Here is a 47,629-nt window from a genome sequence, read left to right on the forward strand (position 1 = left end):
CAAGCCGGCAGGTGGCAAGCCAGGCGGCAAGCCGGCGGGCGCGCGTGGCGGCAATGCCGGCCGGGGCGCCAAGCCCGCGGGCGCGGGTCGCGGCGGCAACAAGGCCGAAGGCTCGCGCGCCGGTGGCGGTAACGCTGGTGGCGGTAACAATAAGGGGCCGGGCGCCGGCGGCAAGCCGCGCGCACCGCGCAATACGTCGTCGTCGCCGCGTGGCGATGACTGGCAGCCCCGTGGCGCATCGGCCCACGAATCCCGCCTGGGCGTGATGAGCGGCCGGGGCGGAAGAGGGCGCTGAGCCGCCTGCCGGGCGGCGCCAGGGTGGCGTCGCCTGTCGGATGTGTCCCACATAAACGTAAGCCCGTGACGAATCAGGCGTTTTTCCAGTTTATCTGGTAAAATCAATGGTTTTCATGGCTTCGCGTTCTTGCTTTCGCGCCTTGGCTTTTGGCCGCGGAAGGGTTGCGTGGGGCGGGCTGGTGCGCCGCAAGTGGCGGTGCAGGCCGAAATTTAGGTCGCAATATAGGGCACTGCCCAGCATTGCTCCTTACGTGCAGTAAGGGTGGCGGCTGGGCGCTGTGCAATACGGTGGGCTGGGCGTGCAGCCCATTTTTTTTGAGTATATGGCTGATTTATTCGCATTGACCGAAGAGGCTCTTGCCGGCATGGATGTCGAACTCGTCGACGTCGAGCGTGCCGCGCTGGGCCTTTTGCGCGTCACGATCGATCGGGTCGGCGGTGTGCGCATCGAAGACTGCGAGCAGGTGTCCCGCCAATTGTCGCGGGTGTACGAGGTCGAGAACATCGACTACAAGCGGCTGGAAGTCGGTTCGCCGGGCATTGACCGCCCGTTGCGCAACGAGACCGAATTCCGTCGCTTCGCAGGCGAACGCATCGAGATCAAGCTGCGCGAGGCATTGGACGGACGCAAGGTCTTCGCCGGCACGTTGACCGTGCCCGAAGACGCGCCCGCAGCCCCGGATGCCGCGGCTGGGATGCACAAGACCGTGTTCGGTCTCGAATTTGAGGCAAAAAAGAACGAAGTCCAGGTGTTGAATTTCACGGTCGATGATATCGAGCGTGCAAAACTGGATCCCGTTCTGGATTTCAAGGGCAAAAAGCGATGAGTCGCGAAATTCTTCTGTTGGTCGATGCCTTGGCGCGTGAAAAGAACGTCACGCGTGATGTCGTGTTCGGAGCGCTTGAAAGCGCGCTGGCCTCGGCCATGAAAAAGCGCTTCAAGGATGATGCGGACATTCGTGTTGCCATCGATCGTGAAACCGGTGACCACGAAGGTTTCCGCCGCTGGCTGGTGGTGCCGGACGAAGCCGGTCTGCAAGAACCCGACAAGCAGGAAATGCTGTCGGACGCGGTCGAGATCGTGCCTGGCATCAAGGAAGGCGAATACATCGAAGAGCCGCTCGAGCCCATCGAATTCGGCCGCATCGGCGCCCAGGCTGCCAAGCAGGCCATCCTGCAGAAGATCCGCGACGCTGAGCGCGAACAGGTGCTGAACGACTTCCTGGATCGTGGCGAAACCATCGTGTCCGGCACGATCAAGCGCATGGACAAGGGCGACGCCATCATTGAAACGGGCAAGATCGAAGCGCGCCTGCCGCGTTCCGAAATGATCCCGAAGGAAAACCTCCGGGTTGCCGACCGTGTCCGCGCTTTCGTGTTGCGCGTCGACCACGCGGCCCGTGGTCAGCAGGTCATCCTGTCGCGTACCTCGCCCGAGTTCATCCGCCAGCTGTTCGAGAACGAAGTGCCCGAAATCGAACAGGGCCTGCTCGAGATCAAGGCGGCTGCCCGTGATGCCGGCGTGCGTGCGAAGATCGCCGTGGTGGCATACGATAAGCGTATCGACCCGATCGGTACCTGCGTGGGCATGCGCGGTTCGCGCGTGACCGCCGTGCGCAACGAGCTGGGCGGCGAACAGGTCGATATCGTGCTGTGGTCCGAAGACCCCGCGCAGTTCGTCATCGGCGCCTTGGCGCCCGCCAACGTCGAGTCCATCGTGGTGGACGAAGACAAGCACGCGATGGACGTCGTGGTCGACGAAGAAAACCTGCCCAAGGCCATTGGCGCCAAGGGGCAGAACGTGCGCCTAGCGTCCGAGTTGACCGGTTGGCAGATCAACATCATGACGCCGGAAGAAAGCCTGAACCGCCAGGAAGTCGAGCGTTCGGGCCTGCGCGCCACGTTCATGAACAAGCTGGACGTCGACGAGGAAGTCGCCGACATCCTGATCGACGAAGGTTTCACCGGTATCGAGGAAATCGCCTACGTGCCCATGCAGGAACTGCTGGAAATCGAGGCGTTTGACGAAGACACCATCAACGAGTTGCGCGCCCGTGCCCGCAATGCGCTCCTGACCGAGGCCATCGCCCAGGAAGAGCGTCTTGAAACGGCACAGGATTTGCTGGAACTCGAAGGCATGACGCAGGAACTGGCTGCCAAGCTGGCCGAGCGTCAAGTGCATACGCGTGATGATCTGGCCGAATTGGCAACGGACGAGCTGGCGGAAATCGCCGGCCTGACCGAGCAGGAAGCCAGCGACCTCATCATGCGTGCCCGCGCCCATTGGTTCGACGAAGAATAACCATAAGGACACGGGTCTGCGGCGGATGCCGTCATGTCCGCCGCAAGTTCACGTTGTTTGTAATAGCTGCATATAGGGAAGAGAGAGCCTAATGTCGAGTAACACCGTCGCCCAGTTCGCTACCGAGCTGAAAATGCCTGCCAATGTGCTGCTGGATCAGCTGCGCTCGGCTGGCGTTGACCTCAAATCGGTTGACGATTCCGTCACCGACAGCGACAAGGCGAAATTGCTCGAATCGCTGCGTCGCGCTCATGGCGCGACCGAAGGCAAGAAGATCACCCTGACGCGCCGCCAAACCTCCGAGATCCGGCAGGCTGACGCCACCGGCCGCTCGCGCACCATCCAGGTCGAGGTTCGCAAGAAGCGCGTGTTCGTCAAACGTGATCCCTCCGAAATCGCCCTGGAGCAGGCCGCAGGCGCCCGCGCCGAAGACGAAGCGGCCGTCGAAGAATCGCAGCAGGTGTCCGCACCGGCCGTGACCGAGGCGCCCGCCCCGGTCGAGCCGCGCGAAACCGCGCCCGTCCAGGCAGAGGCTCCGGCCCCGGCCCCGGCGGAAACGCCCGCTGCAGTTGAAGCGCCCGCGCCGGTAGAAGCGCCCGCGCCTGTTGAACCCGTCGCGGCCGAAGTGCCCGCCCCCGTCGAGGCGCAAGCCCCCGAAGTCCAGGCCCAGCCTGAACCGGAACCGACGCCGGCGCCCGCTCCTGCCGAGCCCGTGGCCGAAGTGGCCAAGCCCGAAGTCAAGACTGAATCCACCGAGCCCAAGGCTGAAGAAGCCAAGCCGGAACCCGTTGTGCTAGCTAATACGTCCGAACCATCTTCCTCCCAGGCCGCCGCGCCTGTCGCCCAGGCCCAGCCTGCCGCGAAGTCCGAATCCGTCAAATCCGCCGCCAAGCCGGTCGAAGCCGCTGCACCCGCCGCCAAGGTGGGTAACCGCGCCGACAATCGCCGCGCCGGCCCTCCGCTTGCCGCCTCCGCCACTGGCGCTGGCCGCGACGAAGCGCGCCGTGCCGCCGAGGCCGAAGCCGCTGCCCTGCGCGAGATGCTGAACCGTCCCCGCAAGGTGCTGCGTGCGCCGGAACCCGAAGCGCCCGCCGCCGCGCCGGCAGCCCCGATCTCGGGCACGCTGCACAAGCCCGCCGGCAAGCCCGGCGCCGCGCCTGGCGCCAAGAAGGACGCCAAGCCCGCCGCACCCGGCACCAAGAAGACCATCAAGACGGCCGAAGTGGCCTCGACCTGGTCCGACGACGCCTCGCGCAAGAAGCCGGCCGACAAGCCGGCAGCGCCTGCCAGCCGTGACGGCTGGCGCGCAGGCGGCAAGGGCGGTGGCAAGAGTGGCGGCCGCGGTGGCCGCAACCAGCAGAACGATCGCCGCAACGAACCCGCGCCGCAGGAATTCATCGCACGTGAAGTCCACGTGCCGGAAACCATCAGCGTGGCCGACCTGGCCCACAAGATGTCCGTCAAGGCCGCCGAGGTCATCAAGCAATTGATGAAGCTGGGCCAGATGGTCACCATCAACCAGGTGCTGGACCAGGAAACGGCCATGATCGTGGTCGAGGAACTGGGCCACGTGGCCATCGCCGCCAAGCTGGACGACCCGGAAGCCTTCCTGGACGAAACCGCCAGCGTGTCGGAAGCCGAACAGCTGCCGCGCGCCCCGGTCGTGACCGTCATGGGCCACGTCGACCACGGCAAGACCTCGCTGCTGGACTACATCCGCCGCGCCAAGGTTGCCGCGGGCGAAGCCGGCGGCATTACGCAGCACATCGGCGCCTACCACGTTCAGACCGAGCGCGGCATGGTGACCTTCCTTGACACCCCGGGCCACGAGGCGTTCACCGCCATGCGTGCCCGCGGCGCCAAGGCCACCGACATCGTCATCCTGGTGGTGGCCGCGGACGACGGCGTGATGCCGCAGACGCGTGAAGCCATCCACCACGCCAAGGCGGCCGGCGTGCCCATGGTCGTGGCGATCACCAAGATCGACAAGCCCTCGGCCAACCCCGACCGCGTCAAGCAGGAACTGGTTGCCGAACAGGTGGTGCCGGAAGAATACGGTGGCGACGTGCCGTTCGTGGGCGTGTCCGCCAAGAGCGGCGAGGGCATCGACGCCCTGCTCGAAAACGTGCTGCTGCAAGCCGAAGTGCTGGAACTGAAGGCGCCCGAAGACGCACCCGCCAAGGGTCTGGTCATCGAAGCCCGCCTGGACAAGGGCCGCGGCCCGGTCGCCACGATCCTGGTGCAGAGCGGTACGCTCAAGCGCGGCGACGTGGTGCTGGCCGGCGCGAGCTTTGGCCGCGTGCGCGCCATGCTGGACGAAAACGGCAAGCCGATCCAATCGGCCGGCCCGTCCATCCCCGTCGAGATCCAGGGCCTGACCGAAGTGCCGGCCGCCGGTGACGAACTGATGGCGCTGTCCGACGAGCGCAAGGCGCGCGAAATCGCGCTGTTCCGCCAAGGCAAGTTCCGCGACGTCAAGCTGGCCCGCCAGCAGGCCGCCAAGCTCGAGTCCATGTTCGACAACCTGGGCGAAGGCACGCAGACCCTCACGCTTATCGTCAAGACCGACGTGCAGGGTTCGCAGGAAGCGCTGGTGCAGTCGCTGGTCAAGCTGTCGACCGACGAAGTCCGCGTGCAAGTGGTGCACGCGGCCGTGGGCGGCATCTCGGAAACCGACATCAACCTGGCCATCGCCTCGAACGCGGTCGTCATCGGTTTCAACGTGCGTGCCGAAGCCAGCGCCAAGAAGCTGGCCGAGAACAACGGCATCGACGTGCGCTACTACAACATCATCTATGACGCCGTGGATGAAGTGAAGGCAGCCATGTCGGGCATGCTGGCGCCCGAGAAGAAAGAAGAGATCATCGGCCTGGTCGAGATCCGCGAGGTCTACAGCATCTCGCGTCTCGGCAACATCGCCGGTTGTATGGTGCTCGATGGCATCGTGCGCCGCGATTCCCAGGTACGCCTGCTGCGCAACAACGTGGTTCACTGGACGGGGCATCTCGAATCGCTGCGCCGCTTCAAGGACGACGTCAAGGAAGTCAAGTCGGGCTTCGATTGCGGTCTTACGCTGCGCGGCAACAACGACATCCAGGTGGGCGACCAGCTGGAAGTCTTTGAAATCAAGGAAATCGCGCGTACGCTGTAAAGCGTCGCGAGGCATTATTGCTAATGAGCCGTCACAAGTCCAAAGCCATCCCCGGTCGCAATCTGCGACTGGCCGACCAGATCCAGAAGGATCTGGCCGGGATCATCCAGCGCGAGATCGATACGACTCGCGCGGGACTGATCACGCTCTCTGGTGTGGAACTGTCGACCGACTACGCGCATGCCAAGGTGTATTTCACGGTTTTGGGCGCCGAGCCCGAAGCCGCGACCACCTTGCTGAACGAGAAGGCCGGCTGGCTGCACTCCCAGCTGTACAAGCTGCTGCACATTCACACTGTCCCCACTTTGCGCTTCTTCCACGACGAGCAGATCGCCCGTGGCATCGAGATGTCGATCCTCATCGACCGCGCAAACCGGCCCGGCCCGCACTCGGGCGTGCCCGACGAACCTGAAGACCAGTCCTGATCGGGCTGTCGTCACTGCTTTAATTTCCGGATTCCGACGATGGCTAAACGACGCGGGCTTGCGCTCGACGGTGTGCTGTTGCTCGACAAACCCGTAGGTTTGTCGAGCAACCACGCCTTGCAGCGCGCAAAACGTGCCATGGATGCGGCGAAAGCCGGCCATACCGGTACCCTGGACCCCTTTGCCACCGGCTTGCTGGTGTGCTGCATGGGCCGGGCGACCAAGATTTCCGGCGCGATGCTCAACGCCGACAAGGCGTATCGCGCTACGCTTCAATTTGGCGAAGAAACCGATTCCGGCGACCTGACCGGCAACGTGGTGTCCACCGCCGAGCCTGGTTTCGTGGTCGACGAACAGGCCCTGCGCGAAGCGCTGTCACGTTTCTCGGGCACGATCGAGCAGATTCCGCCCATGTATTCGGCGCTCAAGCGCGACGGCAAGCCGCTGTACGAATACGCCCGGGCCGGCATCGAGCTGGAACGCGCGCCGCGGCAGATTACGATTTACCGCATCGAGCTGCTGTCCCTGAACGGGACGCAGGCAGAGATCGATGTGGCTTGCAGTAAAGGCACATACATCCGGACGCTGGCCCAGGACATCGGGCGCGCGCTGGGCTGTTACGCCCACCTGGCGGCGCTGCGGCGCACGCACGTCGGGCCTTTTTCTCTGGAACGCGCCGTTGCGCTGGATGCCTTGCAGGCGATGCCAGACCCCAAGCAGGCATTGCTTGCACTGAACGAATTGCCGGAGGGCTTGCTGCCCTCCACCCTGACCTTAAAGGACTCGCTATGACTCGCGCCTTGCGCAACGTCGCCATCATCGCCCACGTGGACCACGGTAAAACCACCCTGGTCGACCAGCTGCTGCGCCAATCCGGCACCTTCCGCGAAAACCAGGCGCTGACCGAACGGGTCATGGACTCGAACGATCTGGAAAAAGAACGCGGCATCACGATTCTGGCCAAGAACTGTGCCGTTGAATACGAAGGCACGCACATCAACATCGTCGACACCCCGGGACACGCGGACTTCGGCGGCGAAGTCGAACGCGTGCTGTCCATGGTCGACGGCGTGCTGCTGCTGGTCGATGCCGTCGAAGGCCCGATGCCGCAGACCATCTTCGTGACCCGCAAGGCGCTGGCCCTGGGCCTGAAGCCGATCGTCGTGGTCAACAAGGTGGACCGCCCCGGCGCCCGCACCGACTTCGTCATCAACGCCACGTTCGACCTGTTCGACAAGCTGGGCGCGACCGAAGAGCAGCTGGACTTCCCGGTGGTGTACGCCTCTGGCCTGTCCGGCTACGCCGGCCTGACCCCGGACGTGCGCGAAGGCAACATGCGCCCGCTGTTCGAAGCCATTCTCGAACACGTGCCGCAACGCGACGACGATCCCAACGGCCCGTTGCAGATGCAGATCATCTCGCTGGACTACAACAGCTACGTCGGCAAGATCGGCGTGGGCCGCATCAACCGTGGCCGTATGCGCCCCGGCATGGACGTGGCCTACAAGTTCGGCCCCGAAGGCCAGGGCGGCCGTGGCCGCATCAACCAGGTCCTGAAGTTCCATGGCCTGGAGCGCATCGTGGTCGATGAAGCCGAAGCCGGCGACATCGTGCTGATCAACGGCATCGAAGAACTTGGCATCGGCTGCACGGTCACCGACGCTGCCACGCAAGACGCGCTGCCGATGCTGCGCATCGACGAACCGACCCTGACCATGAACTTCATGGTGAACACGTCGCCGCTGGCCGGCCGTGAAGGCAAGTTCGTCACCAGCCGCCAGCTGCGTGACCGCCTGGACCGCGAACTGAAGTCCAACGTGGCGCTGCGTGTGCGCGACACGGGCGACGACACGGTGTTCGAAGTGTCGGGCCGCGGTGAACTGCACCTGACGATTCTGCTGGAAACGATGCGTCGTGAAGGCTACGAGCTGGCCGTGTCGCGTCCGCGCGTGGTGTTCAAGGACATCGACGGCGTGAAGTGCGAGCCGTTCGAGTCGCTGACCATCGACGTCGAAGACGCCCACCAGGGCGGCGTCATGGAAGAGCTGGGCCGCCGCAAGGGCGACCTGCAGGACATGCAGCCGGACGGCCGTGGCCGCACCCGCCTGGAATACCTGATTCCGGCCCGTGGCCTGATCGGCTTCCAGAACGAGTTCCTGACGCTGACGCGCGGCACGGGCCTGATGAGCCACATCTTCCACGAATACGCGCCCGTCAAGGAAGGCTCGATCGGCGAGCGCCGCAACGGCGTGCTGATCAGCCAGGATCACGGCGACGCCGTGGCCTACGCCCTGTGGAAGCTGCAGGATCGTGGCCGCATGTTCGTCAATCCGGGCGATGCGCTGTACGAAGGCATGATCATCGGCATCCACAGCCGCGACAACGACCTGGTCGTGAACCCCATCAAGGGCAAGCAGCTGACCAACGTGCGCGCCTCGGGCACCGACGAAGCCGTGCGCCTGGTTCCGCCGATCCAAATGTCGCTGGAATACGCCGTGGAATTCATCGACGACGACGAACTGGTCGAAATCACGCCCAAGTCGATCCGTCTGCGCAAGCGCTACCTGCTCGAAAACGAGCGCAAGCGCGCCGCACGCGAATCCGCCGTCTAAGCGCCAAGCGGGGCATTGCCCCGCCTGGCAAGGCTGCAAAAAGGCCGTACGCCCCAAAGGGTGTACGGCCTTTTTTTACGACCCGACGGGGCGCGGCGGGATCACCTCGCTTTCGGTTCAGGCGTGCTGATGGCGATATTCCTGCGTCTTGCCGCCGTAGCCATATGCCGCCGCGCGAGCATCGATCACATGCACGTACGAGCATTCATGCAGCTCGCCCAGGATCTCTCGGAATGCCGCGTAGATCTCCTGGATGAAGCGTGCCTTTTCGGCCTTGGTGTTGGTTTCGTCCGTGACGCTGATGTCCAGGTGAAAGGCGTTCTTGCCGACTTCGGACAGAGGCTTTGCGCCGATGAACCACAGGTCATGCGGGATGTGCTGCAAGGTGATGGCGATGACCGGCAGCTTCTTGCCCAGGACGGTCTGGGTCAGGCCGGCGACGGCATCGACGATGCGGCGGTTTACGTGGGCATCGGATTGGCCGGAAACATGGATGACGATGTGAGGCATGGAAGGCTCCAGGGGGTGATGGGTATGAAGCCAGTGTAGGAAGCCGATTGACATCGGAAAAGCGGGAATTTACGATTTCATCCATCGAATAAACCGTTGGATAGACCATGTCTGGTTTCGACCTGGACCAGTTGCGTACGCTGGTCGCCGTGCTGGATGCGGGCAGCCTGACGGCGGCGGCGCCCAAGGTGTTCCTGTCGCAATCGTCGGTGAGCGAGCAGATGCGCAAGCTGGAGGAACGCGCGGGGCAGGCGCTGCTGATCCGTGGCAAGTCGGGCGTGTCCGCCACGCCGGCCGGTGAGCGGCTGCTGACGCATGCGCGCGCGATCCTGGCGCTGAGCGAAGAGGCCTATCGCGACCTGCGCGGCGTCGCGTTGCAGGGCGAGCTGCGCCTGTGCATCACCGACTACTTTCGCCCGGGTGATGTGGCGGGCATGCTGCGGCGCTTGAACGAACAGTATCCGCAGGTGCGCATGCACGTCACCATCATGAAAAGCGGCGCGATCGAAGCGGCCTATGAGCGCGGCGAGATCGACGTGGGTATCTCGATGGTCATCCTGGAACGCGGCGCAGGCAAAGGCCGCCCGCAAGGGCCGGTGCTGCGGCGCGAGTCGCTCTTGTGGATGGCGGCGGATGGCGCCCAGGCAACGCGCGGGGCGTTGCCGCTGTTGGCGCTGCCGGAAACCTGCGCGCTGCGCCAATATGCCGAGCGCCTGCTGTCGCGGCGCAGCGTGCCGTATGCGGTGGCGCACGTGGCGTCTGGCGTGGCGGGCCTGCAACTGGCGATTGCGGCGGGGCTGGGCGTGGCCTGCCTGAACGAGTCGGCGTTGGCGCCAGGCATCACCCGCGCGCAGTGGCCAGGCTTGCCGCCGCTGCCCGAGGTTGAATTCCGCCTGCTGCCGCCACGGCCGGGCGAAGACCGTTTCATCGAGCTGGCGCGCGAGGCCATCGTGCGGGCGATGCGCTGATATCGGCTAGGGGCGGGGCGCCGCCATCAGCCAGTCCAGGAACTCCCGGCCGGGCCCGTCTTCGCGCACGACGGCGCCGATGGGCTGGAAGGCGCCAGGCGAATCGATCCGTATGCGCTGGAAGTGGCCATGGCGCAGGTACCAGTCGGCCAGCGTCAGCGGCACCATGGCCAGCGCTTGCTGCGCCTGCATCACGGCGATCAGCAGGGGCATCGGCGGCGCGGCGCTGGCCAGCCGGCACAGTCGGGGAACGATGCCGGCGCGCTCGAAAAAGGCGCTGAAGACGGCGTGGATCGCCAGCTCGGGGCGTGGTTCGATCCACAACTGCGAGGCGACCTGGGCGAGGGTGGGCGGGGTAGGGCCGGTCAGCAGCGGATGGCCTTCGGTGCCGACGATGACGGCCGCGTCCTGCTGCAACGGCACGAATTCCAGGCCGGCGGGCATGGCTTCCGGGCGCCGGCACAGCAGCATGTCCAGGTTGCCCGCCGCCGCCAGTGGCAGCAGTTGTTCGCGACTGCCTTCCTGGACTTCCACGTGCAGGTTGGGGTGGGCCAGCATGTAGGCCGGCAGGCGCTCGGCCAGCAGGCCGCCGTTGGCCGCGGGAATGGCGCCCAGGCGCAGGCTGCCCGCGGCGCCGTCGCGCAGCGCCGCAACCGAATTGGTCGAGGCCCGCAGCGTGGTGAGCATGCCGCGTGCACATTCCGCCATCAACTGTCCGCTACGGGTAGTGCGCATGCCGCGGGCGTGGCGTTCGAACAGGCTGACGCCCAGCAGGGCTTCGATATCGGCCAGGGCATGGGTGGCGGCGGGTTGGCTCATGCCGATCTGGGCCGCGGCCTGCTGCACGCTGCCCAGGTCGGCCACGCCCGCCAGCAGTTGCAGGTGGCGCAGGCGGCCCTTGGCCAGGAGGCGGGACAGCAGGGTGGCGGGAGCGACGTCCATGGCAGGGGCAGGGGTGTTTTAGCTATTCAAATTTCGAATATATCGACGCATTAATGTATTTGAAATAAGGATATGCCCTGCCCAGAATGACGCTTTTCACGTGATCACGCCCAGGAGGGGCTGTTCCATGACGTTCCGCCTATTGCATGCTGTCGTCTGTGCCGTCGCCGCCGGCGTTTCTGCCGGGGCCCTGGCAGCGGGCGCCTATCCCACCCAGCCGGTGCGCCTGATCGTGCCATTTGCCCCCGGCGGCTCGACCGATGTGCTGGCGCGAGCGGTGGCCGACGGGCTGCGCAAGGAACTGGGCCAGAGCGTGGTGGTGGAAAACCGCGCCGGCGCAGGCGGGCTGATCGGCACCGAGGCCGTGGCGCGGGCCGAGCCGGATGGCTACACCCTGGGCATGGCTACGGTCAGCACGATGGCCGTGAACCCGCTGCTGTACGGCACCAGGCGGGTGGATCCGGCGACCCAGCTGACGCCGGTGGGCGCGGTGGCGACCGTGCCGGTGGTGTGGATGGTGAACCCGGCGTTTCCGGCGAATGATTTCGCGCAATTCCTGGCCGAACTGCGGGCCCATCCGGGCAAGTATTCGTTTGGATCGCCCGGCGTCGGTTCGTTGGGCCATTTGAATCTGGCCGCCATGAATGCCGACCTGAAGGTTGAGGTGCTGCACGTGCCTTATCGCGGCATGGGGCCGGCACTGACGGCGGCCGTGGGCGGCGAGGTGCAGGTGCAGCAGGACCAGTACGCCTCGGCCCAGTCGCTGATCAAGGCGGGCAAGCTGCGCCCGATCGCCGTGTCGGCGCCCACGCGGCTGGCCGGCCTGCCGCAATTGCCGACGCTGGCCGAATTGGGTTATCCGCAATTGAACGCGCTGGGTCAGACTTGGTTTGGCCTGGTCGCGCCGGCCGGCACGCCGGATGCGGTGGTGCAGGCCGTCAATGGCGCGGCGCAGCGTGCGCTGGCGGACCCGGCGCTGGTGCAGCGCCTGGCGGGCCTGGGCGCCGAGCCGCTGACCGGCACGCCGCAGGCCTTTGGCGAACGCATTGCGCAGACGCTGGCCGCCAACCGAAAAATCATTGAAACTGCCGGCATCAAGCTGGACGAGTAAACGGTTTTACGCCCCCCGCGAAAGCGGGGGTAGACCCTATAGACCCGCCACTGGAGACGCGATGGGAGCCATCGACAAACTTGCGCCGTTCATCGACGCGCGCAGCGAACGCTATGCGGAACTGAGCGACCGCATCTGGAGCCTGGCCGAACTGCGCTACGACGAGCACAAATCGGCCGAACTGCACATTGCCATGCTGCAAGACGCGGGCTTTCGCGTCACCCGCGACGCGGCCGGCATTCCCACGGCCTTCGTGGCCGAGGCGGGCAGCGGCGGCCCGGTAATCGGCATTCTGGGTGAATACGACGCCCTGTCGGGGCTGAGCCAGGAAAGTGGCGCCTTCGCCTGCCAGCCGTCGCCGGAAACGCCCAACGGCAACGGCCACGGCTGCGGCCACCATCTGCTGGGCACGGCCGCGCATTTCGCCGCGGTGGCGGTCAAGGAATTCCTGCAGGACAACGGCTTGCCCGGCACCATCCGCTTCTATGGCTGTCCGGCCGAAGAGGGCGGCTCGGGCAAGACCTTCATGGCGCGCGCCGGGCTGTTCGATGACCTGGATGCGGCGCTGACCTGGCACCCGGCCTCGCACACAGGCATTTTTCACCAGTCTTCCCTGGCCAATATCCAGGCCTATTTCCGCTTTCGCGGCGTGGCAGCGCATGCGGCCAACTCGCCGCATCTGGGCCGCAGCGCGCTGGACGCGGTGGAACTGATGAACGTGGGCGTGAACTACCTGCGCGAGCACATGGTGCCCGATGCGCGGGTGCATTACGCGGTGACCAACAGCGGCGGCATTTCGCCCAACGTGGTGCAGGCCCGCGCCGAGGTGCTGTACCTGGTGCGCGCGCCCATCAATTCGCAGGCGGCCGAGCTGTACGAGCGCGTCAAGAACGTGGCTCGCGGGGCGGCGCTGATGACCGGCTGCGAGCTGGAAATCGTGTTCGACAAGGCCTGCTCGAACTACATCCCCAATGGGGTGTTGAACGAGGTCATGTACGCCAATATGCAGGCGCTGCAGGGGCCGTCCTACACGGAAGGCGAACAGCAGGCCGCACGCCGGATGTGGGATGCGATTTCCCCCGACGATATCGACAATGCGGGCAAGAACCTGGGCGCGGTGCTGCGCAACCCGACGCCGCTGTTCAGCGGCGTGGCGCCCTTTGAGCCGGGCAAGACCGAGATCAGCTACGGTTCGACCGACGTCGGCGACGTCAGCTGGGTCACGCCCACGGCGCAGTGCTGGGGCGCCTGCTATGCCTACGGCACGCCGTTCCATTCGTGGCAGATGGTGGCGCAGGGCAAGCTGTCGCTGGCCCACAAGGGCATGGTGCACGCCGCGAAGATCATCGCTGCGACCGCCGCGGACCTGTACCGCCAGCCCGAGACGCTGGCGCGCGCCAAGCAAGAGCTGCTGGACATGCGCCGCGGCCAGCCTTACGTCTGCCCGATTCCGGCGGACGTGCTGCCGTCTTTCATGCGCAAGTAGGGCAGGACGGCGGCCCCGCCTGGGGCCGCCGGGGCTTTGGCCCCGTTTCCTGTCAGGCCGGCAGCGACGGCGCGTATTGCGCGTCGGAGTTGACCTTCTGGTGGAATTCGACCACCTTGCGCACGACTTTGCGGGGATCGTCTTCGATGATGAAAAGATCCAGGTCGTGCGCGCCGATCATGCCATTGGCCAGCACCTGGCCGCCCAGCCATTCGACCAGGCCCGACCAGTATTCGCTGCCCACCAGCACGATGGGCGCGGGCGGGACCTTGCCGGTCTGGATCAGCGTCAACGCTTCGAAGAGCTCGTCCAGGGTGCCGAAGCCGCCCGGCATCGCCACGTAGGCGAAGCTGTGCATGAAGAAGGTGGCTTTGCGCGAAAAGAAATATTCGAACGACAGGCTTATAGTCTGGTATTCGTTGTTGTGCGCTTCGTGCGGCAGGCTGATGTTCAGCCCGATGCTGGTGCCGCCGGTTTCGAAAGCGCCCTTGTTGGCCGCTTCCATGATGCCGGGGCCGCCGCCCGCGATGACCGCGAAACCCGCCTCGGCCAGGGCGGCCGAAATCGCGACGGTGGTTTCGTAGTGCGGCGAGTTGCGGCTGACGCGCGCACTGCCAAAGACGCTGACTGCGGGCCCGATATGGGCGAGCTTGTCTGCCGCCGTCCGTATCTCTGACATAATCAGCGGAATTTGCTTGTTGGCGGGCGTTTCCGCCGTCGTTGCCGCCGTATTTGCCGCAGTTGTTGCCATATCTGCCTTTGTAACCATGAAAAAAACCCTATTGCTGGTCGACGGTTCAAGCTACCTGTACCGCGCTTTCCACGCTATGCCTGATTTGCGCAACGCGCAAGGCGAACCCACCGGGGCGCTGTACGGCGTGGTCAATATGCTGCGCAAGCTGGTAGCCGACTATAAGGCAGAGTATGCCGCATGTATTTTCGACGCGCGCGGCAAGACCTTCCGCGACGATCTGTACCCGGAATACAAGTCGCATCGCCCGCCCATGCCCGAAGACCTGGCGGCCCAGATCGAACCCATCCACCGCGCCGTGCGCGCGCTGGGCTGGCCGGTGCTGGCCATCGAAGGCGTCGAAGCCGACGACGTGATCGGCACGCTGGCCTGCCGCGCTGCCGAGCGCGACGTGCACACCATCGTGTCCACCGGCGACAAGGACCTGGCGCAGCTGGTCAACAGCCACGTCACGCTGGTCAACACCATGAGCGGCGAAGTGCTGGACGAAGCCGGCGTGGTCAACAAGTTCGGCGTGCCGCCGGACCGTATCGTGGACTACCTGATGCTGGTCGGCGACACGGTCGACAACGTGCCGGGCGTGACCAAGGTGGGCCCCAAGACGGCCGCCAAATGGATCTCGGAATTCGGCTCGATCGACAAGCTGGTCGAAGGCGCCGAGGGCATCAAGGGCGTGGCGGGCAGCAACCTGCGCGAAGCCATTCCCAATTTCCCGCTGACGCGCGAGCTGCTCACCGTGAAATGCGATTGCGACCTGACCGGCCACGTGGACAGTGTCGACGACCTGACGCCGCGCGGCCGCGATGAAGCGACGTTGACCGAACTCTACGAACGCTATGGTTTCCGCACCTGGCTGCGCGACCTGACCGGCGATGCCGAGCGCGTGCCGGCGGGCGACGCCCGCGTGGCGGTCGAAGTGCCGGTCGCCCCCACGGAACTGGACTACCAGATCATTGCCGACTGGCCCGCGTTCGATGCCTGGCTGGAAAAGCTGCAATCCGCCGAGCTGGTGGCGCTGGACACCGAGACCACCTCGCTGGACGAGATGCAGGCCAGGCTGGTGGGCCTGTCGATGTCGGTGGCGCCGGGCGTGGCCTGCTACATCCCGGTGGCGCACCGCGGCCCGGACAACGCCACGCAATTGCCCAAGGCCGAAGTACTGGAACGCCTGCGCCCCTGGCTGCAGGACGCTTCGCGCGCCAAGCTGCTGCACCATGCCAAGTACGACGCACACGTATTCGCCAACGAAGGCATCCGCCTGGCCGGCATCACCGACGACACGATGCTGCAGGCCTACGTGCTGGAATCGCATAACCGGGTCGGCCTGAACGACCTGGCGCAGCGTTACCTGGGCCGCAGCGGCGTGTCGTACGAAGACCTGTGCGGCAAGGGCGCCAAGCAGATCGGCTTTGACGAAGTGGCGGTGGACAAGGCCGGCCACTATGCGGCGGAAGACGCCGACTTCACGTTGCAACTGCACCAGGTGCTGCGCCCGCAGGTGGCCGCCGATGCCGGGCTGGAACGCATCTACCTGCTGGAAATGCAGGTGTCCGCCGTGCTGACCACCATCGAGCGCAACGGCGTCAAGGTGGACGCGGCCGAGCTGGGCCGCCAGAGCCACAAGCTGGGCCAGGAAATGCTGCAGCTCGAGCAAAAGGCCTACGAGCTGGCCGGGCAGCCGTTCAACCTGAATTCGCCCAAGCAACTGGGCGAGATCCTGTTCGGCCGCATGCAGTTGCCGGTGGTGCGCAAGACCGCGGGCGGCGCGCCGTCCACCGACGAGGAAGTGCTGAGCAAGCTGGCGCAGGACTACCCGCTGCCGCAGGTGCTGCTGGAATACCGCGGGCTGTCCAAGCTGAAGTCCACCTACACGGACAAGCTGCCGCGCATGATCAACCCCGATACGGGCCGCGTGCACACGCGCTATTCGCAGGCCGCGGTGATCACCGGCCGCCTGGCCTCGTCCGATCCCAACCTGCAGAACATTCCCGTGCGCACCGAAGCCGGACGCCGGGTGCGCGAGGCCTTCATCGCCGAGCAAGGCCTGCTGCTGTCGGCCGACTATTCGCAGATCGAGCTGCGCATCATGGCGCACGTGTCGGACGACGCCAACCTGCAACGTGCGTTTGCGGCGGGCGAAGACATCCACCGCGCCACCGCTTCGGAAGTGTTCGGCGTGTCATTGCAGGACGTCTCGTCCGAGCAGCGCCGCGCGGCCAAGGCCATCAACTTCGGCCTGATCTACGGCATGGGGGTGTTCGGCCTGGCGTCCAACCTGGGCATCACGCGCGATGCCGCGCAGGCCTACATCGACCGTTACTTCGCCCGCTATCCCGGCGTGGCGATGTATATGGAAAACACCCGCCGCGTGGCCCGCGAACAGGGCTACGTGGAAACCGTGTTCGGACGCCGCCTGCAGTTGCCGGAGATCCGGGGCGCCTCCGGGCCGCGCCGCCAGGGCGCCGAGCGTGCGGCGATCAACGCGCCCATGCAGGGCACCGCGGCCGACCTGATCAAGATGGCCATGGTGGCGGTGCAGGACTGGCTGGAAGCCGAAAAGCTGCAGACGCGCATGATCATGCAGGTGCACGATGAACTGGTGCTGGAAGCGCCGGACGCGGAACTGGAACTGGTCAAGGAAGCGCTGCCGCGCCTGATGTGCAATGTGGCCGAGCTGCGCGTGCCGCTGGTGGCCGAAGTGGGCGTAGGCAAGAACTGGGAACAGGCGCACTGAGCGCGGGGCCGCCGAGGGCGGCCCATTTCCGCTTTTGCGGTTGCAACAATATAATGTTGCGCTTCCCCCGCCAATAAACCGTCCCCCAAATGTTGCTGCTCTGGGTCCTGCTTGCTACCGTCACCGGTGGCCTCATTGCCGTCCTTGTCGCCAGCTGGCTGGCCTACAAGGTGTTCGCCCAATACCTGCACCACATGGTGAGCCTGTCGGTGGGCGTGCTGCTGTCGGTGGCGCTGCTGCACCTGTTGCCCGAGGCGTTCGAGGGCGCGGTGGGCGACGCCCACGTGCTGTTCGGGCTGATGCTGGCGTCGCTGATCGGTTTCTTCGTGCTGGAAAAGATCGCGCTGCTGCGCCACAGCCATCATCACGAAGGCGATGGGCACCATCACCATTCGGGCCACGACCGCCACGAGGCGGGCCGCGGCGGGGTGCTGATCCTGATCGGCAGTTCGCTGCACAACCTGTGCGACGGGGTGCTGGTGGCGGCGGCCTTCCTGACCGATCCGCTCTTGGGCGTGCTGACGGCGGCCTCGATCATCGTGCACGAAGTGCCGCACAAGCTGGGCGATTTTGTCGTGTTGCTGAACGCGGGCCTGGCGCGCCGCCGGGCGTTTGCGCTGATCCTCTTCACCAGCTTGTGTTCAGCCGTGGGCGGCATAATAGGCTACTTCGTGCTGCAGCAAGCGCAGGGCTGGGTGCCGTACGTATTGGTGGTTGCCGCCAGCAGCTTCCTCTACATTTCGGTGGCCGACCTGATGCCGCAGATGCACGAACGGGTATCCCTGGCCGATGCGGTGCCGCAGCTGTTGCTGGTGGGCGTGGGCGTGGCGCTGATCTACAGCGTGACGACGCTGATGCACCACGGGCACGAGCACGAAACCGGAGCCGGCGCGGCGCGCACGGAGCACGTCCACACGCACTGAGGCGCGGCGTTCGCGATACCCGGCTTTGTCCTGATCCTGGCCGGTCGTGTCGCGCATGCCTAGTTGGCGAATCGCGGGACGCCGGTCCCGCGTTGATCCCTACACAGGAGTTCGCCATGAGTTTTTCCGCCGCCGCAGGCAACGTCGCCCCCACCGTGATCCACACGGATACGCAGGGGCTGGTCCACGGGGATTTCCAGCTGCCCGTGGCTGATGGAACCCTGGACGCCTACTACGCCGCCCCTGAGGGCAAGCAGAACCTGCCCGTGGTGCTGGTGGTGCAGGAAATCTTCGGGGTGCACGAGCACATCAAGGACGTCTGCCGCCGGGTCGCCAAGGCCGGCTACCTGGCCGTGGCCGCGAATCTGTACCAGCGCCAGGGCGATGCCTCTACCTATACCGATATTCCGAAGCTGATCGCCGAGATCGTGAGCAAGGTGTCCGACGAGCAGGTGTTCGCGGATCTGGACGCCAGCGTGGCCTGGGCCGCGCAGCACGGCGGCGACCCCAAGCGCGTGGCCGTGACGGGCTTTTGCTGGGGCGGGCGCCTGACGTGGATGTACGCGGCGCACAACCCGGATGTGAAGGTGGGTGTGGCCTGGTACGGGAAGTTGAGCACGGGTCACGGGCCATTGATCAAGCGCGTGGCGTTTGATGTGGTCAATGAACTGCATGCGCCGGTGTTGGGCTTGTATGGAGCCAAGGACGCCAGCATTCCGGTGTCGGATATCGAGATCATGAAGGGCAAGCTTGCCGGCGGCAATGAGAATGCCAGGCGGTCGGAGTTTGTGGTGTATCCGGACGCGGATCATGCGTTCATGGCGGATTATCGGGCGAATTATCAGGCTGCCGCTGCCGAGGATGGGTGGGGGCGGATGCTGGAGTGGTTCAAGCGGTACCTGTAAGGGAGTGGGTGTGTCGCTGCGCGCGACGGGCGCGGCCTTTTTTTGTGCTGTGGGGGCTTCTTCGTAGGCCGCCCGGCGCGGGTGGTGCACACGTGGCGCGCGCCAACGATTGCGGTCCGGAGCCTTCGCTCCGGACGTCCCCTTCGTCATCTTCGTCCAGGCCTTCGGCCTTCCCTTCAGATTCCCTCGGGCGCATCGACGGCGCGCGCCACGTGTGCACCACCCGCGCCGGGCTACGGTTATCGAGAAATGAGATGCTGCCAGGCCGAGGGAGGGGGGAGAGGTTTGCGTCGCCCGCCCAGACCGGCCGCGCGGGCGGCCGGCTCTGGGCATACACATCCTGCTACGTCGTGACGATGCACGCTGCGCGCTTGCGCGGCGTCGCTGCGCTCGCCTGAAATTGCTTGAACTGCCGGCTGTTGCCCTTCTGTGCAGCCAGAGAACCCTACCTATAGTGCGCAGCGACAGCGCCACGCAAAAATAGCCGCCCGGCCGCCCGAAGGCCGGGCAGCCCCCCCGGGGCCAGCAAGTGCTGTCGTGCGCGCGGCGAGGGAATCCAAGATAACGTCACGCAAAAATAGCCGCCCGGCCGCCCGGCCGCCCGAAGGCCGGGCAGCCCCCTCGGGGGGCAGCAAGCGCGAAGCGCGCCGCGTGGGGGCTCTAGTTCCCCGCTTCGCGTAGGCGGCTGGGGAGGAGTTCGCCGTGGCGGGCTAGCAGGGGGTAGGCGGCGGCGCCTACCAGGTGGGAGTTGATGCCCTTCATGTCGCGCAGGATGTCCAGGTAGAGGGCGCCGACTTCGGCGGCGTCTACCTGGCCGGCCTTGATCTTTTGCAGGTGCGTGTCGGCGGCCTGGGTTTCGATGGTGCGGAAACGGGCTTTTTCGCCTGCCAGGGCGCGGGCCTGGCGCAGGTCGTCGTTGACGAAGAGGGCGGCGGCCTGGCGTTGGTTGGCGATCAGTTCGCCCAGCGTGTCGTCCAGGCTGGCGCGTTGTTCGGGCGAGAAGGTCCAGCCTTGCTTGCGCAGCTTGGCGATGTGGCTGAGCAGGCCGTGGTGGGCGATGTCGCCAGCGTGGCCGATGTTGCTGGTGAAGGCCAGGATGTCGTCCATGCGTTGCAGGTCGTCGCGCGTCATGTTTTCCTGGTCCAGGGTGGCCAGGTAGGTGGTGATGGCGTTTTCGAGCTTGTCCAGCGCGGCGTCGAGCTGGCGGGCCTGGACCATGCGGTGGCGGTTGTCGCGCTTGAAGCCGGCGCGGGCGTACAGCAGCAGGGTCTGCAGCATGTCGGCCATGCGCAGGGCTTCGCGGGCGGCGTTGCCCAGGGCGACGGCGGGCACGTCGTGGGCCCATTCGTCCAGGTATTGGGGGCGGGACGGGTCGTTGGGGTCGGTGCGCTTGGGCAGCCAGCGGGTGAGCAGCGCGGCGTAGGGGGCCAACAGCGGCAGGAACACCACGGCGATGACGGCGTTGAAAAGGGTGTGGAAGTTGGCCACGGCGCGAGCCGGGTCGCTGGACAGGTCGCTCATCAGCGGTTGCAGCCAGGGCAGCAGCACCAGGCCGGCCAGGACGCCCAGCACGCGGGTCAGCAGGTTGCCCAGGGGCAGGCGGCGGGCGGCGGGATCGTCGCCAGTGACGCCCTCGATCATGGGGTTGATGGCGGTGCCCAGGTTGGCGCCCAGCACCAGGGCAAAGGCGACGTGGGGGGCGACCATGTGGTGGCTGGCCAGCGACATGACCAGCACCACCACGGCGACGCTGGAGTGGGCCGCCCAGGTGAAGGCGGCCGATAGCAGCACGGCGGCGACGGGCTGGGTGGCCAGGGCGTCCAGGATCATGCCCAGCATGGGGGCGGTCTGGAAGGGTTCGAACAGTTCGACCAGCTGGTGCAGCGACAGCAGCAAGAGGCCCAGGCCGATGAAGACGCGGCCCAGGTCGCGGGTGCGGCCCGGGGGATAGCGGCGGAACATCCAGACGCCGGCCAGGATCAGGATGGGGGCCAGCGAGGTCAGGTCGAACGACAGCAGCTGGACGATCAGCGTGGTGCCGACGTTGGCGCCCAGCATGGCGGCCAGCGCGGGGACCAGGCCGACGACGCCGCCAGCGGCGAAGCCGGTGATCATCAGGCCGGTGGCGGTGCTGCTCTGAAGGGCGGCGGTGATGCCCAGGCCGGCGGCGAAGGCCCGCAGGCGGGTGCCCAGGGCGCGGCCCAGTGCGGCGCCGAGGGCGGCGCCAAAGGCGCGCTGTACGCCTGTCTGGACCATGTGCACGCCCCAAAGCAGCAGGGCGACGTAGCCGGCGAAGTCAAGCAGGGTAATAAGTCCGGACATCCTGGAGTCGTTCCATTCTTTTTATGACAAGAAATAATTCTGTAATGATCGCATGCCAGGGCGGGCGGGGAAACCCGTCCCTGCAATACAGCATACGCCCCGCAGGGCTTTGCTGCGCGCGGCCGGGGCTTGCGCGTATCATTGCCGGATCATTCGTGGATGCATGGGAGTTCTGGTGGCCGTTTCCGTATTCGATCTGTTCAAAATAGGCATTGGCCCGTCCAGTTCCCATACGGTCGGCCCGATGCGGGCGGCCTTGCTGTTCGCGCAGGGCCTGGAACGCGACGGCCTGTTGCCGCAGGTGGCCAACGTGCGCGCCGAGCTTTACGGCTCGCTGGGCGCTACCGGCAAGGGCCACGGCACCGACAAGGGCGTGCTGCTGGGCCTGATGGGCGAGGCCCCTGACACGGTCGACCCGGCGGCCATCGCCGGCATGATCGCGTCGGTGCGCGCCAGCCGCCAATTGCCGCTGCTGGGCCACTATCCGGTACCGTTCGTGGAAAAGGAACACATGATGTTCTACCGCCGCGAAGCCATGGCCGAGCATCCCAACGGCATGAAATTCCATGCCTTCGACGCCAAGGGCGAATCGCTGCGCGAGGCCCGCTACCTGTCGGTGGGGGGCGGTTTCGTGGTGACGGCGGGGGCGTCCAACAGCCAGGTCATCGCGGCGCACGACCAACTGCCGTATCCGTTTCGCACGGGCCGCGAACTGCTGACCATGTGCCGCGAAAGCGGCCTGTCCGTGGCGCAGCTGATGATGCAGAACGAACTCACCTGGCGCGATGCCGGCGAGATCTCGGGCGGCCTGGACCGCATCTGGCAAGTCATGCAGGACTGTGTCTCGCGCGGCTGTGGCATCAACTACCCCGAGGCGGACGGCGAATTGCCCGGTCCGCTGCGGGTGCGCCGCCGCGCCCCCGAGCTGTACCGCAACCTGACCCAGCGGGCCGAGCGCACGCTGTCCGACCCGCTGTCGGTGATGGATTGGGTCAATCTGTACGCCATGGCGGTCAACGAGGAAAACGCAGCCGGCGGCCGGGTGGTCACGGCGCCCACCAACGGCGCGGCGGGCATCATCCCGGCGGTGCTGCACTATTACGATCGCTTTGTCCCTGGTTCCAACCGCGAAGGCGTGCGCGATTTCCTGCTGACCGCGGCGGCCGTGGGCCTGCTGTACAAGTACAACGCCTCGCTGTCGGGCGCCGAGGTCGGCTGCCAGGGCGAAGTCGGCGTAGCGTGTTCGATGGCGGCGGGCGGCCTGGCTGCCGCGCTGGGCGGCTCGGTCGAGCAGGTCGAGAACGCGGCCGAGATCGGCATGGAACACAACCTGGGCCTGACCTGCGACCCGGTTGGCGGCCTGGTGCAGATTCCCTGTATCGAGCGCAACGCCATGGCGTCCATCAAGGCGGTCAACGCGGCCCGCATGGCGCTGCGCGGCGACGGCCAGCACTATGTGTCGCTGGATTCGGTCATCAAGACCATGCGCGAAACCGGCGCCGACATGAAGACCAAGTACAAGGAAACGGCGCGCGGCGGCCTGGCGGTGAACATCGTCGAGTGCTGACGCACGGCGCAGCCCAAGAAAAAGCCCCTTGAGCGATCAAGGGGCTTTTTTTCTGCCGGGCAGTGGGCGCCACGCAGGCGCCGTGGCGCAGGGATCAGATCACGCGGGCGTTCTGCAGGGCGGCGATGCGGGCCGGGATGGGCGGGTGCGAGGCGAACATGGCCGCCAGGCCGCCCTTGCCGGTGATGCCGGAGGCTTCGAACGACTTGGGCAGTTCGCCCGGCTCCAGGCCGCCCAGGCGGGCCAGGGCGCGCATCATGGGTTCGCGGGCGCCCATCAGGTGGGCCGAGCCGGCGTCGGCGCGGTATTCGCGCTGGCGCGAGAACCAGGCCACGATGATCGAGGCCAGGATGCCGAAAATGATCTCACAGACCAGCACCGTGACGTAGTAGCCCGGGCCGATGCCGCGTTCGTTCTTGAACACGACGCGGTCGATGAAGTAGCCGACGACGCGGGCCAGGAACACGACGAAGGTGTTCACCACGCCCTGGATCAGGGTCAGGGTGACCATGTCGCCGTTGGCGATGTGGGCCACTTCGTGGGCCAGCACGGCGGCGACTTCTTCTTCGCTCATGCTTTCGAGCAGGCCGGTGGACACGGCGACCAGCGAGTCGTTCTTGAAGGCGCCGGTGGCGAACGCGTTGGGCGCGCCGTCGTAGATGGCGACTTCGGGGCGGCCGATGCCGGCACGGTCGGCCAGTTGGTGAACGGTATCGAGCAGCCAGGCTTCGCGCTGGCTGCGCGGCGCGTTCGGATCCAGCACCTGGGCGCCGGTGCTCCATTTGGCCATGGGCTTGCTGATCAGGAGCGAGATGATCGCGCCGGTGAAGCCGACCACCACCGAGAAGATCAGGAGGGCGTTGAGATTCAGGCCGTTGGCCGTGATGTAGCGGTCTACGCCCAGGATGCGTAGCGTGGCCGACAGCACGAGCATGACGGCCAGGTTGGTGATGACGAACAGGACAATGCGTTTCATGTTTTTTTGTTCCTCTGCGAGCGGGAAATACCCCGGCTTTGACTGTGCGGCGCCGCGCCAGTTCCCCGACTGGCGGCGCTGCGTCCGGTGACGGAGAGTATAGTATCGCTTTCCCTTATTCCCCCTCACTTTCACCTGAGCGCAATCCCCCCATGCAGGCACTTTGGATGTTGCTGGCGTCCGCCATGTTCGCCGTCATGGGCTCGTTCGTGAAACTGGGCACCGAGCACGGCGCGTCGCTGCCGCAGGTGGTGTTGTTCCGCGGCTTGCCTTCGGTCATTTTGCTGCTGCTCTGGGCCCGCGCCGGCCGCCAATCCATCATTCCCACCAGCTGGAAGCTGCACATCTGGCGCAACCTGTCCGGCGTCACCTCGATGTGGCTGGGCTTTTTCGCCATTGCCCACCTGCCGCTGGCCACCGCCACCAGCCTGAACTACACGGCGCCGCTGTTCATCGCCTGTTGGATGCTGGGGTGGGGCGGGGCGCAGCGCGATCCGGTGCGCATTGCCGCCGTGGCGCTGGGATTCCTGGGCGTGATCGCCGTGCTGCGTCCCAGCATCAACGAAGACCAGTGGCTGGCTGCGCTGCTGGGCCTGGGCGCGGGCGCCATGTCCGCCATCGCCATGATGCAGATTCGCCAACTGGGCCGCATCGGTGAACCCGAATGGCGCACCGTCCTATTCTTCTCGGTGGCCGTCTGCGTCTCCAGCTTCGCCGGCCTGGGCTTCGAGGGCTGGGGCCACGCCGACTGGACGGGCTATGCGTCCCTCATGGGGGTGGGCGTGGCGGGCCTGTTCGGCCAGTTGGCCATGACCCGCGCATTCGGCATGGGGTCGGCGCTGCTGACCGCTGCCCTGCAATACAGCACGATTATCTTCGCGGCCTTGATCGGCATGGGTTTCTGGGGCGACACCCTGGATGGCCTGGCGTGGGCCGGCATGGGCCTGATCATTTCGGCGGGCCTGCTGTCGGTCTGGCGCACCATGCGCGACCCCAAGCCGGCCTGATGCCGCGAATCCGAAGAAGCGAAAGGAGCCTGCCTGATGACGACGACCCTGATTTCCGCAGCCGACCTGGCCGCGCGCCTTGGCGCCGCGGACGTGCGCGTGTTCGACGTGCGCCACGACCTGACCAATCACGCCGCCGGCCGCGAAGCCTATGCCGCCGGTCACATTCCCGGCGCCCGCTACCTGGACCACGAAACCGAGCTGGCGGCGACGCGCACCGGCAAGAACGGCCGCCATCCGCTGCCTGACCGCGCCGAATTCGGTGCACTGATGGCCGCGCACGGCGTGACGCCCCAGACCCTGGTGGTGGCCTACGACGCCAGCGGCGGCATGTACGCCGCCCATCTGTGGTGGATGCTGCGCTGGCTGGGCCACGACCAGGTCGCGGTGCTGGACGGCGGCTGGCAGGCCTGGGTGGCCGCGGGCCTGCCCACCGCCACCGAACCCGCGTCCCCCGTGCAGCCGGGCGCACCCGTGGCTCCGGGTGCGCCGCTGGTGGGCAGCGTGGACGCGAAAGCCGTGCTGGACAACATTGCCCAGCCCGCCTTCACGGTGATCGATGCGCGCGCGGCCAACCGCTACCGCGGCGAGGTCGAGCCCATGGACCCGGTGGCCGGCCACATCCCTGGCGCCTTGAACCGGCCGAACGGCCAGAACCTGCAAGCCGACGGCCGTTTCAAGGACGCGGCCGTGCTGCGCGAGGAATTCACGGCCTTGCTGGACGGCCGCGATCCCAAGGCCATCGTGCACCAGTGCGGCTCGGGCATCACCGCCTGCCACAACCTGCTGTCGATGGAAATCGCCGGCCTGTCCGGTTCGCGCCTGTACCCGGGGTCCTGGAGCGAATGGTGCAGCGATCCGTCCCGGCCGGTGGCCAAGGGCGAATAAGCGCCTTTCGTCTTACCAGACCGCCGCCAGCTTGACCCGGCCCGAGACGCTTTCGGCGATCTCCAGGAAGTGGTCCAGCGGCGGCGTGGCCAGGCCCGGCACTTTGGCCATGTCGTCCCAGCGCCTCAGCCGAATCGCATCCGGCGCGCCCGGCATGCTGGCGAAATCCACCGCCTGGCCCGCATCGAAGCTGCCCCCCTGTAGCGCCAGGCTGCGCTTCGAATCCTGCGAAAGCGACGCTTCATACTGCGGCTCCACGTAGCAGAGGTAGCGTTTGGCCTCCACGTGCAGCCGGATCGGGTCGAGCACGGCCGAACTGAACAGCCCGCGCAGGAACGGCAGCACGAAATACTGATGCTTGTCGTCGACGCCGCGCAGGGTGGGGGTGCCCGGGTGATCGGCGATCAGGTGGCCCAGGTCATGCAACAGGCAGGCCGTGATCAGCGGCGCGTTGGCGCCGTTGCGCTCGGCCAGCGCCGCGGTCTGCAGCGCGTGCCGCAGATGGCTGACGGATTCGCCATGATAGGAACGGTGCCCGCGTTCCAGGAAAAGCTGTTCGATGTCCTGCAAGGTCAAGGCCATGTTTGTCTCCTAGTGGCCGCAAGGGGAAGAGGCGGGCAGTGATCCTTGGATCAGCCGGCTGCCGGCGCCATCTCCAGAAAGCGCGCGATAAGCTGCACCGGTTGGCGCTCGCGCAGGCAGTACAGGTATTCATGCATCACGATGTCCGCGCCCTGGATGTCCAGCGCGACCAGATCGGGATGGGACGGAATTTCGCGCGACGGGATCAGGCTGATGCCCAGTTCGCACAGGATCGCCTGGCGGATCGATTCGCGGCTGCCGATCTCCAGCGTGCGCTTGACGCTGACGCCGGCGGCCTGCAGGGCGTCTTCCGTCAATTGGCGGGTCATCGAACCGGGCTCGCGCAGCAGCAGCGCGTGGTCGGCCAGGTCCGCCAGCGCCACCTGGCCGCGTCGGGCCAGCGGGTGGTCGCGGTGGGTGACCACGCGGATCGGGTCCGCCGCAATCAAGCGGCGATACAGATGCTTGTCATCCATCAGAAATGACGACGTGGCAATCTCGATGCGATAGTCATGCAGCGCCTGCAGCATGCTTTGCGAATTGCCGATGGTCACCGTCAGGTCGATGCCCGGGTAGCGCTGGTTGTAGCGCCGCACGGTATCCATGATGTAGAAGGGGCCGGTGGCGCCGACTCGCAGATTGCCTTCGCGCAGGTCGCTGGCGTCGCGCAGCCGGAAATCGATCTCGGTTTCCTGCTGCACCAGCTTTTCCACCATGGGCATCAGGCTGTGGCCGGCGTCCGACAGGCGCATGCCGCGGCCCTGGCGGTGGAACAGTTCGACGCCATAGCGCGATTCCAACTGGCGCAGTTGCCCCGTCACCGTGGGTTGGCTCACGCCCAGCTGGGCGGCGGCCTTGGTGACGGTGCCGCAGCGAGCCACGGCATAGAAGGATTTCAGTTCGGCGACGAGCACGGTGTTCTGGGGCCTGGTAATGGACGCAATGCGCAAGACCGCCAGTACACCAAAATAATTTGATGTTTTTATTACTGCATTTGCGCGAAGTGTCATAAACACTCAATACGCCGCTTCCATACTGCCTTCGTTCCCAGACCGGAGGCACCATGCCCCTACAGCCCCAACGCGATACAGACACTACTCCGACGGGCGCTTCGCCCCAGAGCGGAGCGCAGCGCGGGGGCTTTCTGTCGGTCAGCAACCTGGTCAAGCGGTTCGGCGCCCACACGGCGCTGTCTGATGTGTCCCTGGATATCCGGGCGGGCGAGCTGGTGTGCCTGCTGGGGCCGTCCGGCTGCGGCAAGACCACCTTGCTGCGCGCCATCGCCGGGCTGGAACGCCAGGACAGCGGCAAGATCCTGCTGTCCGGCCGCGATATTTCCCATGCCGAGCCGCAAGAGCGCGACTACGGCATCCTGTTCCAGTCGTACGCGCTGTTTCCCAACCTGACCGTGGCCCAGAACGTGGCCTACGGCCTGAGCGGCAAGCGCGCCCACCGCAAGCACGTGGCCGACCGGGTCGAGGAAATGCTGACGCTGGTCGGCCTGGCCGGCGCGTCCAATAAGTATCCGGGGCAGATCTCCGGCGGCCAGCAGCAGCGCGTGGCGCTGGCCCGCGCGCTGGCCCCGTCGCCGTCGCTGTTGCTGCTGGACGAACCGATGTCGGCGCTGGACGCCCGGGTGCGCGAGCACCTGCGCATCGAATTGCGCGCCCTGCAAAAGCGCCTGTCGATCACCACGCTGATGGTGACGCACGACCAGGAAGAGGCCATGGTGATGGCCGACCGCATCGCGGTCATGAATGGCGGCGTCATCGAGCAGTTCGGCACGCCGCGCGAACTGTATCGCCAGCCAGGTTCGGCCTTCATCGCCGATTTCGTCGGCGAGGCCAACTGGCTGCCGTTCGAACGCATCGACGCCCACCGTGCCCGGGTCGGCCGCCAGGAACTGGCGGTGGACGAGGCGCTGGAGCGCAACGTCGGCAAGCTGTTCGTGCGCCCCGAAGCGGTGCGCGTGAGCGTGGCGCGCCCCGAAGAACCCAACACCATGCTGGCCGACGTGCTGGACGGCGTGTTCCTGGGCCGCGGCTACCGCTTGGCGCTGCGCCTGGAAGGCGTGCCCGGCGCCACGGTGCATTCGATCGTATCCCCCGAAACCGGAGACGCCTTGCTGGGCCCTCACGCTGCCAGCCGTTGCTGGGTGGAGCTGCCGCGCCATGCGATTCGCGCCTACGCTTGATTCCGCCGTGCCCGCCAGCGCCCCCGCCGTGCCCGCGCCCGCCGCCGCCCCCGCTGTTCCTGCTGCTTTGGCCGCCGCCTCGCCGCTGGGCCGCCGGCCCCTGCCGGGCTGGATCGGCCGGTTGGGCCTGACGCTGGGGCAGGCCGCCCTGGCGCTGTTCCTGCTTTTGTTCCTGGCGTTGCCGCTGGCGGCCATCCTGGTCAAGTCCGTCACCGACGGCAATGGCGATTGGGCCGGCCTGTCGGTGGTGTTGGGCATCATCGGCGCCGATGGCTTTCTCGCCATGGTCGGGCGCAGCCTGACCGTGGGCGCGGTCACCATGATGCTGGTGGTGCCGTGCGCCTACGCCTTTGCCTATGCGCTGACCCGCAGCCGCATTCCCGGCAAGGGCCTCTTGCGCACCATCGCGTTGCTGCCGCTGCTGGCGCCGTCGCTGCTGCCCGGCATTGCGCTGGTGTACCTGCTGGGCAACCAGGGCCTGCTCAAGGGCCTGTTCGGCGGGGCCACCATCTATGGCTTCTGGGGCATCGTGGCGGGCGAGGTCTTCTACACCTTTCCGCACGCCCTGATGATTTTGCTGACGGGCCTGACGCTGGCCGACGGCCGCCTGTACGACGCGGCGCGCGCCATGGGCGCGGGTTCGCTGCGCACCTTCATGACGGTCACGCTGCCCGGCACGCGCTATGCCGTGTTCTCGGCCTGCTGCGTGGTGTTCACGCTGACCGTCACCGACTTCGGCGTGCCCAAGGTAGTGGGCGGCGACTACAACGTGCTGGCGATGGAAGCCTACAAGGCCGTGGTCGGCCAGTTGAACTTCCCCAAGGGCGCCGCCATCGGCATCCTGCTGCTGTTGCCCGCGGTGCTGACCTTCGTGCTGGACCGCCGCCTGCGTGCCCGCCAGGGCGCCCAGATGAGTGGCCGCGCCCAGCCCTACGCGGCCGGCGTCAACCGTCGGCGCGATGCGGCCTTCCTGCTGCTGGCCGGCGTCATGGCGGGTTTCCTGCTGCTGATCATCGGCGTGGCCGTGTGGGCCTCGTTCGTGAAGATGTGGCCCTACAACCTGTCGATGTCACTGCGTTCGTACGACTTCGACAACATGGACGGCGGCGGCTGGCTGGCCTGGCGCAACAGTCTGGAACTGGCGTTCTGCACGGCCGTGCTGGGCACCGTGGTGGTGTTCCTGGGCGCCTGGATGATGGAAAAGGTGCCGGCCCGCGGCGCAGTGGCGCGCGGCCTGCGCGGCACCGTCGGCATGCTGGCGCTGATGCCGATGGCCGTGCCGGGCCTGGTGCTGGGCCTGGGCTACATCTTCTTCTTCAACAGCCCCGCCAATCCGCTGAACCTGCTGTACGGCACGATGCCGCTGCTGGTGCTGTGCACGGTGGTGCACTTCTATACCAGCGCCCACCTCACGGCCGCGACCGCGCTGAACGCGCTGGACCCGGAATTCGAAGCCGCGTCCGCCTCGTTGAAAGTGCCGCGCCTGACCACGTTCGTCCGCGTGACGCTGCCGATGTGCCTGCCCGCCGCGCTGGATGTGGCGCGCTACCTGTTCGTGTCCGCCATGACGACCGTGTCGGCCGTGGTGTTCCTGTACAGCCCGAACACGGTGCTGGCCGCCGTCGCGGTGCTGAACATGGACGACGCCGGCTTCATCGGCCCGGCCGCCGCCATGTGCACCGTGATCATGGCCAGCTCGGCGGTCGCGGCGCTGGCGTTGCACCTGGCCAGCCGTGCCCTGGTGGCGCGCAGCCAGGCCTGGCGCCGTCCCGCCGCCCTTTGATTGCCTATTTCTGAAGGAAGACCCTCATGACTGTTTCGCCCTTGCCCGTCCGCCTGGAAGCGGTGATTTTCGACTGGGCCGGCACGCTGGTGGACTTCGGTTCTTTCGCGCCCACCAAAGTGTTCGTCGATGCCTTTGCGCAGTTCAGCATGGACGTGACGCTGGAGCAGGCCCGCGGGCCGATGGGCGTGGGCAAGTGGGACCACATCCGCGCCCTGTGCGACGAGCCCGTCATCGCCCAGCAGTATCAGGCCCAGTTCGGCCGCCTGCCGACCGATGACGACGTGACCGCCATCTACGAGCGCTTCCTGCCGATGCAGCTGGACAAGGTGGCTCAGTATTCGGCCGCCATCCCTGGCGCGGCCGAGCTGCTGCGCGCGCTGCGCCAGCGCGGCCTGAAGATCGGTTCGTGCTCGGGCTACCCCGCCAGCGTGATGCGCCGCGTGGTGGAACGCGCCGCGGGCGAAGGCCTGGAACCCGATTGCATCGTGGCCAGCGACGACGTGCCACGCGCCCGCCCGGCGCCCGCCATGGCGCTCAAGAACGTGGTGGAACTGGCCCTGTCCGACGTGGCTGGCTGCATCAAGGTCGACGACACCGCCCCCGGCATCGAAGAGGGCCGCCGCGCCGGTATGTGGACCGTCGGCCTGCTGCTGTCCGGCAATGCCGCCGGCCTGACGCTGGATGAATACCTGAGCCTGGATGACGCCGGCCGCCAGCAGGCGCGCGAGCGCGCCAGCCAGGAACTGGCGCCTGCCGCCCCCCATTACCTGATCGACACCGTGGCGGACCTGCCCGGCGTCATCGCCGATATCGAGACCCGCCTGGCGGCGGGGCAGCGTCCCTGAGGCCGCCGCCGAACGACCGTTGAACCCTTTTTCGCACTGCACCGCGGCTGGCATCGGCCCGCCGTGGCGACCCGACTCACGCTTTTTTCCGCTCACCCACGGAGTTTCCTCATGAATCGCTTCAAGCTGCTTGCACTGGCCGCCGCCCTGATGGGCACGATGGGCGCCGCTTCCGCCGAAACCTCGCTGACCGTCTACACGGCGCTGGAAGCGGACCAGATCAAGGTCTACCAGGCCGCCTTCGAAAAGGCCAATCCCGACATCAAGATCCAGTGGGTCCGTGATTCCACCGGCATCATCACTGCCAAGCTGCTGGCCGAGAAGAACAACCCCAAGGCCGACGTGATCTGGGGCCTGGCCGGCACCTCGCTGGGCCTGATGGACAAGGAAGGCATGCTGCAGCCCTACGCCCCCAAGGGCCTGGACCAGATCGCCGCCAACATGCGTGATGCCAAGGCCGAGCCCACCTGGGTCGGCATGGACGGCTTTGCCGCCGCCATCTGCTTCAACACCGTCGAAGCCGAAAAGCAGAAGCTGCCCAAGCCCACCTCGTGGGAAGACCTGACCAAGCCGGTCTACGCCGGCAAGATCGTCATGCCGAACCCGGCCTCGTCGGGCACGGGCTTCCTGGACGTCAGCGCCTGGCTGCAGATCTTCGGTGAAGAGAAGGGCTGGGCCTACATGGACGCCCTGCACAAGAACATCGGTTCGTACACGCACTCGGGTTCGAAGCCTTGCAACATGGCTGCCGCCGGCGAGTTCCCGATCGGCGTCTCGTTCGATTACCGCGCCGCCAAGCTGAAGGCCGACGGCGCTCCGGTCGAAGCCGTGTTCCCGTCGGAAGGCCTGGGCTGGGAAGTCGAAGCCACCGCCATCGTCAAGGGCACCAAGAACCTGGAAGCCGCGCGCAAGCTGGCTGACTTCTCGGCCAGCCGCGAAGCCAACGAGCTGTACAAGGCCAACTTCGCCGTGCTCGCGATTCCCTCGATCGCCACGTCCAACCCCAACCTGCCGGCCGATCTGACCAAGCGCATGATCAAGAACGACTTCGTCTGGGCTGCCACCAACCGCGAACGCATCATCGCCGAGTGGACCCGCCGCTACGACGGCAAGTCCGAGCCCAAGAAGAAGTAAGCCTTCGGGCCGCAAGCCGGGAAGCGCCCGCGGGCGCTTCCCCCGCCAGTCTTCTCGCATTGCTATTCAGATGAAAAAATTCGACGTAATCGTGGTCGGCGCGGGCATGCTCGGCATCGCGCACGCCTGGGCGGCCGCCAAGCGCGGCCTGTCCGTGGCCGTGATCGAGCGCAGCCGCCAGGCGCATGGCGCCACCATCCGCAACTTCGGCCAGGTCATCGTTACCGGCCAGGCGCCGGGCATGATGCTGTCGCATGCCCAGCAGGCGCGCGAGCTGTGGCTGGAACTGGCCGACAAGGCGCAGTTCCATGTTCGCGCCAACGGCGCGCTGGTGCTGGCGCGCAATGCCGACGAGGCCGAGGTGCTGGACGAATTCGCCCAGACCCGCCTGCGCCAGGAAGGCTATCGCGCCGAACTGCTGTCGGGCCGCGAAGTGGCCAAGCTGTACGACGGCCAGTTGGCGCATCACTGCGCCGCGCTGCATGGCCAGGACGACCTGCAGATCTATTCGCGTGAAGCGCTGCCCGCGATCACCCGCTACCTGGCCGAATCGCTGGGCGTGCAATTCATCACCGGCACGCTGGCGCGCGCCGTCGAGCAGGGGCAGGTCGCGACCACCGCGGGCGACTTCGCGGGCTCGCACGTGTTCGTCTGCCCGGGCCACGACTACCTGACGCTGCTGCCCGAGCACTTTGCGCCGCTGAACCTGGAAGTGACGCGCCTGCAGATGTTGCGCGCCGCCTTCGAGACGCGTCCCATGGCGCTGGACCGGCCGCTGCTGACGGGCCTGTCCTGCGTGCACTACGGCGCGTTTTCCGACCTGCCGTCGGCGCTGGCGCTGCGCGACGTGATCCAGGCGCGCAGCCCCATGCTGCTGGAAAACGGCATCCACCTGCTGATCAGCCCCACGCCGCATGGCGAGCTGATCATCGGCGATTCGCATCGCTATGGCCAGGACGCGTTTCCGTTCAATGACGAAGCCGTCGACGACGCCATGCTGGACCTGGCCTCGCAGGCGCTGGGCGCACGGCTGCGGGTGCTGGAGCGCTGGCAGGGCGTGTATGGCACGCACGGCCCGGCGCCGTTCTCGGTGCTGCCGGTGGACACGGCCACGACGGTGGCGGTGATGCATTCGGGCGTGGGCATGACGGTCGGGCTGGCCATCGGCGAGCGCACCGTGGCAGGCGTGCTGGGACGCTGACGCGATTGCCGGGCGGCGGCGCCAGCGGCCGCCCGAGACCTCGCCCCCAAAGAAAAGGCCTTGCGATCGCAAGGCCTTTTTTCATGAAGGGGGGCGTTACAGCCGTTCTTGCATGATGCGGCGATACCACTCGTGAAAGTGCTGCATGCCGTCTTCCATCGGCGACTGGTAGGGGCCGGTTTCGTTCACGCCGCGCAGCATCAGCGCCTTGCGGCCGGCGTCCATGCGTTCGGCGATCTCGTCGTCTTCGATGGCCGTTTCCATGTAGGCCGCGCGCTGCGCCTCGACGAACTCGCGCTCGAAGGCGGCGATTTCCTCGGGGTAGTAGAACTCGACCACGTTCACGGTTTCCTGCGGGCTCTTGGGGTAGAGCGTCGACAGCACCAGCACGTGCGGATAGAGCTCGATCATGTGGGTCGGGAAATACGTGACCCAGACCGCGCCGAAATCCGGGGCGTCGCCCTCGCGGAACGACAGCAGGCGATCGTGCCATTGCTTGTAGACGTCGGAACCCGGCTGCGCCAGCGCGTTGTGCACACCGACCTTCTGCAGGCTGTACCAGTCGTTGAACTCCCAGGTCAGGTCGTCGCACGTGACGAAGCGGCCCAGGCCCGGATGGAACGGGCCGACGTGGTAGTCCTCGAGATAGACCTCGATGAAGGTCTTCCAGTTGTAGTTGCACTGGTGCACTTCGACGTGGTCCAGCACGTAGTCGCCGAAGTCGAACTCGGGCCGCGAGAACAGCGGCGCCATGTCGGCGGCCGGATCGCGCGGGCCTTCGAACAGCAGGCCGTGGCAATCGCGCAGGCGGAACTTCTGCAGATTCATGCAGGGCGTCGTGTCGAACTGCGGCGCGCCCAGCAGCTCACCCTGGCTGTTGTACGTCCAGCGGTGCAGCGGGCAGACGATGTTGCCGCCGGTGGCCTTCAGGTTGCCGTGCGAATTGCAGGTGCCCGTGACGTCGCCGGCCTGGCCGCCCAGCATCAATGCCTGGCGGTGGCGGCAGACATTTGAGATGAGTTCAACGCCTTGCTGGTTGCGAACCAGCACGCGCCCTCCGCTTTCCTGGGCCAACGTACGCCAATCCCCGACGTCCGGCACCAGCTTCTGGTGGCCGACGTACTGCGAGGATTGCTTGAAAATGAGTTCTTGCTCGCGGGCAAAGAGGGCTTCGTCAAAATAAGCACTGACGGGTAGCTGGGTGCGAGCTGGCACAACATGTGCCATCCGACCGATGTCGGTCATGATTCCCTCCGCTCGGATGAATATTTCCCCCCAAAAGCCGCGCCCACATCGTTGGGTTCAATGCCGGTGGGCTGGCTGCCTTTGGCTGGATGCCCCTCATTGGGGGCGTCTTTCTCGGGGGCGGCCCGGCGATAAAAAGCCGGCACGGCTTGAGCTTGGGGCCGCAAATTGTACCCCAACCCCATCCCCCACGCCCGTGAAGATCGGTGAAGCTTAGTGAAGATCCGGGCGCGCCGATTTGACCCTGCGCAAAAGCCGATTAACCCTACGCGGCATAGGTTTTTCAGACCAGCCTGCGCGTGGCCGGATGGCGCCTGAGCAGCCAGCTGCTGGCGGCCGACAGGGCGAACACCGCCAGGGTCAGGAGCGGCACGGTCCAGGCGTCGTTGCGTCCGCCGGTAAAGGCCCCGGCGCGATGGGCCAGGTCCAGGAACACCGGGTGGATGAGGTACACGCCGAAGGTCAGCGGCGCCAGCGCGGCCAGCCGTGGCACCCGGGGCGACGAGACGATCCATTGAAACGCTGCCAGTGACATGAACGGCACGGTCAAGCTGAAGTAGTCGTAGAAATAGGTGTCCAGCGTGCGGCCGCTGGACATCAGGTGCACGCCCAGGGCCGTGGCGGCCACGCTGGCGGCAAGCACCCAGCCGGGGCGCGGCACGCGCATTTCACCGTCGAAGATCTGGCGTCCCGCCACGAAATAGCCCAGGTAGGGCAGGAACCAGGTCAGGAAGAAGCCGGGCTGCGCGCCCAGTGCGCGGCGATACAGCGCCTCCAGGATTGCCAGCCCCAGGATGCCCACCACCCACAACGAACGCGATTGCGGCGTGCTGCGCACGTACAGCGCGCGCACCAGGGGCGCGAACAGGTACAGGCCCACGATCATGTAGAGATACCAGAGGTGGTAGTAGGGCTCGCCCTGGGCGACCTTGCGGGGCCAGAAGGAAAAGTCCACCCGGCCGTCATCCCACCAGTCCAGGCCGCTGCGCCACAGCAGGTAGAAGAGGGTCCAGAACACCAGCGGCGCGCAGATCCGCGCCATGCGCCGGGTGTAGAAGCGGCGTGCGTCCTGCGGTTTAGAAGGGTCCAGCAGCAGTGCGCCGCTGACCATCACGAATACCGGCACGCACCAGCGGGCCGCCGAATCGTACAGGTTGGCGGCCAGCCAGGCGCCGTGGCCGTAGGCCGATGGTTCGCTGACGATCAGGGCGGCGCTGTGCAGCAGCACCACCGCGGCGGCGGCCAGCCAACGGGCGGCATCCAGTCGGGCGTAGCGGTCATCGGTCAGTGGCATCGGGCTCCCGGGCGTTGGTGTAACGGGGGCGGGCGCGGCGCCCGCCTTCGTTTTTCACCTTAGCAGCCGGGGCGGCGCGGCTTCTGTTTCCAGGCGTTAGGGCCTGTTTTTTCAGGAAACCGCGGCCCGTCTTCAGAAGATCGCGCGGACAGCCTTGTCGCGGTCCGGCTTACTGCAGCACGATGTTGGCGTGCTTGATCAGTTGCGACACGATCGGCTGTTCGGTCTTGACCTGCTTGTCCAGCTCGGCGGCGGTGCCGGAACGCGGATCGATGCCCATGTCCAGCAGGCGCTTGCGTACCGCTTCGTCCTTCAGGGTCTCGGCCAGCGCCGTCTGCAGCTTGTCCAGCACCGGCGCGGGCGTGCCCTTCGGGGCCACGAAACTGAACCAGGCCGTCATGTCGAAGGCCGGGTAGCCCTGTTCGGCCAGCGTCGCCAGGTTGGGTTCGGTGGCCAGGCGGGTGGCGCTGGTGATGCCGAACACCTTGACCTTGCCGGCCTCGGCCTGCGGCATGCCAGTGGCGACCATGTCGAAGAACAGGTCCACGTCGCCGCTGATCAGGGCCGGCAGCGCCTGGGTCGCACCCTTGAACGGCACGTGCAGGATGTCGATGCCCGCGCGTTCCTTGAACAGCTCGCCCGCCAGGTGCGACGAGGTGCCGGCGCCGAACGTGGCGAAGGTCAGCTTGCCCGGGTTCTGCTTGGCATAGGCCACGATGTCCTGGGTGCTGTTGAACGGCCGCTTGGGGCTGGACAGCAGCACCAGCGGGCCGATGCCCACCATGCCGATGGGCGCGAAGCCATCGGGATCGTAGGGCAGTTCTTTATACAGATAGCGGTTGGTCACCAGCGTGGAGTTGGTGGCCATCAGGATGGTGTAGCCGTCCGGCTGTTCGCGCGACACGAAGGCGGCGCCGATCGAGGTGCCGGCGCCGGCCTTGTTCTCGACGATCATCGGCTGGCCCAGCGTCTTGGCCATGCGTTCGGCCAGCACGCGGGTCAGCACGTCGGTGGCGCCGCCGGCCGGGAAGGGCGACACGACCTTGATGGGGCGCGACGGATAGGTGTCGGCCTGGGCGCTGCCCAGGGCGGCCACGCCGAGCAGCAGGGCGGCCAGGAATTTGTAGCGTTTGCGAATCATGTTTTCCCCTTGAAATCGCTATTAATATTCCGTATATTGGAATTTAGTTTTGTCATTCGAAATAAACTATAAAAACGAAGCGAATAGAAATGCAATCTTTTTCTGACCCCAAGCGCATTCCCCATCCCGCCGCCAAGCCCGATCAGAAGCTGGAATTGAGCGCCCCCGCCCGCCGCAAGCGGGCCGGCGCCGTGGGCGAAGGGCCGGTGTCGCCCGACTTCATCACCGCGCTGGCGCGTGGCCTGGAAGTCCTGCGTTGCTTTCGGCCCGGCGTGGCCGCGCTGGGCAACCTGGACCTGGCGCGCCTGACCGGCCTGCCCAAGCCCACCATCAGCCGCATCACCTACACCCTCACCGAGCTGGGCTACCTGCGCTACCACCCGGACACCGGCAAGTATTCGCCTGGCTATGGCGTGCTGGCCCTGGGCTTTGGCCTCCTGGCCGGGCTGGAAGTGCGCGAACTGGCCAAGGCGTCCATGACCGACCTGGCGCGGGAAACGGGCGGTGCGGTCGCGCTGGGCGCGTTCGACGGCGACGCCATGACCTACGTCGAGGCCATCCACGGCTCGTCCGCCCTGTATCTGCGGCTGCCGGTGGGCTACCGCGCCAGCCTGGACAGCGCCATGGGCCGGGCCTACCTGGCCAGCCTGCCGCCCGCTGCCTGCGCCGACGTGCTGGATCGCCTGGGCGCGGCCGCGCCCGCGGCGGCCGCGATCGAACGCGCGCGCATCGAACTGGCCGACACCGGCTGCTGCTTTGCCATTGGCGAATGGCAGTCCGGCATCAATGCCGTCGCCGTGCCGTTCACGTCCGTCACGGGCGAGGGCGTGTTCGTCATGAGCTGCGGCGGCCCCGCGGGCCTCTTGCCCGAAGCCGGTCTGCGCACGCAGGTGGCGCCCGCATTGCGTGCCGCCATCGCGGGGCTGGCGGGGTCGTCCGACTGAGCAGCACGGCGCGTCGGGGCGTGGTCCTGGTATCTCGTACAATTCACGGATTGATCCACCCCTAGCGCCCTCGGAGACCCGTTTGGCCAAACCCACACAAGCCGATCCGCAGACCGGCGACCGTCCCTTGCCCCAGGATTTCGAAACGGCGCTGGCCGAACTGGAATCGCTGGTCGCGGCCATGGAAGACGGCTCGTTGCCGCTTGAGCAATCGCTGACCGCCTACCGGCGTGGCGTAGCGCTGACGCGGGTCTGCCAGGACCGCTTGGCCCAGGCTGAACAGCAGGTCAAGGTTCTGGAAGGCGATTTGCTGCGCCCCCTGGACCCGGCGGCGCTGGATGACGAATAAGAATCGGATGAAGCAAACTCAACTCGCTTTCCCCGAGTGGTTGCAAGGTCGTGTGCGGCACATCGAAGACGTGCTCGACGATCTGCTGCCGCCCGCCGACGCCATGCCCGCCCGCCTGCACGAAGCCATGCGCTACGCCGTCCTGGGCGGCGGCAAGCGGGTGCGCGCCGCGCTGGTCTACGCCGCAGGCCAGGCCTGCCCCGTCAGCGGCAGCGTGCTGGCCGTCGAGGCCTCGCTGGACCGCGCCGCGGCCGCGGTCGAACTGATCCACGCCTATTCCCTGGTGCACGACGACTTGCCCTGCATGGACGACGACGTCCTGCGCCGCGGCCGTCCCACCACCCATGTGCAATTCGACGAAGCCACCGCCATGCTGGCCGGCGACGCCTTGCAGCCCCTGGCCTTCGACCTGCTGGCGTCCATGCCGATCGCGCCCGCGCTGATCGTGCAGGCCACCCAGTCGCTGGCGCGCGCCGCGGGCAGCCAGGGCATGGCCGGCGGCCAGGCCATTGATCTTTTCAGCGTCGGCCGCGCGCTCTCGCGCGACGAACTGCAGACCATGCACGGCCTGAAGACCGGCGCCTTGCTGGCCTGCAGCGTGGCGCTGGGCGGCATCGTGGCGGGCGCCAGCTCGGCCTCGCGCCAGGCGCTGGACGTCTATGCGCAGGCCATGGGCCTGGCCTTCCAGGTGGTGGACGACATTCTTGACGTCACGGCCGATTCCGCCAGCCTGGGCAAGACCCCGGGCAAGGACGCGGCCGAAAACAAGCCCACCTACGTGTCGCTGCTGGGCCTGGACGAGGCCCGCGTCTTCGCTGGCGAACTGCGCGAGACCGCGCTGGCCGCGCTCGAACCGCTGGGCGATGCCGGCGCGCGCCTGGCCCAGCTGGCAGATTTCATCGTCCTTCGAGACCGCTGAACCGTGATCCGTCCGGGCTGGCTGCAGGCCGGGCAAACGAACCCCATACAAGCATGACGACAGATTTATTGGACCGCATTCAATCCCCGGCAGACCTCAAGCGCCTGGATCGTCGCGAGCTCAAGCGGCTGGCCGACGAGTTGCGCGGCTTCGTGCTGGAGTCGGTCTCCAAGACCGGCGGCCACCTGTCGTCGAACCTGGGCACCGTGGAACTCACGCTGGCGCTGCACCAGGTCTTCGACACGCCGCATGACCGCATCGTCTGGGACGTGGGCCATCAGTCCTACCCGCACAAGATCCTGACCGGCCGCCGCGGCGGCATGGCCAATCTGCGCCAGCAGGGCGGCATTTCGGGCTTTCCCAAGCGCAGCGAATCCGAGTACGACGCCTTCGGCACGGCGCATTCGTCCACCTCGATCTCGGCGGCGCTGGGCATGGCGGTGGCCTCGCGCAACGCGGGCGTGCAACGCCAGCACATCGCCGTCATCGGCGACGGCGCCATGTCGGCGGGCATGGCCTTCGAAGCCATGAACAACGCCGGCGTCACGCCCAACATCAACCTGCTGGTGATCCTGAACGACAACGACATGTCGATCTCGCCGCCGGTGGGGGCGCTGAACCGCTACCTGGCCCGCCTGATGTCCGGCCGTTTCTACGCGGCCGCCAAGAACGTCGGCCGCGCCGTGCTGCAGCACGTGCCGCCGGTGCTGGAACTGGCGCGACGCTTCGAAGAACACGCCAAAGGCATGGTCACGCCCGCCACGCTGTTCGAGGAATTCGGCTTCAACTACGTCGGTCCCATCGATGGCCACGACCTGGATGCGCTGGTTCCCACGTTGCAGAACCTGAAGGCGCTGCAAGGCTTGCAGTTCCTGCACGTGGTCACCAAGAAAGGGCAGGGCTACAAGCTGGCCGAAGCCGATCCGGTGCTGTATCACGGCCCGGGCAAGTTCGATCCGGCCGTCGGTATCCAGCAGTCGAAGGCGCCGGGCAAGCGCACGTTCACCCAGGTGTTCGGCACCTGGCTGTGCGACATGGCCGAACAGGACTCCCGCCTGGTCGCCGTCACCCCCGCCATGCGCGAGGGCAGCGGCCTGGTCGAATTCGAAAAGCGCTTCCCCTTGCGCTACTTCGATGTCGGCATCGCCGAGCAGCATGCCGTGACCTTCGCCGCCGGCATCGCCTGCGAAGCGCAAAAGCCCGTGGTGGCCATCTATTCCACCTTCATGCAGCGCGGCTACGACCAGTTCATCCACGACGTCGCCTTGCAGAACCTGGACGTCACGTTCGCGCTGGACCGCGCCGGCATCGTCGGCGCCGACGGCGCCACGCATGCGGGCAACTACGACACCGCCTTCCTGCGCTGCGTGCCCAACATGGTGGTCGCGACCCCGTCCGACGAGGCCGAGACCCGCCTGCTGCTGTCCACCTGTTATCAGTACCCCGGCCCGGCATCGGTGCGCTATCCGCGTGGCGCGGGTTGCGGTGCCGCCGAAGCGCCCGGCCTGGACACGGTCGAGGTCGGCCGCGGCGTGGTGCGCCGCGAAGGCCGCAAGATCGCCATCCTGGGTTTCGGCACCCTGGTGCAGCCCGCGCTGGCCGCCGCTGAAAAGTTGGATGCCACGGTGGCCGACATGCGCTTCGTCAAGCCCATCGACCGAGCCCTGATCCTGGACCTGGCCAGCCGCCACGACGCGCTGGTCACGATCGAAGACGCCTCGGTCATGGGCGGGGCCGGCAGCGCCGTGCTGGAAGTGCTCAGCGCCGAAGGCGTGCTGATTCCTGTCCTGCAACTGGGCTTCCCGGACGAATTCATCGACCACGGCGACCAGATGGCGCTCCTGGCCGGTATCGGCCTGGATGCCGCGGGCATCGAGCAATCGATCCGCGCCCGTTACGCCGCGCTGTTGGGCTGACATCCGTCGGGCGGGTCCACGCCGTATTTGGCCCGCCTGGCGAAACACTGTGTTCCGGCCCCGTCGGCCTACGAATGAAAGGGTTTTCCCTGGCGCTCGTTGGACTTTGGGCGATAATGGGCCCCTCTTAAAGATTACTGGGTCTGCGTGCTTACGCCACGCTCGTTGCCCAGACAGGTAAGCCGACATGAATTCTCCGATCGACCCCGCCATCGTGATGCCCGACGTCCAGAGCTCGGCGGACACGCGGCACATCCCGATCCAGCGCGTGGGTATCCGTGGCGTGCGCCATCCCATGCTCATCGAGAACGCCGACGGTTCGCCCCAGGGCACCGTGGCCAACTGGACCCTGACGGTGGCGCTGCCGCCCGAAGAAAAAGGGACGCACATGTCCCGCTTCGTGGCCCTGCTCGAAAAGTACCGCAGCACCCCCATGACGCCGACGCTGTTCCGCGCCATGGCTGCCGACATGCTGCCGCTGCTGCACGCCGAACGCGGCGACATCACGGCCGCTTTCCCGTACTTCATCAACAAGTCCGCCCCGATCTCCGGTGTGCAAAGCCTGCTGGACTACGAAGTCCAGTGGATCGCACGCGCCCAGGGCGACCAGGTCGAATTCGAACTGGTCGTGCAGGTGCCGGTGACCAGCCTGTGCCCGTGTTCCAAGGCCATTTCCGAGTACGGCGCGCACAACCAGCGTTCGCACGTCACGGTCTCGGCCATCCTGGAATCCGACATCAGCATGGACGGCGTCATCCGCCTGATCGAAGACGAAGGCTCGTGTGAGCTCTGGGGCCTGCTCAAGCGCCCCGACGAGAAATACGTCACCGAACGCGCCTACGACAACCCCAAGTTCGTCGAAGACCTGGTGCGCGACGTGGCGGCTCGCCTGAATGCCCACCCCGGCATCGCCCGCTACCGCGTCGAGGCCGAGAACTTCGAATCGATCCACAACCACTCGGCTTACGCCGTCGTGGAAGGCTGAGCCCTGCCGTGAGTCATCCGGCGGCCACCGACTGGCCGCTCATCGCGAGACTGGCGGATTGGGAAGCGCGGCTGGCCGGAAATCTGGCCGGCCGCGGCCGTTTTGGCCTGGCCCTATATGAGTTCTTCCGCTTCGGTGTGAAGCAGGCCTGGGCCTGCCTGTTCGGCGGCCTGATGTGCGCCTTGCTGCTGGCCACGCACTGGTGGTATCCGCAGAACGCCTGGCTCGCCCGCTACGATTTCCTGACCTTGGCCGCGCTGGGCATCCAGGCTGCGCTCTTGGCCCTGCGCATGGAAACCTGGAGCGAAGCCAAGGTCATCCTGATGTTCCATGTGGTGGGCACCGGCATGGAACTGTTCAAGACGGCGGCGGGGTCCTGGATCTACCCCGAGGCCAGCGTGCTGCGCATCGGCGGCGTGCCGCTATTCACCGGTTTCATGTATGCGGCGGTCGGCAGCTACCTGGCACGCGTCTGGCGCCTGTTCGACTTTCGCTTCCGGGCCCATCCGCCGCTGGCCGCCACGGTGGTGCTGTCGGTGCTGATCTATGTGAATTTCTTCTCGCACCATTTTGTCCCTGATTTTCGACTGGCGCTGTTCGGCCTGACCGCGGTGCTGTTCGCGCGCACCTGGGTGTATTTCCGCATCTGGCGCGACTATCGGCGCATGCCGCTCTTGCTGGGTTTTGTGCTGGTGGCGCTGTTCATCTGGTTCGCCGAGAACATCGGCACCTTTGCCAACGCGTGGCGCTATCCCAGCCAGGCCCAGGTCTGGCAGATGGTGTCCATCGCCAAGCTCGGGTCCTGGTTCCTGCTCATGATCATCAGCTACGTGATGGTCAGTCTCGTCAGCCGGCCCCAAGCCATCGGCGTTGCGGATGCGCCGCAACCGGTGGGGCAGGGCGGGCCGAATAACGCGTCCCCCATTTCTTGACCCGGCTGCGGCTTGCATCGACAGGCCCGATCGGTGATAATCGAGAGCTTTCTTGCTCGACCACCCATGCTTTTTGGGTAGCGGGCTGCCCCTTGCAAGCCAAGTCTGAAGCAAAAGACCAGTGATAGAGAAAGCACTGGAAAACGGCCTGCAAGACATCCTCAAGGAGTTTTACTCATGCGTCACTACGAAGTAGTGTTTATCGTTCACCCCGACCAAAGCGAGCAAGTGCCCGCCATGGTCGAGCGTTACCAAGCGCTGGTCACGGGCCAAGGCGGCTCGGTTCACCGCCTGGAAGACTGGGGTCGCCGTCAACTGGCCTACCCGATCCAGAAGCTCGTCAAGGCTCACTACGTCTGCCTGAACATCGAGTGCGGCCAAGCCACGCTGGATGAGCTGGAACACTCGTTCCGCTACAACGACGCCGTGCTGCGCCACCTGGTCATCAAGACCAAGAAGGCCCAGACCACTCCCTCGATCATGATGAAGTCGGTCGAGCGTGAAGAAGCCCGCAAGGCTTCGGCGGAAGCTGTCGCGGCTCAGGCCGAGTAAGCAGGGCTCACGCAGAGCCCACCCATGAAGTCCCCTTGGTGCCTGGCAGGATGAACAAGCTGGAACTCAGCGCCCGCGTTCTCGAATGCGAGCCTTTGCGCCACACTCCCGCCGGCCTGCCCGCACTGGAAATGGTGCTGGCGCACGAATCCGAGGTCATCGAAGCCGGCCATCCGCGCCGTGTGGAACTGACGATCTCGGCCGTGGCACTGGGCGATCTGGCGTTGCTGTTGAAAGGAACGGCGCTGGGGTCCGAATTGCAGGTGCAGGGGTTTCTGGCCCCCGTCCGCAAGGACTCGGTGAAGTTCAAGCTGCATCTGCAGCAGGCACGCAAGATCAGCGGCAGCGCAGGACGCGATCCGCTGGTGGCTTGACGGGAAAGGGCAACGGGCGCGAGAGCGCCTTCTGAATACGGATAGGTTATGGGGAATCGGACCCGAAAAGGGCTGAACCGGTCCCCTCAAACATAGAGGCACATATCATGGCTTTCTTCGGAAAACGCAAAGAAAAACGCAAATTCACGCAGCAGAACCCGCTCTTCAAGCGTCGTAAGTTCTGCCGCTTCACCGCAGCCGGCGTCGAAGAGATCGACTACAAGGATCTGGACACCCTGCGCGACTTCGTGCAAGAAAACGGCAAGATCATCCCGGCTCGCCTGACCGGCACCAAGGCAATCTACCAGCGCCAGCTGGACACCGCCATCAAGCGCGCGCGCTTCCTGGCCCTGTTGCCTTACACCGACAACCACAACTAATCCGGGGCACTGAAATGCAAGTTATTCTGCTCGAAAAAGTCGTCAACCTGGGTAACCTCGGCGAAGTCGTTCGCGTGCGTGATGGCTACGCCCGCAACTTCCTGATCCCCCAGAAGAAGGCCCGTCGCGCAACCGACGCCGCCCTGAAGGAATTCGAAGCCCGCCGCGCTGAACTGGAAAAGGTCCAGGCCGAGAAGCTGGCCGCTGCCCAAGCCCTGGGCGAGCGCGTCAACGGCTTCCAGCTGAAGATCGCCCAGAAGGCCGGCGTCGACGGTCGCCTGTTCGGCTCGGTCACCAACGCCGACATCGCCGAAGGTCTGAAGAAGGCCGGTTTCGAAGGCATCGAGAAGGCGCAAGTGCGTCTGCCCAATGGCCAGCTGAAGGCCGTCGGCGAATTCCCGATCCAGGTCGCTCTGCACGCCGACGTCGTTGTCGACATCACCGTGCTGATCGAAGGCGAACTGTCCTAATCCGGACTTCGCGGTAAAAAAAGCCGGCCCGCGTGCCGGCTTTTTTTCTTTTTGCCATGCTTTTACCGCCTTTGCCCGTGGACATTTGCGTGTAGTCTTTCGGGCTGCACGCCTGTCGCACGCTGTTTTGTACAGAGGACCTTTTGACCCAGCCGCCCGTCCACCACAATGCGCCTGCCGGATTGCGCGCCTGGCTCGACAGCCTGAACGCCGAGACCGAGCCGTCGGTGCGGGATGCGACCATCGATGGCGTGCGCTGCATCATCAAACGCCGCCGCCCCAGCTTTGCGCGCGGTGTCAGCTATGCGTTGCGCTATGTGCGGGCGCTGTTCCTGGGCGTGGGCTGCAAGCTGTTCCTGGGCGAATTTCCGCGTCCTGGCGTGCTGTTGCGCAATGGCCTGGAGCACGAGGCGCGGCGCCTGCAGCAGCTGCTGCAGGCCGGTTGCCGCGTGCCTGAAGTGTGGTGGCAGGAACAGGGCCTGCTCGTCCTGGAATTCGTGGGCGAAGACCTGGCCGACCTGATCCGCAACGAAGACACTACCTCGCGCCTGTGGCTGGCCCGCGCGGCCGCAGCCGACCTGGCGGCCTTCCACGCCCGCGGGCTGTGGCACGGTGGCGCCCAGATCCGCAACATCACCTTGCAGGACGGCGAGCTGTGGCGTATCGATTTCGAAGAGAACATCGGCTCGACGCTGTCGCGTCCGCTGGCCCAGGCCTATGATCTGTTCCAGATGCTGGCCTCGCTGGCGTCGTTGCGTAAATTGCCCGATGACGTGGGCCGCACGCTGGGTAAACTGGCGCTAGAGGTCTACTTCGAATGCAACCCCGACCCCGAGGTCAAGGCCCGCCTGCGCCGCCTGACCCGGGTGCTGACTTTCATCGCCACGCCCCTGCGCCCCCTGCTGGGTCGCCTGCCGTCGCGCGATGTGCAGGGATTTTTCCGCGTCGCGGATATCCTGCAGCCGTTACTATTGAAGCCATGAATACACCCGCCGATCCCCAGCTCGAATACCTGCGCGTTCCCCCTCATTCCATCGAGGCGGAGCAGTCGGTCCTGGGCGGCCTGCTGCTCGACAATTCGGCCTGGGACCGCATCGCCGACGTGCTGGTCGAAGAAGACTTCTACCGCCACGACCACCGGCTGATCTGGCACCACATTGCCCGCCTGATCGGGCTGGCGCGTCCGGCCGACGTCATCACGGTCAACGAATCGCTGATCAGCGCCGGCAAGGCCGAAGACGCCGGCGGCCTGGCCTACCTGAACGCGCTGGCGCACAACACGCCGTCGGCCGCCAACATCCGCCGCTACGGCGAGATCGTGCGCGAGCGCGCCATGCTGCGCAAGCTGGTGTCCATTGCCGACGAGATCTCGTCGGCCGCGCTCAACCCGCAGGGAAAGGAAGCGCGCCAGCTGCTGGACGAAGCCGAGTCCAAGGTGTTCCAGATCGCCCAGGAAGGCGCGCGCGGCGCCGCCGGTTTCCAGGAAATCCAGCCGCTGCTCACGCAGGTGGTCGAGCGCATCGACGAGCTCTACCATCGCGAAGGCAGCTCCGACGTGACCGGCGTGCCCACGGGCTTCACCGACCTGGACAAAATGACTTCGGGCATGCAGGGCGGCGACCTGATCATCGTGGCCGGACGCCCGTCCATGGGCAAGACCTCGTTCTCGATGAACATCGGCGAACACGTGGCCATCGAGCAGGGCCTGCCGGTGGCCGTGTTCTCCATGGAAATGGGCGCCGTGCAGCTGGCCATGCGTATGCTGGGTTCGGTCGGCCTGCTCGACCAGCACCGCATGCGGACCGGCAAGCTCATCGCCGAAGACTGGCCGCGCGTGACCCACGCCGTGCAGCTCATGCAGGACGCGCAGGTCTACATCGACGAAACCCCCGCGCTCAGCCCGATGGAAGTGCGCGCGCGCACGCGCCGTCTGGCGCGTCAGTGCGGCCAGCTTGGCCTGATCATCATCGACTACCTGCAGCTGATGTCGGGTAACGGTTCGGGCGAAAACCGCGCCACCGAAGTGTCGGAAATCAGCCGTTCGCTCAAGGGCCTGGCCAAAGAGCTGAACTGCCCGCTGATCGCGCTGTCGCAGCTGAACCGAAGCCTGGAACAGCGTCCCAACAAGCGTCCCGTGATGAGCGACCTGCGCGAATCCGGCGCTATCGAACAGGACGCCGACGTGATCCTGTTCATCTACCGCGACGAGGTCTACAACCCCGATTCGCCGGACAAGGGCACGGCCGAGATCATCATCGGCAAGCAGCGTAACGGCCCGATCGGCACGGTGCGCCTGACCTTCCAGGGTTCCAGCACGCGCTTCCTGAACTTCTCGGGCGCGCAGCCCAAGGACATGTACTGATCGCTGCCGCTTTCTGCCAATAAAAAACCGCGCCTGGTGAACTGACCCCCGAAAGTTGGACTTTGATCCAACCTTCGGGGGTTTTTTGCATGGCAAAGTACGACGAGCAGTTCAAGCTGGACGCTGTCCGGCGGTATCTGTCTGAAC

The 47,629-nt window shown here is 66.1% G+C and carries 42 protein-coding genes and 1 pseudogene; 33 read left to right on the forward strand and 10 right to left on the reverse strand.

The annotated features are described in order from the left end of the window. From HV798_RS31630 to typA, 7 genes and pseudogenes are all read left to right on the forward strand, one after another. A pseudogene (locus HV798_RS31630) lies at positions 1-295 on the forward strand (23S rRNA pseudouridylate synthase B); the annotation flags it as partial. A gap of 325 nt (positions 296-620) precedes the next feature. Further along, positions 621-1,124: a ribosome maturation factor RimP gene (rimP, locus tag HV798_RS29500; RefSeq protein ID WP_175193901.1), complete on the forward strand. Its 504-nt coding sequence runs from the start codon at positions 621-623 to the stop codon at positions 1,122-1,124. Beyond that, on the forward strand, positions 1,121-2,599 hold the full coding sequence (gene nusA, locus HV798_RS29505) for a transcription termination factor NusA (RefSeq protein ID WP_175193902.1): 1,479 nt from the start codon (positions 1,121-1,123) through the stop codon (positions 2,597-2,599). Before rimP ends, nusA begins: the two co-directional genes overlap by 4 nt. A gap of 91 nt (positions 2,600-2,690) precedes the next feature. Further along, positions 2,691-5,750, forward strand: coding sequence for a translation initiation factor IF-2 (gene infB / locus HV798_RS29510; RefSeq protein ID WP_175193903.1), 3,060 nt, complete (start codon positions 2,691-2,693; stop codon positions 5,748-5,750). Between the two features lie 23 nt (positions 5,751-5,773). Beyond that, the gene (gene rbfA / locus HV798_RS29515) at positions 5,774-6,175 is read left to right on the forward strand and encodes a 30S ribosome-binding factor RbfA (protein WP_025140228.1); all 402 of its coding nucleotides are present in this window, start codon (positions 5,774-5,776) and stop codon (positions 6,173-6,175) included. A gap of 39 nt (positions 6,176-6,214) precedes the next feature. Next, positions 6,215-6,967, forward strand: a complete 753-nt coding sequence (gene truB / locus HV798_RS29520) for a tRNA pseudouridine(55) synthase TruB (protein WP_025140229.1) — start codon at positions 6,215-6,217, stop codon at positions 6,965-6,967. Beyond that, the gene (gene typA / locus HV798_RS29525; RefSeq protein WP_175193904.1) at positions 6,964-8,787 is read left to right on the forward strand and encodes a translational GTPase TypA; all 1,824 of its coding nucleotides are present in this window, start codon (positions 6,964-6,966) and stop codon (positions 8,785-8,787) included. Before truB ends, typA begins: the two co-directional genes overlap by 4 nt. Positions 8,788-8,904: 117 nt before the next feature. On the opposite strand, the gene HV798_RS29530 is transcribed toward typA, so the two are convergent. Then, the gene (locus HV798_RS29530) at positions 8,905-9,297 is read right to left on the reverse strand and encodes a tautomerase family protein (RefSeq protein ID WP_175193905.1); all 393 of its coding nucleotides are present in this window, start codon (positions 9,295-9,297) and stop codon (positions 8,905-8,907) included. A gap of 107 nt (positions 9,298-9,404) precedes the next feature. Between HV798_RS29530 and HV798_RS29535 the strand changes: the two genes are divergently transcribed. Next, positions 9,405-10,265 carry a LysR family transcriptional regulator gene (locus HV798_RS29535; RefSeq protein WP_175193906.1) on the forward strand — a complete coding sequence of 287 codons (861 nt, stop codon included), beginning with the start codon at positions 9,405-9,407 and terminating at the stop codon, positions 10,263-10,265. A 6-nt stretch (positions 10,266-10,271) separates the two neighbouring features. Here the strand turns inward: HV798_RS29535 and HV798_RS29540 are convergent, their stop codons facing one another. Further along, positions 10,272-11,207, reverse strand: a complete 936-nt coding sequence (locus HV798_RS29540; protein ID WP_175193907.1) for a LysR family transcriptional regulator — start codon at positions 11,205-11,207, stop codon at positions 10,272-10,274. 127 nt (positions 11,208-11,334) lie between these two features. Between HV798_RS29540 and HV798_RS29545 the strand changes: the two genes are divergently transcribed. Next, positions 11,335-12,318 carry a Bug family tripartite tricarboxylate transporter substrate binding protein gene (locus HV798_RS29545; RefSeq protein WP_175193908.1) on the forward strand — a complete coding sequence of 328 codons (984 nt, stop codon included), beginning with the start codon at positions 11,335-11,337 and terminating at the stop codon, positions 12,316-12,318. Positions 12,319-12,379: 61 nt separating this feature from the next. Beyond that, positions 12,380-13,804 carry a M20 family metallopeptidase gene (locus tag HV798_RS29550; RefSeq protein ID WP_175193909.1) on the forward strand — a complete coding sequence of 475 codons (1,425 nt, stop codon included), beginning with the start codon at positions 12,380-12,382 and terminating at the stop codon, positions 13,802-13,804. Between the two features lie 52 nt (positions 13,805-13,856). Here the strand turns inward: HV798_RS29550 and HV798_RS29555 are convergent, their stop codons facing one another. Continuing rightward, on the reverse strand, positions 13,857-14,573 hold the full coding sequence (locus HV798_RS29555; protein ID WP_445658491.1) for an LOG family protein: 717 nt from the start codon (positions 14,571-14,573) through the stop codon (positions 13,857-13,859). Between HV798_RS29555 and polA the strand changes: the two genes are divergently transcribed. The 3 genes from polA to HV798_RS29570 all read left to right on the forward strand — a co-directional run bounded on the left by polA (position 14,572) and on the right by HV798_RS29570 (position 19,117). Then, positions 14,572-17,289 carry a DNA polymerase I gene (polA, locus tag HV798_RS29560; RefSeq protein ID WP_175193910.1) on the forward strand — a complete coding sequence of 906 codons (2,718 nt, stop codon included), beginning with the start codon at positions 14,572-14,574 and terminating at the stop codon, positions 17,287-17,289. The two genes, HV798_RS29555 and polA, sit on opposite strands and share 2 nt — an antisense overlap. Before the next feature lie 89 nt (positions 17,290-17,378). Next, positions 17,379-18,212: a ZIP family metal transporter gene (locus tag HV798_RS29565; protein ID WP_175193911.1), complete on the forward strand. Its 834-nt coding sequence runs from the start codon at positions 17,379-17,381 to the stop codon at positions 18,210-18,212. 116 nt (positions 18,213-18,328) lie between these two features. Further along, positions 18,329-19,117 carry a dienelactone hydrolase family protein gene (locus tag HV798_RS29570; RefSeq protein WP_175193912.1) on the forward strand — a complete coding sequence of 263 codons (789 nt, stop codon included), beginning with the start codon at positions 18,329-18,331 and terminating at the stop codon, positions 19,115-19,117. Between the two features lie 660 nt (positions 19,118-19,777). Here HV798_RS29570 and HV798_RS29575 read toward each other — a convergent pair. Next, positions 19,778-21,439, reverse strand: a complete 1,662-nt coding sequence (locus tag HV798_RS29575) for a Na/Pi cotransporter family protein (RefSeq protein ID WP_025140240.1) — start codon at positions 21,437-21,439, stop codon at positions 19,778-19,780. Between the two features lie 175 nt (positions 21,440-21,614). On the opposite strand from HV798_RS29575, the gene HV798_RS29580 reads away from it, so the two are divergent. Further along, on the forward strand, positions 21,615-23,006 hold the full coding sequence (locus HV798_RS29580; RefSeq protein WP_175193913.1) for an L-serine ammonia-lyase: 1,392 nt from the start codon (positions 21,615-21,617) through the stop codon (positions 23,004-23,006). Between the two features lie 94 nt (positions 23,007-23,100). On the opposite strand, the gene htpX is transcribed toward HV798_RS29580, so the two are convergent. Next, positions 23,101-23,982 carry a protease HtpX gene (gene htpX / locus HV798_RS29585; RefSeq protein WP_025140242.1) on the reverse strand — a complete coding sequence of 294 codons (882 nt, stop codon included), beginning with the start codon at positions 23,980-23,982 and terminating at the stop codon, positions 23,101-23,103. 152 nt (positions 23,983-24,134) lie between these two features. On the opposite strand from htpX, the gene HV798_RS29590 reads away from it, so the two are divergent. Next, complete coding sequence (locus tag HV798_RS29590; protein ID WP_025140243.1) at positions 24,135-24,989, forward strand: DMT family transporter; 855 nt, start codon at positions 24,135-24,137, stop codon at positions 24,987-24,989. 36 nt (positions 24,990-25,025) lie between these two features. Next, on the forward strand, positions 25,026-25,877 hold the full coding sequence (locus tag HV798_RS29595) for a sulfurtransferase (protein ID WP_175193914.1): 852 nt from the start codon (positions 25,026-25,028) through the stop codon (positions 25,875-25,877). Between the two features lie 12 nt (positions 25,878-25,889). Here HV798_RS29595 and HV798_RS29600 read toward each other — a convergent pair whose 3' ends face one another. Beyond that, positions 25,890-26,459 (reverse strand): phosphonate degradation HD-domain oxygenase, encoded by a 570-nt coding sequence (locus HV798_RS29600; protein ID WP_025140245.1) that lies wholly within the window; start codon positions 26,457-26,459, stop codon positions 25,890-25,892. Between the two features lie 50 nt (positions 26,460-26,509). Further along, complete coding sequence (locus tag HV798_RS29605) at positions 26,510-27,373, reverse strand: LysR family transcriptional regulator (RefSeq protein WP_025140246.1); 864 nt, start codon at positions 27,371-27,373, stop codon at positions 26,510-26,512. A gap of 149 nt (positions 27,374-27,522) precedes the next feature. Between HV798_RS29605 and HV798_RS29610 the strand changes: the two genes are divergently transcribed. The 5 genes from HV798_RS29610 (at position 27,523) to HV798_RS29630 (ending at position 33,619) form a co-directional block, all read left to right on the forward strand. After that, on the forward strand, positions 27,523-28,653 hold the full coding sequence (locus tag HV798_RS29610) for a putative 2-aminoethylphosphonate ABC transporter ATP-binding protein (protein WP_246289294.1): 1,131 nt from the start codon (positions 27,523-27,525) through the stop codon (positions 28,651-28,653). Further along, positions 28,631-30,436, forward strand: a complete 1,806-nt coding sequence (locus HV798_RS29615) for a putative 2-aminoethylphosphonate ABC transporter permease subunit (protein ID WP_025140248.1) — start codon at positions 28,631-28,633, stop codon at positions 30,434-30,436. The genes HV798_RS29610 and HV798_RS29615 overlap by 23 nt, the downstream gene beginning before the upstream one ends. A 26-nt stretch (positions 30,437-30,462) precedes the next feature. Next, positions 30,463-31,284 (forward strand): phosphonoacetaldehyde hydrolase, encoded by an 822-nt coding sequence (gene phnX / locus HV798_RS29620; protein WP_175193915.1) that lies wholly within the window; start codon positions 30,463-30,465, stop codon positions 31,282-31,284. A gap of 111 nt (positions 31,285-31,395) precedes the next feature. Further along, positions 31,396-32,418, forward strand: a complete 1,023-nt coding sequence (locus HV798_RS29625; RefSeq protein ID WP_175193916.1) for a putative 2-aminoethylphosphonate ABC transporter substrate-binding protein — start codon at positions 31,396-31,398, stop codon at positions 32,416-32,418. A 70-nt stretch (positions 32,419-32,488) separates the two neighbouring features. Then, positions 32,489-33,619, forward strand: a complete 1,131-nt coding sequence (locus HV798_RS29630) for a TIGR03364 family FAD-dependent oxidoreductase (protein ID WP_175193917.1) — start codon at positions 32,489-32,491, stop codon at positions 33,617-33,619. 96 nt (positions 33,620-33,715) lie between these two features. Here HV798_RS29630 and HV798_RS29635 read toward each other — a convergent pair whose 3' ends face one another. From HV798_RS29635 to HV798_RS29645, 3 genes are all read right to left on the reverse strand, one after another. Then, entirely contained in the window at positions 33,716-34,864 is a 1,149-nt protein-coding gene (locus HV798_RS29635) for an aromatic ring-hydroxylating oxygenase subunit alpha (protein WP_175193918.1), read from the reverse strand. 283 nt (positions 34,865-35,147) lie between these two features. Next, complete coding sequence (locus tag HV798_RS29640) at positions 35,148-36,158, reverse strand: acyltransferase (RefSeq protein WP_175193919.1); 1,011 nt, start codon at positions 36,156-36,158, stop codon at positions 35,148-35,150. Positions 36,159-36,327: 169 nt separating this feature from the next. Next, complete coding sequence (locus HV798_RS29645) at positions 36,328-37,299, reverse strand: Bug family tripartite tricarboxylate transporter substrate binding protein (protein WP_175193920.1); 972 nt, start codon at positions 37,297-37,299, stop codon at positions 36,328-36,330. Positions 37,300-37,388: 89 nt separating this feature from the next. Here HV798_RS29645 and HV798_RS29650 point away from each other — a divergent pair, with 89 nt between their 5' ends. The 12 genes from HV798_RS29650 to HV798_RS29705 all read left to right on the forward strand — a co-directional run bounded on the left by HV798_RS29650 (position 37,389) and on the right by HV798_RS29705 (position 47,482). Next, positions 37,389-38,243 carry an IclR family transcriptional regulator gene (locus tag HV798_RS29650; RefSeq protein WP_175193921.1) on the forward strand — a complete coding sequence of 285 codons (855 nt, stop codon included), beginning with the start codon at positions 37,389-37,391 and terminating at the stop codon, positions 38,241-38,243. An 82-nt stretch (positions 38,244-38,325) separates the two neighbouring features. After that, positions 38,326-38,592: an exodeoxyribonuclease VII small subunit gene (locus HV798_RS29655; protein ID WP_025140256.1), complete on the forward strand. Its 267-nt coding sequence runs from the start codon at positions 38,326-38,328 to the stop codon at positions 38,590-38,592. A gap of 7 nt (positions 38,593-38,599) precedes the next feature. Beyond that, positions 38,600-39,511 carry a polyprenyl synthetase family protein gene (locus HV798_RS29660; protein WP_175193922.1) on the forward strand — a complete coding sequence of 304 codons (912 nt, stop codon included), beginning with the start codon at positions 38,600-38,602 and terminating at the stop codon, positions 39,509-39,511. 53 nt (positions 39,512-39,564) lie between these two features. After that, positions 39,565-41,427, forward strand: a complete 1,863-nt coding sequence (gene dxs, locus HV798_RS29665; protein ID WP_175193923.1) for a 1-deoxy-D-xylulose-5-phosphate synthase — start codon at positions 39,565-39,567, stop codon at positions 41,425-41,427. Between the two features lie 187 nt (positions 41,428-41,614). After that, positions 41,615-42,412: a GTP cyclohydrolase FolE2 gene (gene folE2, locus HV798_RS29670; protein ID WP_006393713.1), complete on the forward strand. Its 798-nt coding sequence runs from the start codon at positions 41,615-41,617 to the stop codon at positions 42,410-42,412. Positions 42,413-42,420: 8 nt separating this feature from the next. After that, a complete protein-coding gene (locus HV798_RS29675; RefSeq protein ID WP_175193924.1) occupies positions 42,421-43,344 on the forward strand; it encodes a DUF817 domain-containing protein in 924 nt (307 codons plus the stop codon). 177 nt (positions 43,345-43,521) lie between these two features. Further along, a complete protein-coding gene (gene rpsF, locus HV798_RS29680) occupies positions 43,522-43,896 on the forward strand; it encodes a 30S ribosomal protein S6 (RefSeq protein WP_006393715.1) in 375 nt (124 codons plus the stop codon). A 50-nt stretch (positions 43,897-43,946) separates the two neighbouring features. Then, entirely contained in the window at positions 43,947-44,270 is a 324-nt protein-coding gene (gene priB, locus HV798_RS29685) for a primosomal replication protein N (protein ID WP_025140261.1), read from the forward strand. 107 nt (positions 44,271-44,377) lie between these two features. Further along, a complete protein-coding gene (rpsR, locus tag HV798_RS29690; RefSeq protein ID WP_006218308.1) occupies positions 44,378-44,650 on the forward strand; it encodes a 30S ribosomal protein S18 in 273 nt (90 codons plus the stop codon). A 14-nt stretch (positions 44,651-44,664) separates the two neighbouring features. Further along, on the forward strand, positions 44,665-45,120 hold the full coding sequence (gene rplI / locus HV798_RS29695; RefSeq protein ID WP_175193925.1) for a 50S ribosomal protein L9: 456 nt from the start codon (positions 44,665-44,667) through the stop codon (positions 45,118-45,120). A gap of 143 nt (positions 45,121-45,263) precedes the next feature. Continuing rightward, positions 45,264-46,103 (forward strand): RIO1 family regulatory kinase/ATPase domain-containing protein, encoded by an 840-nt coding sequence (locus HV798_RS29700; RefSeq protein WP_025140263.1) that lies wholly within the window; start codon positions 45,264-45,266, stop codon positions 46,101-46,103. Next, on the forward strand, positions 46,100-47,482 hold the full coding sequence (locus tag HV798_RS29705; protein ID WP_175193926.1) for a replicative DNA helicase: 1,383 nt from the start codon (positions 46,100-46,102) through the stop codon (positions 47,480-47,482). Before HV798_RS29700 ends, HV798_RS29705 begins: the two co-directional genes overlap by 4 nt. The last annotated feature ends 147 nt before the right edge of the window (positions 47,483-47,629 follow it).

Source organism: Achromobacter deleyi (genome assembly GCF_902859705.1).
GTDB classification, from domain to species: Bacteria; Pseudomonadota; Gammaproteobacteria; order Burkholderiales; family Burkholderiaceae_B; genus Achromobacter; species Achromobacter deleyi.

Bases quoted from the DNA above. Each gene is read 5' to 3' on its own strand.
- rimP (WP_175193901.1), top strand. From the start codon at position 621: ATGGCTGATTTATTCGCATTGACCGAAGAGGCTCTTGCCGGCATGGAT.
- nusA (WP_175193902.1), top strand. From the start codon at position 1,121: ATGAGTCGCGAAATTCTTCTGTTGGTCGATGCCTTGGCGCGTGAAAAG.
- infB (WP_175193903.1), top strand. From the start codon at position 2,691: ATGTCGAGTAACACCGTCGCCCAGTTCGCTACCGAGCTGAAAATGCCT.
- rbfA (WP_025140228.1), top strand. From the start codon at position 5,774: ATGAGCCGTCACAAGTCCAAAGCCATCCCCGGTCGCAATCTGCGACTG.
- truB (WP_025140229.1), top strand. From the start codon at position 6,215: ATGGCTAAACGACGCGGGCTTGCGCTCGACGGTGTGCTGTTGCTCGAC.
- typA (WP_175193904.1), top strand. From the start codon at position 6,964: ATGACTCGCGCCTTGCGCAACGTCGCCATCATCGCCCACGTGGACCAC.
- HV798_RS29530 (WP_175193905.1), bottom strand. From the start codon at position 9,297: ATGCCTCACATCGTCATCCATGTTTCCGGCCAATCCGATGCCCACGTA.
- HV798_RS29535 (WP_175193906.1), top strand. From the start codon at position 9,405: ATGTCTGGTTTCGACCTGGACCAGTTGCGTACGCTGGTCGCCGTGCTG.
- HV798_RS29540 (WP_175193907.1), bottom strand. From the start codon at position 11,207: ATGGACGTCGCTCCCGCCACCCTGCTGTCCCGCCTCCTGGCCAAGGGC.
- HV798_RS29545 (WP_175193908.1), top strand. From the start codon at position 11,335: ATGACGTTCCGCCTATTGCATGCTGTCGTCTGTGCCGTCGCCGCCGGC.
- HV798_RS29550 (WP_175193909.1), top strand. From the start codon at position 12,380: ATGGGAGCCATCGACAAACTTGCGCCGTTCATCGACGCGCGCAGCGAA.
- polA (WP_175193910.1), top strand. From the start codon at position 14,572: ATGAAAAAAACCCTATTGCTGGTCGACGGTTCAAGCTACCTGTACCGC.
- HV798_RS29555 (WP_445658491.1), bottom strand. From the start codon at position 14,573: ATGGTTACAAAGGCAGATATGGCAACAACTGCGGCAAATACGGCGGCA.
- HV798_RS29565 (WP_175193911.1), top strand. From the start codon at position 17,379: ATGTTGCTGCTCTGGGTCCTGCTTGCTACCGTCACCGGTGGCCTCATT.
- HV798_RS29570 (WP_175193912.1), top strand. From the start codon at position 18,329: ATGAGTTTTTCCGCCGCCGCAGGCAACGTCGCCCCCACCGTGATCCAC.
- HV798_RS29575 (WP_025140240.1), bottom strand. From the start codon at position 21,439: ATGTCCGGACTTATTACCCTGCTTGACTTCGCCGGCTACGTCGCCCTG.
- htpX (WP_025140242.1), bottom strand. From the start codon at position 23,982: ATGAAACGCATTGTCCTGTTCGTCATCACCAACCTGGCCGTCATGCTC.
- HV798_RS29590 (WP_025140243.1), top strand. From the start codon at position 24,135: ATGCAGGCACTTTGGATGTTGCTGGCGTCCGCCATGTTCGCCGTCATG.
- HV798_RS29595 (WP_175193914.1), top strand. From the start codon at position 25,026: ATGACGACGACCCTGATTTCCGCAGCCGACCTGGCCGCGCGCCTTGGC.
- HV798_RS29600 (WP_025140245.1), bottom strand. From the start codon at position 26,459: ATGGCCTTGACCTTGCAGGACATCGAACAGCTTTTCCTGGAACGCGGG.
- HV798_RS29610 (WP_246289294.1), top strand. From the start codon at position 27,523: ATGCCCCTACAGCCCCAACGCGATACAGACACTACTCCGACGGGCGCT.
- HV798_RS29615 (WP_025140248.1), top strand. From the start codon at position 28,631: ATGCGATTCGCGCCTACGCTTGATTCCGCCGTGCCCGCCAGCGCCCCC.
- phnX (WP_175193915.1), top strand. From the start codon at position 30,463: ATGACTGTTTCGCCCTTGCCCGTCCGCCTGGAAGCGGTGATTTTCGAC.
- HV798_RS29625 (WP_175193916.1), top strand. From the start codon at position 31,396: ATGAATCGCTTCAAGCTGCTTGCACTGGCCGCCGCCCTGATGGGCACG.
- HV798_RS29630 (WP_175193917.1), top strand. From the start codon at position 32,489: ATGAAAAAATTCGACGTAATCGTGGTCGGCGCGGGCATGCTCGGCATC.
- HV798_RS29635 (WP_175193918.1), bottom strand. From the start codon at position 34,864: ATGACCGACATCGGTCGGATGGCACATGTTGTGCCAGCTCGCACCCAG.
- HV798_RS29640 (WP_175193919.1), bottom strand. From the start codon at position 36,158: ATGCCACTGACCGATGACCGCTACGCCCGACTGGATGCCGCCCGTTGG.
- HV798_RS29645 (WP_175193920.1), bottom strand. From the start codon at position 37,299: ATGATTCGCAAACGCTACAAATTCCTGGCCGCCCTGCTGCTCGGCGTG.
- HV798_RS29650 (WP_175193921.1), top strand. From the start codon at position 37,389: ATGCAATCTTTTTCTGACCCCAAGCGCATTCCCCATCCCGCCGCCAAG.
- HV798_RS29660 (WP_175193922.1), top strand. From the start codon at position 38,600: ATGAAGCAAACTCAACTCGCTTTCCCCGAGTGGTTGCAAGGTCGTGTG.
- dxs (WP_175193923.1), top strand. From the start codon at position 39,565: ATGACGACAGATTTATTGGACCGCATTCAATCCCCGGCAGACCTCAAG.
- folE2 (WP_006393713.1), top strand. From the start codon at position 41,615: ATGAATTCTCCGATCGACCCCGCCATCGTGATGCCCGACGTCCAGAGC.
- rpsF (WP_006393715.1), top strand. From the start codon at position 43,522: ATGCGTCACTACGAAGTAGTGTTTATCGTTCACCCCGACCAAAGCGAG.
- priB (WP_025140261.1), top strand. From the start codon at position 43,947: ATGAACAAGCTGGAACTCAGCGCCCGCGTTCTCGAATGCGAGCCTTTG.
- rpsR (WP_006218308.1), top strand. From the start codon at position 44,378: ATGGCTTTCTTCGGAAAACGCAAAGAAAAACGCAAATTCACGCAGCAG.
- rplI (WP_175193925.1), top strand. From the start codon at position 44,665: ATGCAAGTTATTCTGCTCGAAAAAGTCGTCAACCTGGGTAACCTCGGC.
- HV798_RS29705 (WP_175193926.1), top strand. From the start codon at position 46,100: ATGAATACACCCGCCGATCCCCAGCTCGAATACCTGCGCGTTCCCCCT.